This is a genomic window from Undibacterium paludis, assembly GCF_022568815.1.
GTDB lineage: Bacteria > Pseudomonadota > Gammaproteobacteria > Burkholderiales > Burkholderiaceae_D > Undibacterium.
Window position 1 is genome coordinate 173,015 of the sequence record NZ_JAKZHX010000007.1, and the last position, 57,671, is coordinate 230,685.

49 protein-coding genes (2 of these 49 running past the window's edge) are annotated in these 57,671 nt (G+C 52.1%); 9 read left to right on the forward strand and 40 right to left on the reverse strand.

Annotation, left to right across the window (positions count from 1 at the left end; translation table 11 throughout):
* The 16 genes from LZ463_RS13525 to LZ463_RS13600 all read right to left on the reverse strand — a co-directional run.
* Positions 1–111, reverse strand: the 5' end (the start) of a protein-coding gene (locus LZ463_RS13525) for a BPSS1780 family membrane protein (protein ID WP_241456310.1). Its footprint begins 669 nt before the window's first position; the window shows 111 of its 780 coding nt (coding positions 1–111); it begins with the start codon at positions 109–111; its stop codon lies off the left edge, out of view.
* The gene (locus LZ463_RS13530) at positions 108–1,073 is read right to left on the reverse strand and encodes a homoserine kinase (RefSeq protein WP_241456312.1); all 966 of its coding nucleotides are present in this window, start codon (positions 1,071–1,073) and stop codon (positions 108–110) included. Before LZ463_RS13530 ends, LZ463_RS13525 begins: the two co-directional genes overlap by 4 nt.
* A gap of 33 nt (positions 1,074–1,106) precedes the next feature.
* On the reverse strand, positions 1,107–1,544 hold the full coding sequence (locus LZ463_RS13535) for a hypothetical protein (protein ID WP_241456313.1): 438 nt from the start codon (positions 1,542–1,544) through the stop codon (positions 1,107–1,109).
* A gap of 204 nt (positions 1,545–1,748) precedes the next feature.
* On the reverse strand, positions 1,749–2,858 hold the full coding sequence (locus tag LZ463_RS13540) for a porin (protein WP_241456315.1): 1,110 nt from the start codon (positions 2,856–2,858) through the stop codon (positions 1,749–1,751).
* Between the two features lie 319 nt (positions 2,859–3,177).
* Positions 3,178–4,413 carry a multidrug effflux MFS transporter gene (locus tag LZ463_RS13545; protein WP_241456317.1) on the reverse strand — a complete coding sequence of 412 codons (1,236 nt, stop codon included), beginning with the start codon at positions 4,411–4,413 and terminating at the stop codon, positions 3,178–3,180.
* A gap of 126 nt (positions 4,414–4,539) precedes the next feature.
* Positions 4,540–6,042, reverse strand: coding sequence for an NAD-dependent succinate-semialdehyde dehydrogenase (locus tag LZ463_RS13550; RefSeq protein WP_241456318.1), 1,503 nt, complete (start codon positions 6,040–6,042; stop codon positions 4,540–4,542).
* Positions 6,043–6,136: 94 nt separating this feature from the next.
* The gene (locus tag LZ463_RS13555) at positions 6,137–7,351 is read right to left on the reverse strand and encodes a THUMP domain-containing class I SAM-dependent RNA methyltransferase (RefSeq protein ID WP_241456320.1); all 1,215 of its coding nucleotides are present in this window, start codon (positions 7,349–7,351) and stop codon (positions 6,137–6,139) included.
* 95 nt (positions 7,352–7,446) lie between these two features.
* The gene (locus tag LZ463_RS13560; protein WP_241456322.1) at positions 7,447–7,869 is read right to left on the reverse strand and encodes a CopD family protein; all 423 of its coding nucleotides are present in this window, start codon (positions 7,867–7,869) and stop codon (positions 7,447–7,449) included.
* A gap of 63 nt (positions 7,870–7,932) precedes the next feature.
* Positions 7,933–9,198, reverse strand: a complete 1,266-nt coding sequence (locus LZ463_RS13565) for a glutamate-5-semialdehyde dehydrogenase (RefSeq protein WP_241456470.1) — start codon at positions 9,196–9,198, stop codon at positions 7,933–7,935.
* Between the two features lie 121 nt (positions 9,199–9,319).
* A complete protein-coding gene (gene holA / locus LZ463_RS13570) occupies positions 9,320–10,339 on the reverse strand; it encodes a DNA polymerase III subunit delta (protein WP_241456328.1) in 1,020 nt (339 codons plus the stop codon).
* Position 10,340: 1 nt separating this feature from the next.
* The gene (locus LZ463_RS13575) at positions 10,341–10,850 is read right to left on the reverse strand and encodes an LPS-assembly lipoprotein LptE (protein WP_241456333.1); all 510 of its coding nucleotides are present in this window, start codon (positions 10,848–10,850) and stop codon (positions 10,341–10,343) included.
* 49 nt (positions 10,851–10,899) lie between these two features.
* Positions 10,900–13,527 carry a leucine--tRNA ligase gene (gene leuS, locus LZ463_RS13580; RefSeq protein WP_241456336.1) on the reverse strand — a complete coding sequence of 876 codons (2,628 nt, stop codon included), beginning with the start codon at positions 13,525–13,527 and terminating at the stop codon, positions 10,900–10,902.
* A gap of 164 nt (positions 13,528–13,691) precedes the next feature.
* Positions 13,692–14,147: an ExbD/TolR family protein gene (locus LZ463_RS13585; RefSeq protein ID WP_241456338.1), complete on the reverse strand. Its 456-nt coding sequence runs from the start codon at positions 14,145–14,147 to the stop codon at positions 13,692–13,694.
* A gap of 13 nt (positions 14,148–14,160) precedes the next feature.
* Positions 14,161–14,817, reverse strand: coding sequence for a MotA/TolQ/ExbB proton channel family protein (locus tag LZ463_RS13590; RefSeq protein ID WP_241456339.1), 657 nt, complete (start codon positions 14,815–14,817; stop codon positions 14,161–14,163).
* A 22-nt stretch (positions 14,818–14,839) separates the two neighbouring features.
* Entirely contained in the window at positions 14,840–15,646 is an 807-nt protein-coding gene (gene dapB / locus LZ463_RS13595; protein ID WP_241456341.1) for a 4-hydroxy-tetrahydrodipicolinate reductase, read from the reverse strand.
* A 5-nt stretch (positions 15,647–15,651) separates the two neighbouring features.
* Positions 15,652–16,182 (reverse strand): outer membrane protein assembly factor BamE, encoded by a 531-nt coding sequence (locus LZ463_RS13600; RefSeq protein WP_241456343.1) that lies wholly within the window; start codon positions 16,180–16,182, stop codon positions 15,652–15,654.
* A gap of 111 nt (positions 16,183–16,293) precedes the next feature.
* Here LZ463_RS13600 and fur point away from each other — a divergent pair, with 111 nt between their 5' ends.
* Complete coding sequence (gene fur / locus LZ463_RS13605) at positions 16,294–16,722, forward strand: ferric iron uptake transcriptional regulator (RefSeq protein WP_241456345.1); 429 nt, start codon at positions 16,294–16,296, stop codon at positions 16,720–16,722.
* Positions 16,723–16,790: 68 nt separating this feature from the next.
* Here fur and LZ463_RS13610 read toward each other — a convergent pair whose 3' ends face one another.
* From LZ463_RS13610 to LZ463_RS13620, 3 genes are all read right to left on the reverse strand, one after another.
* Positions 16,791–17,174 carry a response regulator gene (locus tag LZ463_RS13610; RefSeq protein WP_241456346.1) on the reverse strand — a complete coding sequence of 128 codons (384 nt, stop codon included), beginning with the start codon at positions 17,172–17,174 and terminating at the stop codon, positions 16,791–16,793.
* Between the two features lie 69 nt (positions 17,175–17,243).
* Positions 17,244–18,263, reverse strand: a complete 1,020-nt coding sequence (gene hrcA, locus LZ463_RS13615; RefSeq protein ID WP_241456349.1) for a heat-inducible transcriptional repressor HrcA — start codon at positions 18,261–18,263, stop codon at positions 17,244–17,246.
* A 98-nt stretch (positions 18,264–18,361) separates the two neighbouring features.
* Positions 18,362–19,048 (reverse strand): HAD family hydrolase, encoded by a 687-nt coding sequence (locus LZ463_RS13620; protein WP_241456350.1) that lies wholly within the window; start codon positions 19,046–19,048, stop codon positions 18,362–18,364.
* A 75-nt stretch (positions 19,049–19,123) separates the two neighbouring features.
* On the opposite strand from LZ463_RS13620, the gene LZ463_RS13625 reads away from it, so the two are divergent.
* The 4 genes from LZ463_RS13625 (at position 19,124) to LZ463_RS13640 (ending at position 23,758) form a co-directional block, all read left to right on the forward strand.
* Positions 19,124–20,017 carry an NAD kinase gene (locus tag LZ463_RS13625; protein ID WP_241456351.1) on the forward strand — a complete coding sequence of 298 codons (894 nt, stop codon included), beginning with the start codon at positions 19,124–19,126 and terminating at the stop codon, positions 20,015–20,017.
* 142 nt (positions 20,018–20,159) lie between these two features.
* Positions 20,160–21,806 carry a DNA repair protein RecN gene (gene recN / locus LZ463_RS13630; RefSeq protein WP_241456353.1) on the forward strand — a complete coding sequence of 549 codons (1,647 nt, stop codon included), beginning with the start codon at positions 20,160–20,162 and terminating at the stop codon, positions 21,804–21,806.
* Positions 21,807–21,819: 13 nt separating this feature from the next.
* On the forward strand, positions 21,820–22,926 hold the full coding sequence (gene hemH / locus LZ463_RS13635; RefSeq protein ID WP_241456356.1) for a ferrochelatase: 1,107 nt from the start codon (positions 21,820–21,822) through the stop codon (positions 22,924–22,926).
* A gap of 7 nt (positions 22,927–22,933) precedes the next feature.
* Positions 22,934–23,758 (forward strand): symmetrical bis(5'-nucleosyl)-tetraphosphatase, encoded by an 825-nt coding sequence (locus LZ463_RS13640; protein WP_241456357.1) that lies wholly within the window; start codon positions 22,934–22,936, stop codon positions 23,756–23,758.
* 5 nt (positions 23,759–23,763) lie between these two features.
* On the opposite strand, the gene LZ463_RS13645 is transcribed toward LZ463_RS13640, so the two are convergent.
* The 6 genes from LZ463_RS13645 to LZ463_RS13670 form a co-directional block, all read right to left on the reverse strand.
* On the reverse strand, positions 23,764–24,465 hold the full coding sequence (locus LZ463_RS13645) for a lysophospholipid acyltransferase family protein (RefSeq protein ID WP_347176269.1): 702 nt from the start codon (positions 24,463–24,465) through the stop codon (positions 23,764–23,766).
* Positions 24,466–24,665: 200 nt separating this feature from the next.
* A complete protein-coding gene (locus LZ463_RS13650) occupies positions 24,666–25,952 on the reverse strand; it encodes a dihydroorotase (RefSeq protein ID WP_241456359.1) in 1,287 nt (428 codons plus the stop codon).
* Between the two features lie 7 nt (positions 25,953–25,959).
* Positions 25,960–26,931: an aspartate carbamoyltransferase catalytic subunit gene (locus tag LZ463_RS13655; RefSeq protein ID WP_241456471.1), complete on the reverse strand. Its 972-nt coding sequence runs from the start codon at positions 26,929–26,931 to the stop codon at positions 25,960–25,962.
* Positions 26,924–27,433 (reverse strand): bifunctional pyr operon transcriptional regulator/uracil phosphoribosyltransferase PyrR, encoded by a 510-nt coding sequence (pyrR, locus tag LZ463_RS13660; RefSeq protein WP_241456360.1) that lies wholly within the window; start codon positions 27,431–27,433, stop codon positions 26,924–26,926. The genes LZ463_RS13655 and pyrR overlap by 8 nt, the downstream gene beginning before the upstream one ends.
* Entirely contained in the window at positions 27,430–27,825 is a 396-nt protein-coding gene (ruvX, locus tag LZ463_RS13665) for a Holliday junction resolvase RuvX (protein WP_241456364.1), read from the reverse strand. Before ruvX ends, pyrR begins: the two co-directional genes overlap by 4 nt.
* Positions 27,825–28,442, reverse strand: a complete 618-nt coding sequence (locus tag LZ463_RS13670) for a YqgE/AlgH family protein (protein WP_241456365.1) — start codon at positions 28,440–28,442, stop codon at positions 27,825–27,827. Before LZ463_RS13670 ends, ruvX begins: the two co-directional genes overlap by 1 nt.
* Before the next feature lie 147 nt (positions 28,443–28,589).
* Here LZ463_RS13670 and LZ463_RS13675 point away from each other — a divergent pair, with 147 nt between their 5' ends.
* Complete coding sequence (locus LZ463_RS13675; RefSeq protein ID WP_241456366.1) at positions 28,590–30,080, forward strand: cryptochrome/photolyase family protein; 1,491 nt, start codon at positions 28,590–28,592, stop codon at positions 30,078–30,080.
* A 708-nt stretch (positions 30,081–30,788) separates the two neighbouring features.
* On the opposite strand, the gene LZ463_RS13680 is transcribed toward LZ463_RS13675, so the two are convergent.
* The 6 genes from LZ463_RS13680 to LZ463_RS13705 all read right to left on the reverse strand — a co-directional run bounded on the left by LZ463_RS13680 (position 30,789) and on the right by LZ463_RS13705 (position 41,795).
* On the reverse strand, positions 30,789–37,577 hold the full coding sequence (locus tag LZ463_RS13680) for a hybrid sensor histidine kinase/response regulator (protein ID WP_241456370.1): 6,789 nt from the start codon (positions 37,575–37,577) through the stop codon (positions 30,789–30,791).
* 90 nt (positions 37,578–37,667) lie between these two features.
* The gene (locus LZ463_RS13685) at positions 37,668–40,007 is read right to left on the reverse strand and encodes a methyl-accepting chemotaxis protein (protein WP_241456371.1); all 2,340 of its coding nucleotides are present in this window, start codon (positions 40,005–40,007) and stop codon (positions 37,668–37,670) included.
* Between the two features lie 58 nt (positions 40,008–40,065).
* A complete protein-coding gene (locus LZ463_RS13690; RefSeq protein WP_241456372.1) occupies positions 40,066–40,650 on the reverse strand; it encodes a chemotaxis protein CheW in 585 nt (194 codons plus the stop codon).
* A gap of 57 nt (positions 40,651–40,707) precedes the next feature.
* Complete coding sequence (locus LZ463_RS13695) at positions 40,708–41,073, reverse strand: response regulator transcription factor (RefSeq protein WP_277624047.1); 366 nt, start codon at positions 41,071–41,073, stop codon at positions 40,708–40,710.
* 42 nt (positions 41,074–41,115) lie between these two features.
* On the reverse strand, positions 41,116–41,508 hold the full coding sequence (locus LZ463_RS13700; RefSeq protein WP_186952119.1) for a response regulator: 393 nt from the start codon (positions 41,506–41,508) through the stop codon (positions 41,116–41,118).
* 116 nt (positions 41,509–41,624) lie between these two features.
* Entirely contained in the window at positions 41,625–41,795 is a 171-nt protein-coding gene (locus LZ463_RS13705) for a rubredoxin (protein ID WP_241456473.1), read from the reverse strand.
* Between the two features lie 151 nt (positions 41,796–41,946).
* On the opposite strand from LZ463_RS13705, the gene thiD reads away from it, so the two are divergent.
* Together thiD and hemL are read left to right on the forward strand one after the other, a co-directional pair.
* Complete coding sequence (gene thiD, locus LZ463_RS13710; RefSeq protein ID WP_241456373.1) at positions 41,947–42,762, forward strand: bifunctional hydroxymethylpyrimidine kinase/phosphomethylpyrimidine kinase; 816 nt, start codon at positions 41,947–41,949, stop codon at positions 42,760–42,762.
* A 53-nt stretch (positions 42,763–42,815) separates the two neighbouring features.
* Positions 42,816–44,096, forward strand: coding sequence for a glutamate-1-semialdehyde 2,1-aminomutase (hemL, locus tag LZ463_RS13715; RefSeq protein ID WP_241456374.1), 1,281 nt, complete (start codon positions 42,816–42,818; stop codon positions 44,094–44,096).
* An 82-nt stretch (positions 44,097–44,178) separates the two neighbouring features.
* Here the strand turns inward: hemL and LZ463_RS13720 are convergent, their stop codons facing one another.
* Positions 44,179–45,456, reverse strand: a complete 1,278-nt coding sequence (locus tag LZ463_RS13720) for an amidohydrolase family protein (RefSeq protein ID WP_241456375.1) — start codon at positions 45,454–45,456, stop codon at positions 44,179–44,181.
* Positions 45,457–45,694: 238 nt separating this feature from the next.
* Here LZ463_RS13720 and LZ463_RS13725 point away from each other — a divergent pair, with 238 nt between their 5' ends.
* Entirely contained in the window at positions 45,695–46,714 is a 1,020-nt protein-coding gene (locus LZ463_RS13725) for a LacI family DNA-binding transcriptional regulator (protein ID WP_241456376.1), read from the forward strand.
* 27 nt (positions 46,715–46,741) lie between these two features.
* On the opposite strand, the gene LZ463_RS13730 is transcribed toward LZ463_RS13725, so the two are convergent.
* From LZ463_RS13730 to LZ463_RS13765, 8 genes are all read right to left on the reverse strand, one after another.
* A complete protein-coding gene (locus tag LZ463_RS13730) occupies positions 46,742–47,293 on the reverse strand; it encodes a YggT family protein (protein ID WP_241456377.1) in 552 nt (183 codons plus the stop codon).
* Between the two features lie 89 nt (positions 47,294–47,382).
* Positions 47,383–48,210, reverse strand: coding sequence for a histone (locus LZ463_RS13735; protein WP_241456378.1), 828 nt, complete (start codon positions 48,208–48,210; stop codon positions 47,383–47,385).
* A gap of 712 nt (positions 48,211–48,922) precedes the next feature.
* A complete protein-coding gene (locus LZ463_RS13740) occupies positions 48,923–50,107 on the reverse strand; it encodes a ribonucleotide-diphosphate reductase subunit beta (protein ID WP_241456379.1) in 1,185 nt (394 codons plus the stop codon).
* 94 nt (positions 50,108–50,201) lie between these two features.
* Complete coding sequence (locus tag LZ463_RS13745) at positions 50,202–53,117, reverse strand: ribonucleoside-diphosphate reductase subunit alpha (RefSeq protein WP_241456380.1); 2,916 nt, start codon at positions 53,115–53,117, stop codon at positions 50,202–50,204.
* 674 nt (positions 53,118–53,791) lie between these two features.
* Positions 53,792–55,246 (reverse strand): sigma-54-dependent transcriptional regulator, encoded by a 1,455-nt coding sequence (locus LZ463_RS13750; RefSeq protein WP_277624048.1) that lies wholly within the window; start codon positions 55,244–55,246, stop codon positions 53,792–53,794.
* Positions 55,243–57,015 carry a sensor histidine kinase gene (locus tag LZ463_RS13755; RefSeq protein WP_241456381.1) on the reverse strand — a complete coding sequence of 591 codons (1,773 nt, stop codon included), beginning with the start codon at positions 57,013–57,015 and terminating at the stop codon, positions 55,243–55,245. The genes LZ463_RS13750 and LZ463_RS13755 overlap by 4 nt, the downstream gene beginning before the upstream one ends.
* Before the next feature lie 24 nt (positions 57,016–57,039).
* The gene (locus LZ463_RS13760; RefSeq protein ID WP_241456382.1) at positions 57,040–57,279 is read right to left on the reverse strand and encodes a PP0621 family protein; all 240 of its coding nucleotides are present in this window, start codon (positions 57,277–57,279) and stop codon (positions 57,040–57,042) included.
* Positions 57,276–57,671, reverse strand: partial view of a cytochrome C assembly family protein gene (locus LZ463_RS13765; protein WP_241456383.1) — the 3' end only. The gene runs 414 nt beyond the window's last position; only the last 396 of its 810 coding nucleotides appear in the window; the start codon falls outside the window, past its right edge; the stop codon is at positions 57,276–57,278. The genes LZ463_RS13760 and LZ463_RS13765 overlap by 4 nt, the downstream gene beginning before the upstream one ends.

The following is a 57,671-nucleotide window of genomic DNA, read 5'->3' on the forward strand; positions in this document are numbered from 1 at the left end:
GAAAAACATGTAGGCAAAGAACAGACTCAGCATTTCCAGGGGCTGCTGACGAAACAACCTGAACCCCTGCCTGACCCAGTCCCAGCCAGCCTTTGCAGTCACATCATTCATTGTTCTAACGGTAAAGGTGGCACACTACCGGATTCACGCAAGCGCAAAATGCGCTCGAAATGCGTGGGATCGTGCGGTGTCAGCATTTCTGCGTCCCTGGGCTGATAGAAATCATACAGGCGTGATAACCAGAAACGCAGGGCGGCGGCACGCAACATGACTTGCCAGGCCACGCCTTCTTCCTTGGTAAATGGCCGTACCGCATGATAGGCAGCCAATAAGGCAACAACCCTGGCCTCATCAAGTACACCAGTCGCCACGTCGATACACCAGTCATTGACGGTCACCGCCACGTCAAACAACCAGGTATCGCAGCCGGCAAAATAAAAATCAAAAAACCCGGTCAGGCGCTCGCCATCAAACATCACGTTGTTGCGGAACAGGTCGGCATGAATCGGTCCGCGCGGTAAAGCCTTATAGATGGGCGTACTGTCAAACGCATCCTGGAAATGCACCTCGGCACGCAGCAGGTGCTGTAATTCATCATTCAGAAAAGGGAGTACTTTTGGCGTCGTTTCATGCCACCAGTCCAGGGAACGCAAATTGGGCTGCTGAATGTCAAAGCTCTGTCCCACCACATGCATGCGCGCCAGCATCGCGCCGACTTCGGCACAATGGACGACTCCCGGCGCCATCTGTGAACTGCCCTCAAGCTTGCTGACAATAGCTGCAGGCTTGCCATGCAGAGGGACCACTAACTCACCCTGGTCATTGGCGACAGGGGCAGGAACCAGAACGCCATGATCAGCCAGGTGACGCATGAGTTTCAAATAAAACGGCAATTGCCCAAAACTGAGGTTTTCGAATATGGTCAGAACAAATTCGCCAGCCTCTGTATTGATAAAAAAATTACTGTTTTCTATGCCTGAAGCGATACCCTTGATGCTTAAGGCCCTACCCAATGGGAATTGCTGCATCCAGGGGGCCAGGTCTTCCAGACTTACCGGTGTAAAAACTGCCATGTCAATTTTAAAAATGAGAGCTGTAGTGAAGACTTACTTTGATGCCGCAGCACTGGCTGAGGCAGCAGATTTGGCGGGCGCAGGTGGGAGCGCGTCAGGAGGATTACCTTCCTTGACTTCTTTCTTGCCGCCAAACTCCAGTATGGTCCATTGCGCTGCCCGATTGGCATCACCCTGCACTGTTCCCTTGGGCGCATTGCCGACTTCAGGATTGGCTTTCAAAGTGTAGCTGCTCTTGCCTGATTTGACCTCTACCTCTGTCACCTTACCACTATTGTTGCGTTTTTCCACTTGCTTGGTCTTGGGCTCAGGCTTGGCGACAGAAATACCTTTGGGATCAGGCCCCTCTTCAAGTTTTTCCAGTTTGGGCGGTGGCGGAGCTTCGGCCTTGGCTGGTGTCTGTGCGTGTACTGCCGTACTTGCCAGCATCAATGCCAGCAAACTGATAGCGCAGGTATTCGTGATTTTCATAGTTGAAGCCCGGAAACGAGGTAGAGATATATAAGCATTGTAACAAACCCCGACTGCTCTGACAGGAATATCCGGCAAGACCATGCACAAAGCGGACCAAGGCCGTCTTGTATGCAAGATTTCAAGCAGCTAAAAACAAAAAAAGAGTGCCCTGAGAGGCACTCTTTTTATGCAGCGATGCAGGGAGTAATCCCTGCATGTGAATTAGAACTGATGACGAACGCCAGCAGTCAATTCTTTTACAGTTGCGCCGTTCACAGCTGCCAACTCTTTAGAGTTGTTGTCTTGTGTCAGACGAGCGAACGATGTGTACAAATCTGTACGCTTGGACAGAGAGTAGCTGTATGCCAGTGCAAATTGCTTGGCATCGCCAACCTGGCTTGTTGCGTTGAATGGTGTGGAGTTTTTCAACTGTGTGAAACCAGCGAATACTTTACCATTTGCATCAACTGGAACTGTAACTGCCAGTGTGTATGCTTTCTTGTCCAGAGTCAGGTCATCTGTGGTTTTTTGGTAGATGAATACTGGTTTTGCCACGCCGAAGTCATAAGACGCTGCAACAGAAACACCTTTCTTGGCGTTTGTAAACAGTTTTGCGTCTTGTGCATTGTCTTTCAGGTAGTTGAAGCCAACTTCCAGAGCATCAACTTTGTAGCCCAGTGTCAGGCCCAGGGAACGACCAGCGGAATTGTCGCCAGCTGCTTCGCCGAAACCGTATTGTGCAGCAGCAGAGAAACCGCTCAGGTTACCTGGTGTTGTATAGAATACGGAATTGCTTACGCGGCCTGTGGAGTTGGCGTTAGCGCCAGCAACAGTTGCGGAACCGCCAACGAAGTACAGAGCACGAACGCCTGTGCCGTTGTTGATCAAAGCGGAACCAAACGGATCGAAATTGTCGAAGTATTTCAATGTCGGGGATTTGTCACGACCGAAGTCAACTGCACCGAAATCGCCAGACAGACCAACTGTAGAACGACGGCCAAATGTGCGACCTTGATCGGATTCACCTGTATCAACCAGGATACCTTGCTCCAAAACAAAATTGGCTTTCAAACCACCGCCCAGATCTTCAGTGCCCTTGAAGCCGATACGGGAACCAGCCTCTTGACCACTTTGGATTTTGTTGAAACGGCCAGCAACTGTGCCGTTATCCAAGCTTTGGAAGCCAACGTCAACTACACCGTAGATCGTTACTGTAGATTGTGCGAAAGCCGCGCCAGAGAAGGCACCCAACATTGCGAGTGCGAGAATTGATTTTTTCATTATCATGTATCCAAAAATGAATGTTAAGTTTTTACCAACATCATCAAGCACGGTAAAAACTGAAATACAGGTGTTTTACAGCCTTGAATCAGTAAGAGACCCAATGACAAGCGGCACGATACCTGTGAAAAGTGACAACTTGATGAATTTGTCGTGTTTAGAAAGCTACACTTTAATTAAGTTCGCAAAAAAAATACACGATGGATATCTTATTTGCATATGCGGGACGAATTGTACCTAAAATTGGCATAAGCTGCTGCCAAGCCTTATTTCGCGTACATTTCGCACACTTTCCGCAGAGCAGCATTTATATAGAGGCGATCAATAGCATTTCAAGTAACTGACTTGAAATTTATTTACCTCATACTTTTTATCCTATGGTTTCCCAGGCATTTTGCTTTTGTGCAGTCATGGAACGCCAGTAGACGCGGCCGGTATACCACATGATTGCCCCTATGGCGGCACATGCAAACTGGCCCAGTGCCAGCGTGAGGACAGAGTGATCGAGGGCTGGCGCGACCACACCTGCAATGACAGCGCCCAGCAATGTCACCGTAGCAGATTGACAAGAAGCAACAATACCACGTATATGGGGGAACAGGTCCAGCACCAGCAAGGTAGCACCAGGCGCAACCAGGGACATGCCAAATGTATAAAAGAACAGGGGTGTTACCGACCACAGCAAGACGGGGTGGGAAAAATAGTGGAAGAGCACATTGAACAAAGCCGCCCCCAGCAAGAAGCAAAACCCTATGCTGACCTGCTTCCAGACACTTATCTTGCCCGCCAGCCGGTTTGCCGCCAGGGCGCCGAAAAAGATACCGCCCACGGATGGCACGAATTGCCAGCCAAACTGGTCTGGTCCCAGATGCAAGTGCTGGGTGATAAAAGCCGGCGCAGCTGACACATAGAGAAAAAGACCGGCAAAATTGAAAGCGATCGTCCCTGCCTTCAAATGAAACAGCGGCGACTTGAAGACCATTTTATAGCTTTGCCACAAAAACTCTGCACTGAAAGGCTGACGCTTTTCCCGAGGCAGGGATTCCGGCAAGTACTTGAAGCAGGCCCACAACAACAAGCTGGAGTAGACAAACAGCAAAAGGAAGATGGTGCGCCAGCTCGACAATCCTACGATCCAGCCGCCAAGTATGGGGGCAATCGCCGGGGCAATGGAAAAGATCATGGTCACCAGCGACAACAGTTTTTCTGCCGGGGCTCCGGCATACAGGTCACGGATGATGGCACGTCCCACGACCACGCCAGCACCGGCAGATACGCCCTGCAGGATGCGGAAGCCCCAGAGGTAATGAATGCTATGCACCGAAGCACAGCCAAAGCTGGCTACGGCAAAAACCGCCATGGCCACCAGTATCACATTGCGCCGTCCAAAGGCATCTGACAGAGCGCCGTGCCAAAGTGTCATGACGGCAAATGACAGCATATAGGCCGTCAGTGTCTGTTGCACTTCAAGGGCACTGGCACCCAGCGTAGCGCGGATATTCGGGAATGCCGGCAGGTAAGTGTCAATAGAAAACGGACCCAGCATGGCCAGGGCAGCCAGCAGACATGCCAGGGCGGCATTACTGATCTTGAGAGCAGGTTGCATGAAAACATTCAGGTTGGCTGCCAGCAGAAAAATAAAACTGCCGGCTGGCTATAAACAAATGGAAGGGTAAGATATGCATGCTGTTTTTGGTTTTTGGCCTTCACACATGCATATCTTCCCGGCAAATCAAATCCCACCCATGCACAGATACTTCATTTCCAGGTATTCATCCATGCCATAGACAGAGCCCTCCCGCCCCAGGCCGGACTGTTTGACACCGCCAAAAGGCGCAACCTCATTTGAAATCAGGCCAGTATTGATACCTACCATGCCATATTCGAGTTTTTCAGCAACCCGCCAGACACGGCCTACATCCCGCGAATAAAAGTAGGAAGCCAGGCCAAAGTCGGTGTTATTGGCTGCAGCAACCACCTCATCTTCGGTCTTGAACCTGACGACAGCGGCAACCGGGCCAAAAGTCTCTTCATTCATGATCAGCATAGACGATGTGACATTCGACAGCACGGTCGGCTCATAAAAAAGCTTACCCGCTGCATGTTGTTTGCCACCAGCCTGCAGGCTGGCACCATGCCTGAGTGCATCAGCGACATGCTCTTCGACCTTGGCAACGGCCTGCTCATCGATCATTGGCCCCTGGTTGACGCCTTCCGCAAAGCCGTCGCCGACCCTGATTTTTTTGGCGCCTGCAGCCAGTTTTTCAACAAACGCATCATAGATGGATTCGTGTGCATAAAACCGGTTGGTACAGACACAGGTCTGGCCAGAGTTACGGAACTTCGATAACAGCGCACCTTCCACCGCAGCATCGAGGTCGGCGTCTTCAAACACAATGAACGGAGCGTGACCGCCAAGCTCCAGCGCCAGTTTTTTCACGGTCTGCGCGGATTGCCGCATCAGGATACGGCCAACTGGCGTTGAGCCGGTGAAAGAAAGATGACGCACCACCGGGCTGTCACACAATACCTTGCCAACCGTGATGGATTGCTCTGAATCAGCGGTAATGATGTTGATGATACCTGGCGGTATACCCGCCCGGTGCGCCAGTTCAGCCATGGCCAGGGCGGACAAAGGTGTCTGCTCAGCCGGTTTAATGACAATGGAACAACCTGCGGCCAGCGCAGGCGCCACCTTGCGCGTGATCATGGCAATAGGGAAATTCCAGGGAGTGATGGAAGCGCAGACACCGATAGGCTGTTTCAACACTACCATGCGCTTGTCACTCCAGGTCGAGGCCATGACATCACCTGACACCCGCTTGGCTTCTTCAGCAAACCATTCGATGAAACTGGCGCCATAGACAACCTCACCTTTGGCCTCAGCCAGTGGTTTGCCCTGCTCTGCTGTCATGATGATGGCCAGATCATCCGCATTTGCCATCATCAGGTCATACCATTTGCGCATGATATTGGCACGCTCTTTGCCTGTCCTGGCTGCCCAGGCAGGGAAAGCGGCTTGCGCAGCCTCAATGGCAGCTTCTGCATGGCTGCCGTCAAGATTGGGCACACTGATCAGCAACTCCATCGTCGAAGGATTATTGACATCGAAGTTGGTGGTACCGGCAACCCATGCGCCATTGATATAGGCTTGATTGCGCAATAAAGACGGGTCTTTCAAATTCAAATGCGCTGCTGCTGTTGTCAGCGATGAAGATGTTGATACTTGTGACATTGCTGCTTCTCCCTGATAAGGAATTCCCAAGCCTCAAGCCTAAAGCAAAACGGCCAAGTCTGCAGCGACTTGGCCATCAGCCATCACATGAAAATTATTCAGTGACATCCTTGGGTTTGGCTTCTTCCCTGCGGTTGAAGCCTGCCACCATATCGAAACGGAATAAACGACATTCCAGTGCACCGTTGAAGAACGGTGTCTTGCGTGACTCTTTCAGGCGCAGCATCTTGGGTAAACCCAGATCCGCAGTAAACAGGTACACACTCCAGCCAGCAAAACGCTGTTTCAGGGTGGTGCTGAATGAACTGAAAAACCCTTTCGCGAGCTCATCCGTTTCCATCGTGCTGTCACCGCGTACGCCGATACGTTCACCGTAAGGAGGATTGGTCAGCAAAATGCCTGGCTGTGTTGTCGGCGCCTTGATTTCCTGCGCTTCTATCTGCTTCAGTGGAACATCAAAACGTATGCCCGCCTTGTTCAGGTTGTTGCGGGTCATGACTATCATGTCGCCAGAGATGTCACTACCGAAGATAGTCGGCTCGACCGGCAGTGGATTCGGCTTGGCGCTGGCCTTGATCTTTGCCCAGGCATCGGCATCAAACTGATGCATCTTTTCAAAGGCAAACTCACGTTTCAGACCAGGCGGGATGCCAGCAACAATTTGCGCCGCTTCTATCAGTATGGTGCCTGAGCCGCACATGGGGTCAAACAAGGGGGTGCCTGCTTTCCAGCCTGCGGTACGCAACAGACCCGCTGCCAGGTTTTCACGCAAAGGCGCGTCGCCAGTCTCCAGACGCCAGCCGCGCTTGAACAGTGGCTCGCCGGATGTGTCGAGATAAATCGTGAAATTGCGCGCATCGAGAAAACCGACGATACGCATGTCAGGGTTTCTGGTATTGACCGATGGACGCTGTGTGAACTGATCGCGGAAGCGGTCGCAGATTGCGTCCTTGATCTTGAGGGTGGTGAACTCCAGGCTCTTCAAAGGTGACTTTACCGCCGTCACATCAACACGTATGGTGTGATGATAACCAAACCAGTCTTCCCAGGGCTGTTCCAGCACCAGGTCATAAATATCATTTTCGTTAGCATAGCTGGCATGCGCCATACGCATCAGCACGCGCGAAGCAATGCGCGAATGCAGGTTGATACGCCAGCCATCATGCAGGCTGCCTGAGCAGTGCACACCGCCGGGCACCTGGTTATGGACAGCCATGGTTTTATCCATGGCTGCAATTTCACCTAGCTCTTCAGCCAGGGCGATTTCCAGGCCGCGCGGGCATGGACAAAAATAGGAGTAACGCGTCATAGGAGCACCCTTTATCCGTTAAAAAAATCTATGGTGAATCTTCACCGCCAATTACCGGTCCGGAGCCAACACTCAAGACCGCTATACCGTCAACCTCAGAAAGGTTTGACGACAACCAAAATCAATACGATCAACAACAGGATCACGGGCACTTCATTGAACCAGCGAAACCAGACATGGCTGCGCTGGTTTGCCGCCCGTTCGAATTTTTTGAGCAAACTGCCACAGGCATGGTGATAACCCACCAGCAGAATGACGCAGGCAAGCTTGGCATGCATCCAGCCATTCCCCGGCCCCTTGCCTATGCCATAACCCAGCCACAACCACAAACCCAGTACAAGGGCAGGAACTGCCAGCACGGTCATGAAGCGATACAGCTTGCGCGCCATCAGCAGCAGGCGTTCTTTGCTTGGCCCGTCATTTTCCATCGCCAGATTGACGAAAATGCGTGGCAAGTAAAACAGGCCAGCAAACCATGAGGTGATGAACAAGATGTGAAAAGCCTTAACCCACAACATAAATTACTTCCCAGTTATTGGTGTCCGTGTTTGTACACATAAGCGCATTCGTACCGACACACATCATTTACGTACTTCGCCATGACCAAATACCACATACTTCATCGACGTCAGCCCCTCCAGGCCAACCGGCCCCCTTGCATGCAGCTTGTCATTCGAAATCCCGATCTCTGCACCGAGTCCATATTCAAAGCCATCAGCAAAACGGGTAGAGGCATTCACCATCACCGATGCAGAGTCAACCTCACGCAAGAAACGCATGGCACGGCTGTAGTCTTCGGTGATGATGGACTCAGTATGTTTGGATGAATAATCATTGATATGCGTGATCGCCTCATCCATGTCAGCCACCAACCTGACGGCCAAGACCGGCGCCAGGTATTCGGTACGCCAGTCTTCTTCTGTCGCCCTTGCCAGATAAGGGTAACCTGCCAGGATGGTGGCAGCACCATCATCACAGCGCAATTCAACCTGCTTGCCAGCATACAGTTCTGCCAGTGCCGGCAAGACTTGTGCTGCAATACCTTGCGCTACCAGCAAGGTTTCCATGGTATTGCAGGTGCCGTAGCGATGGCATTTGGCATTGAAGGCCACATCCACCGCTTTTTTCAGGTCCGCCTTGTCATCAATATAGACATGGCAGATACCGTCGAGATGTTTGATCATGGGCACAGTCGCTTCTTGCATCAACCGTGCGATCAGGCCTTTGCCGCCACGAGGCACAATCACATCCACGTATTGCGGCATGGTGATCAGTTCACCGACGGCAGCACGGTCAGTGGTTTCAACGATCTGTACTGCATCCGCAGGCAAACCGGCACCAGCCAGGCCTTCTTTGACCAGCTTGGCCAGAGCCTGGTTGCAATGTATCGCTTCAGAACCGCCACGCAAGATAGTGGCGTTACCACTCTTGATGCACAGGCCGGCCGCATCGACAGTCACGTTCGGGCGCGCTTCATAGATGATGCCGATGACGCCAAGCGGCACACGCATTTGCCCTACCTGTATGCCGGTAGGACGGTATTTCATGTTCGAGATTTCACCTATAGGGTCAGGCAGGCTGACAATCTGCTCCAGGCCTTCAGCCATGGTGGCAATCGCCTTGTCGGACAATGTCAGCCTGTCCAGCATGGCGGCTTCCATGCCGGCGGCTTTGGCTGCGGCCAGGTCCAGTTCATTGGCAGCGCGCAAGACGGCGGCTTCCCGCCTGATGGCAGTAGCGATCAGGGACAAGGCCTGGTTCTTGGCGGCGGTATTAGCCCTGGCCATGGCGCGTGATGCAACACGGGCACGGACGCCGAGGTCATTCATGTATTGCTTGATATCCATATCGTCATCAACAGGATGTCTGTGCATCCCCATCTATATATATTTTCCCGCCACCAGGGGTGGTGGGAGATTGAGTTTCCGGTTTGATAAACCGCTATATCAGGTGCAGGCGCAATCACTGTTAAGCTGCTTTTGCCACTTTCAAACCCAATTGCAACAAGGCATCCCAGGGGTCGCCTGCAAATGTCTTGGCTCGTAAACCTTTTACCATCTTATCGACTTGTGATGCATCTTGCAGGGCTGCACGTAAAACGCTGAGGCTGACACGCCGCAGGGCGGGGTCCATCAGTTTTTCGCGTGGTCCCCAAATTCTGTATTCTTTCAGCAAGGCAGACAAAGGCCTGCCTGCTACCATACCTGATTTCAACTTGAGCAAGGTACGTATCTCTTCTGCCATGGCCCACAAGACCAGGGGCAAAGCCTCACCCTCGCCCTTCAACCCATTGAGCATGCGCATCAGGCGCGGCACGTCACCTGCCAGCATGGCTTCGTTGAGCTTGAAGACATCATAGCGCGCCACATTCAGCACGGCATCATGAATTTGCTCAAAACTCAGTTTACCAGGTGGATGCAACAAGGCCAGTTTTTGTATTTCCTGGTGGGCCGCCAGCAAATTACCCTCTACCCTGTCAGCAATGAAATCCAGGCTTTGTCTGTCTGTGCTTTGCTGCTGCATGGACAGGCGCAGACTGATCCAGGCTGGCAACTGATTGCGTTCAACCAGGGGAATATCTATATAGACCGCCGCCTGCTGTAAGCTGGCCACCCAGGCCGCCTTTTGCGTCGCCCAGTCCAGCTTGGGCAAGGTGATCAGCGTCAGATTATCGGGTGACAGATTCGCCACATAGTCTTGCAGGGCCTGACCGCCATCCTTGCCCGGCTTGCCTGTCGGTATGCGCAGATCAATCAGCTTCTTGTCACCAAACAGGGATTGTGACTGATTCGCAGCCAGCAAGGCTCCCCATTTGAAACTGCGCTCCACCGTCAGGATTTCACGCTCGTAAAAACCTTGCGCCTTGGCGCTGCGGCGTATCTTGTCGGCCGCCTCCAGCGCCAGCAAGTGCTCATCACTGGTGATCACATACAGTGGCGCCAGTGTTTTCGCCAGATGGCCATCAAGGGCATCGAAGCGCAATAACATATCAGTCGTCCATCTTGATCACGGCCAGACGGCGCATGATCTGTTGCACCAGGTCACTCTGCATGTCGCGATACAGTAAGACTTCTTCCGCCTCTTTCGCCAGAACCTGTGCTTCGTTAAAACTGATATTGCGTTTCAATTGGATTTCAGCAGGCTCCATGTACTCCTTGCCCGTATTGTCACGGACACGGAAACGGAAGTTATAGATCAGATTGTATTCGCGCACACGGCCCTGGCTGTTCAGGGACAGAATCTGCTTGTCCCTGGTTTCATTCAAGACCTCCAGTATCACCCTGGCATCCTTGGCATTTGCCATGATCTGCGTTTGCCCATTGGCGCGTATCTGGCGGCGTAACTCTCCCCCTAACGACGAAGCCTCAGGCAAGCCGATATAGATACTCTTGAACGGCAGCGCCACAGGGCCACGAAGGGCAAAACCGCAAGCCGACAACAACATGAGCGACATGATGGCCACCAGCCATTGCAGACGCTTGAAATGAAATACTTGCATGCAGTTTTCCCTGTTTTCCCTGTTACCAGTCCGACTGTGACTGAGCCCCTCAGGCAACGATATTGACCAGTTTGCCAGGCACGATGATGACTTTTTTCGGCGTACCTTCGATAAACTTTTGCACACTTTCATTCGCCAGCGCCGTCGCTTCTATGGTTGCCTTGTCAGCATCCTTGGCAACCTTGATACTGCCACGCAATTTGCCATTGACCTGTACCATCAATTCAATTTCATCCTGCACCAGGGCTGCTTCATCGACAACAGGCCACGGTGCATCAATCAACTCACCGAGTTCTGCCGCAAAACCCAGCTCTTGCCACAGGGCATGCGTGATGTGCGGGCAGACCGGATACAAGCCACGCAGCAAGATGCTGAAGGCTTCACGCAGGGCCACTGCACTGCCTTCGGCATCTGACTTGAAGGACTCTATGGTGTTGAGCAACTTCATCGCGCCGGAAACCACGGTGTTGTATTGCAGGCGCTCGTAATCGGCGTCAATCTGCTTGAGCGTCAGATGCACTTCGCGACGCAAGACCTTGACATCAGCAGCGTAATTGCCTGCTGCTGTTGCACCAGCAGCGATCGTACCCGACAGTTTCAGTGCCGAAGCCCACAAGCGACGCAGGTAGCGCGATGCACCTTCCACACCACTGTTGCTCCAGGCCGCGCTCTGATCCGGAGGGCCGGCAAACATGGTGAACAGACGGGCTGTATCGGCGCCGAACTGCTCGATGATGTCCTTGGGTTCGACCACATTGTTCTTGGACTTGGACATTTTTTCTATGCCACCCATTTGTACAGGCTGTCCATCGCTTTTCAGTGATGCAGAAACCGGACGTCCCTTGTCATCATGCTGGACTTCAATTTCACTCGGATAGAACCAGGTTTTCTTGCCACTTTCATCTTCACGATAGAAAGAATCATTGAGCAACATGCCCTGGGTGAACAGGTTCTTGAAAGGTTCATCTATCTTGACCAGGCCCAGGTCACGCATGGCCTTGGTCCAGAAGCGTGCATACAGCAAATGCAAAACCGCATGCTCAACACCACCAATGTACTGGTCCATCGCCATCCAGTAATCATTGCGCTCATCGACCATAGTCGGCGCATCCGGGCAGGTATAACGCATGAAGTACCAGCTGGAATCCACGAAGGTATCCATGGTGTCTGTTTCACGGTGGGCCAGGCTGCCACATTTAGGGCAAGGCACATTCAGAAAATCTGCACGCTGTTTCAATGGATTACCGGAACCGTCAGGGATGCAGTCGGTAGGCAAGACCACGGGCAAATCTTCATACGGTACAGGCACATCACCGCAGCTGTCACAGTGGATGATAGGGATGGGTGTGCCCCAATAGCGTTGACGGGAAATACCCCAGTCACGCAAGCGCCAGGTGGTTTTCTTTTCGCCGAGTTCTTTGGCGATCAGGTCGGCTGCCACTGCGTCAACAGTTGCCTTGAAACTCAGGCCATCATACTTACCGGAATTAATAGTGACACCGCGTTGCTTGTCACCGTAAGCTTCTGCCCAGGCATCAGTGGTGAAGTTTTCACCTTCGATTGCCACTACCTGCTTGATGGCGATATTGTATTTTTTCGCGAACGCGAAATCACGTTCATCATGCGCAGGTACCCCCATGACGGCACCATCGCCATAAGACATCAAGACGTAATTGCCAACCCAGACTTCAACCTGCTCACCAGTCAAGGGATGGGTGACGAACAGGCCGGTAGGCATGCCCTCTTTTTCTTTGGTGGCCATTTCGGCTTCGGTTGTACCACCGGCTTTGCAGACTTCAATGAAAGCAGCCAGCGCGGCATTGTTCTTTGCCGCCAGCGTGGCGATGGGATGCTCTGCTGCCACGGCGCAGAAAGTCACTCCCATGATGGTGTCGGCACGAGTGGTGAAGACAAACAGCTTGCCGTCTTGTACCAGAGAGCCGGTTTCGTCCTTGATCTGGTGCGGGAAGGCAAAGCGCACACCTTCACTCTTGCCTATCCAGTTACGCTGCATGGTGCGTACCTGTTCAGGCCAGCCATCCAGTGTATCTATGCTATCGAGCAGTTCATCAGCATACTGAGTAATGCCAAAGTAATAACCAGGAATTTCGCGTTTTTCTACCAGGGCGCCTGAGCGCCAGCCACGGCCATCAATCACCTGCTCGTTCGCCAGTACGGTCTGATCGACAGGGTCCCAATTGACCACCTGGGTCTTTTTGTAGGCAATGCCTTTTTCAAGCATCTTCAGGAACAGCCACTGATTCCAGCGATAGTAATCCGGGTCGCAGGTCGCTACTTCGCGCGACCAGTCAAATGCCAGACCCAGAGGTTGCATCTGCGACTTCATGTCTTCGATATTCGCGTAAGTCCATTCAGCCGGTGATTTTTTGTAGGCGATCGCGGCATTTTCTGCTGGCAGGCCAAAAGCATCCCAACCCATGGGCATCAGGACGTTATAGCCCTTCATACGCAGCTGGCGCGCCAGCATGTCATTGATCGTGTAGTTACGCACATGGCCCATATGCAGCTTGCCAGACGGGTAAGGCAGCATGGAGCAAGCATAATACTTGCCTTTAGGGAAACGTGGATTATTTTCTACTGCCTTATAGGCATCGATCTTTTTCCAATGGGATTGCGCCGATTGTTCGACGTCAGAGGGCGTGTATTTTTCTTGCATGGCTTGGCAGGGATTAGATGCGAAAATGACTCAGAACCTTTGATTATAACTGGTTCAGCCACATTATTGAGGAAAGCCTTGGCGGCAACGTTGGGCCAGTCGGATTTGCCGCGACAAATCCTGTCCGCAAACCCGGTCAACCAGTCTGGCAAGTGTGTCAGCCCCTAGGGCTTGCCGGTCGATTTGCCAGCCTGTTTGCTTTCTGTCACGAAAGATATCCTGGTCAGACCCTGGCTTTGTGCTGCAGCCATGACCTGGGCAATGATTTCATAGCGAGTGGCTTTGTCGGCACGCAATTGCAATTCTACCTGTCTGTTTTTTTTTGCCAGCAGCCCGAGCTTGCTCTCCAGGTCTGCCATGGCCAATACCTGTTTATCCCAGTACAACACGCCATCGGCATCGAAAGAAATACGTACCGTTTCGGGTTTTTCTGGCGCAGCGGCAGATTGTGCCTGCGGTAAATCAAGCTTGACTGCATGGGTCATGAAAGGCGCTGCAATGATGAATATCACCAGCAAGACCAGCATCACGTCGACCATGGGGGTGACATTGATATCAGCCATTGAAGTCAATGGCCGGGAAGAAGATTCGCGCGGGGTATGAAATTGGCCAAAAGTCATCAGCTACACCGTATCAAGGCTTGCTCAGATGAGCATGCAAGTCAAATGCAAAACCATCAAGCTCTGCCAGTGTTATCCGGTTGATGCGGTTAAAACCGTTATAGGCAAGCACCGCCGGAATCGCGACCAGCAAACCCAGCGCTGTCATGATCAGGGCTTCACCTACTGGCCCGGCGAGCTGATCAATTTGCACGGCACCAGTAGAAGAGATTGCCGTCAAGGCGCGATAAATACCCCAGACTGTACCCAGCAAGCCCACAAAGGGGGCAGTCGCCCCAACTGATGCAAGAAAACTGAGACCCGTCTCCAGCCTGACTGTCAGCACTTGCAGTTCCTGACGCAGGTTGCGTGTCAATATCTCGCCCGTGCCTGCGCTGGCAGACAGTGTGGTACTGCGCTGGCTGGCATCGCAGGCCAGTTGCGCAGCTTCTGCCAGGCCGATAAATACCTTGGACTGATCAGCCTGGCGCAGCTGGGACAAGGCGTCAGCCAGATTGGGCGCGCGCCAGAAACCGCGCACGCTCGGTGCAGCTTTTCTGATACGCCAGAAACTCCAGGCCTTCATCAGGATCAGAGTCCAGCTCAGTACTGACATGATCAGCAGTAACCAGCCAACCAGATGCCCGAGCGCATCAGCCTGTTCCCAGTAATGTGCAATTGCAGAATTCATATTTCAGCTTCTGGCACAAATATCAGCGCAAACCAAGCACGTCGTACATATCGAACAGGCCCGCAGATTTGTCCGCCAGGAAGCGTGCCGCACGCAGGCTGCCATGAGCATAGGTCACCCGACTCGACGACTTGTGACTGATCTCGACCCGCTCACCGATACCGGCAAACAGGACAGTATGGTCTCCAACAATATCGCCGCCACGGATAGTCGCAAAGCCTATGGAAGACGGATCACGCTCACCTGTCACTCCCTCGCGGGCAAAGACACCGACTTCATTGAGATCACGACCTATTGCATCAGCAATAACTTCCCCCATCTTCAGGGCAGTGCCTGAAGGCGCATCGACCTTGTGACGATGATGAGCTTCAACGATTTCTATGTCATAGCCCTGTGCGAAGCTTTTTGCCGCCATTTCCAGCAACTTCATGGTGACATTCACACCCACACTCATGTTGGGTGCAAACACGATGGCTGTTTTTTTGGCAGCAGCAGCAATCGCTGCCTTGCCAGCCTCGTCAAAACCGGTCGTGCCTATGATCATTTTGATGCCATGGGCGGCACAGTATTCAAGATGCCTGAGCGTGCCCTCAGGGCGGGTAAAGTCAATCAGGAACGAGGCATTGGCCAGGGCAGCAGCCAGGTCGGACGTAATAGTAACGCCACAAGGCTTGCCCAGGCTGGCTGCCGCATCTGTGCCCAGGGCAGGCGATGCCGGCACATCGAGTGCACCGACCAGTACCATGTCATCAGCATTGGCGATTGCCTCAACCAGCATTTTACCCATGCGGCCGGAAGCGCCGGCCACAGCAATTTTCAGTGCAGTCATTTGGCTTATTTCTCTTTTTTCTTGGGTCCGTCGGTTTCTGTCACGGATTGCACACGATTCAGGCCCAGGGCAGATTCGGTAATACGTGCCAGATATTCTTTTTCAGTCGGCAAATTACCACCTTCAAATTTTGAAACAGTGCCATTTTTGAAATAAACTGATACGCGACTGGTAATGCGTTCGCCATTTGGCTTGGTCAGACGGAAAGGATAATCCCAGCGGTCTTCATGAAACATGTCAGTCAATAAAGCAGTGCCGAGTACAAAGCGAACCTGCTCACGCGTCATACCCTCTTTGAGCTGAGCCACCATTTCCTGCGAGACGAAGTTACCCTGCTGTATGGACACACGATAGGGCGAAATATAAGACAGCAGCTTGGCAAAACCGGTAGGCTGGACAACCTGGGCACCGTTGGTATCACTTGGCGTGCCCGAAGTCGCATATACCGATGTCTTGTCAGCTGAGGACAGAATAGGCAGAGGTGAAGAACATGCCGTCAGGCAAGTCAGCATGACCAGGCCCGCAGCACGAGCCATCTTGTTCCGCATTACATCTGAAAACAACAGTTGCATAGATAACCTCTTAATTGAGCAACAAGCCCTAAAACCCGATATCATAAAGCAGATAGCAATTTTTTGATCGAAAACATGACAAACAGTACCCCCAACCTAAAAGCCAGCGGCCTGAAAGCGACTTTGCCTCGCCTGAAAATCCTGGAAATTTTCCAGAATAGTCGCGTCCGCCATCTGACAGCAGAGGATGTTTACAAGATCCTGCTCAATGAAAATATGGATGTTGGTCTGGCAACTGTTTATCGCGTACTGACCCAGTTTGAACAGGCTGGCCTGTTAAACCGTAATCACTTTGAAACTGGTAAAGCGATTTTCGAGCTCAATGAAGGTTCACACCATGACCATCTGGTCTGCCTTGATTGTGGTCGTGTAGAAGAGTTTTTTGATGAGAAAATTGAACAGCGGCAACAAACTATTGCAATGGAGCGCGGCTTCAAGATTGCGGAGCATGCGCTGGCCATTTATGGCAATTGCACAAAAACAAACTGCGAACACAAAAACTGAGCAGGCATCAAGTCTTAAGCAAGCCCTTTAATCTTGACAGGGCACACAGAAATCCCTTCAATAGCCGCTTATTTATTGATTTTTGCCACGACTGCGGCAACGGTATCAATTATTTTTTGCGCATTGAAGGGCTTGAGGATGTAGCCGTGAATACCGGTCTTCACCACTTCTGAGATGGTTTCCTGATCCTTACTGGCTGTCACCATCAACACACAGGCATCAGGAACAAGCTCACGCAAACGCGGCAATATATCCTTACCACTGACCTTTGGCATGACCACATCAAGCATAATCACGTGGGGCCTGAGTTTTATAGCCATATCAAGACCAGTACCGCCATCCGTTGCCTCACCAACAACATTATAGCCCTCACTACGCAGTATCACCCTCAACACTTCCCTGGTCACATCGTTATCGTCGACCAGGAGGATTTTGACATTTTGCTTATCCATATCGGCTCTGTCTGCAATAAAGAATAATTGATCAATACTATGCGCCACAGTGCCGATACTGTTACGGCTCTACTGGCTAAGTGCGTTCGACAACAATTTTGCAGTAATATCAACTATGGGTATCACTCTTTCATAGGCCATACGGGTTGGCCCGATGACTCCCAAAGTACCAACGATCTTGCCATTTACTTCATACGGTGCAGTAACAACACTCATTTCTTCCATAGGCACCAGTTGCGATTCACCACCAATGAAAATCTGCACTCCTGTGGCTTTGCTGGACACATCAAGCAACTGCATCAGGCTGCTTTTTTGCTCAAACATGTCAAATAGTTTGCGCAAAGAACTCATATTGGATGACAAATCCTCCACATTCAATAAATTACGCTCCCCCGAAATGACAACTTCATCATTATCCTCATCCAAAGCATTACCACCCGCTTCTACGGCAGCCTGCATGAGCCTCGTCATATCATTTTGCAATTGTCGCAATTCGCTATTAATACGGGTGCGCGCATCGGTAAAGCTCAGACCGCCAAAATTCTGGTTCAGGTAATTGGCCGCTTGTACCAACTGGGCAGGCGTGTAGTCAACGTCAGTCAGTAGCAGCCGGTTATGCACTTCGCCATTGGGTGAAACCACGACCAATAGGATACGTTTTTCCGACAAGCGCAGAAACTCTACCTGCTGGAATATCGATTCTGTACGCGGTGTCATGACCACACCGGCAAATTGTGACAGCGAAGATAAAATCTGTGCGGCGTTGGTGATCAGTTTTTGAGGAGGTTGCGACAACAAGCCTGGTTGCAGGCGAGAACCTAACCCTGCCTCATCAATTTCTTGCACGGTCAGCAACTTGTCGACAAACACCCTGTAACCTCTGGGTGTGGGGATGCGGCCAGCCGACGTATGTGGACTGGCAACAAAGCCCATTTCTTCCAGATCAGCCATCACATTGCGTATGGTTGCCGGTGATAATTCCAGGCCAGAGATTTTTGACAAGGCACGGGAACCCACAGGCTGGCCATCAGCGATATAACGCTCGACCAGGGCTTTCAATAAAGTTTGTGCGCGGATATCTAGTTGCATGTTTTCATTTTATGCGTTCATTGCTGATGGGTGTACACATATTTTTTAGCCAAGTCTGAAAAAACAGGTTGGCACACCCTGACATAAACATGGAAATCTCACACCCATAAAAGCAGATCATGCAGATTGGCAAATTCGGCATCTGGTTTGATATGCAGATGGCGCTGGTCTTCTATTTTTAAACCCTGACGATTCATCCAGCCAGCCTGCAACCCGGCCAGTTGTGCCCCTTGCACATCCAGCAACAAATCATCACCAACATACAACACCTGCTGCGGCTCCAACCCTAACTCCTGACAGGCCGCCAGAAAAATGCGTGGATCCGGTTTGGCGCAACCAAAGCGAAATGCGGCTATCGACACCCTGAAGTGATGTGCTATGCCTATGGCGTGCAAATCAGCAAAGCCATTTGACACCGTGCCCAAGGGCAGTTTTTCCTGCAGGGCCGATAAGCTGGGTTTGACGTCAATGTACAGGTTAACCTTATTTCTGGCCGCGGCGAATACCTGCATGGCCTGATCCGCCTTGTCACTGGCGACACCATGCTCTTGAAAAACCTGGCTTAACAAAGTATGGCGCAAAGCCCACAAATCATATTGAAAACGGGCATCCGTCTTCAGTAAGGCATTCCTGCGTTCGCGCAGATTTTCCACACTGTAGGCCTGTGCAACGGCAGGCACATGCTCCTGCATCCATTGTTGCAAGGTCGCTTCGGCATGCTGAATCACAGGCGCGACCGGCCATAAAGTGTCATCAAGATCCAGTAAAACCGCTTTTATTGTCATAAAGAGCACTCATTCCATTCATTCTTGCCCTAATTATGTTCTAATCTGAGGCATCATGTCACCTCACCTTAGTTTATGACAGTCCAGGCCAAAACCATTGCACTTGTTGGAAAACCTAATGCTGCAGGTATTGCAGATTCGATTACTGCGCTGGCAAACTTCTTGGCACGTGCCGGGCATCATGTCGTCATAGAAGTGGATACGGCGCAATTCCTGCAATCAAAAGAATTCAGCAGCATGCCGGTACCAGAAATTGGCAAGCTTGCCGATGTGGCAATCGTCGTCGGCGGTGACGGTACCATGCTTGGTATTGCCCGGCAACTGGCCCCCTACAACGTGCCCTTGATCGGTATCAACCAGGGCCGGCTGGGCTTCATCACCGATATCGCACTTGAGCGCATGATCCCTGTCATCAGCGAGATGCTGGACGGCCAATATGTGTCCGAGCGCCGGGCGCTCTTGCAAGCCATCGTCACACGCGAAGGCAACCAGATTTTCAGCGGTGTGGCCTTCAATGACATCGTCGTTTCACGCGGCGCCGGGTCTGGCATGGTGGAGTTGCGGGTGGAGGTGGATGGACACTTCATGTACAACCAGCGCTCGGACGGTCTGATTGTCTCGACGCCGACCGGTTCCACCGCCTATGCACTGTCTGCTGGCGGCCCCTTGTTACACCCCAGTCTGACTGGTATCGCCATGGTCCCGATTGCCCCACATGCCCTGTCGAACCGCCCTATCGTATTACCTGACAGCAGCGAAATCGTCATTACCATCGTCGCTGGCCGCGATATCAGCCTGAATTTTGACATGCAGAATTTTGCCAGCCTGGTACATCAGGACAGGATCATCGTCAACCGCTCTGCCCATACGGTCACTTTCCTTCACCCGCCTGGCTGGAATTATTACAACACCCTGCGTGAAAAACTGCACTGGAATGAATACCCTTCTGTTGAAGGCGCACTTAACTGATCTGCTTATCCATACAGAAGTCACAAGCAGTTGCTAGAATAATGGTTTTTATAGCGCACTGATTGTTCCGGCACGCGCAGATGCGCCTGGTTTCGTCCTTCAAATCAACCGTCTTAACCATTTATATATTGGTCTGCTTATTATGCTGCGCACGCTCGCCATTCGTGATTTTGTCATTGTTGATACGCTGGAACTTGAATTTTCATCCGGCTTCAGTGTCCTGACCGGTGAAACCGGTGCCGGCAAATCCATACTGATCGACGCCCTGGCCCTGGCACTGGGTGGTCGTGGCGACGCCAGCATGGTGCGCGAATCTGCAAGTAAAACCGATATCAGCGCCGAATTTACCCTGAATGAAGGCATCAGCAACTGGCTCAAAGAGCATGAATTCTATGATGCCGATCAACCGCTGATTTTGCGCCGTACCATCGACAATGCCGGCCGCTCCAAAGCCTGGATCAATGGCACAACGGCCACTGCAGGCCAATTGCGCGAGATAGGCGACATGCTGGTCGATATTCACGGCCAGCATGCCCATCAGTCATTGTTGAAAACCGACGCACAGCGCGACTTGCTGGACATGCAGGGTGGTTTGCAGGAACAGGTCAGCGAAGTTGGCATTCGCTACAAAGCCTGGCGTAACCTGAGCAAACAGCGCGAAGAATTTGAAACCAATGCCAAAAGCGTCCTGCAAGAACGCGAACGTCTTGAGTGGCAGGTGGGTGAGCTGGACAAGCTGAAGATCAAACCCGGTGAATGGGAAAGCATCAGCCAGGAACATAGCCGCCTGGCCCATGCCGCCAGCCTGCTTGAGGGTGCGCAAGAAGCCGCCAGCCTGATCTCGGAATCTGATCACCCTGTCCTGTCGCAATTGACCGCTGTCCAGCAAAAGCTGTTAAAGCTGCTCGATTATGATGCGGCATTGAAGCCAGTTACCGATGCGCTGGAATCTGCCTGCATCAATCTGCAGGAGACTACCTATGCCCTTAATGACTACCTGGGCAGTACAGAACTGGACCCGGCTCGTCTGCGTGAAGTAGAAAACCGCGTGGAAGCGATTCATACTACTGCAAGACGCTTTCATGTCGCACCAGAAAAATTGCATGAAGAATTCGCCACACTGTCCTTACAATTGCAACAATTGTCCAATGCTACCGATATGGAAGCACTGAAAGCACAGGAAGAAAAAGCCCTGCAATCGTATTTGCAAGTCGCACAAAAACTCGGCAAAGCCCGGCAAAAAGTGGCACTGGAACTGGGACAGGCAGTCACCGCAGCCATGCAGGATTTGAGCATGGGCGGCGGCAGTTTTTCTGTTGCCCTCAATGCCGTTGAACCAGCCGCTTATGGGCTGGAGCAGGTCGAGTTCCTGGTCGCAGGCCATGCAGGTGTGCAGGCAAGGCCATTGGCCAAGGTTGCCTCCGGTGGTGAGCTGGCCCGCATCTCGCTGGCGATATCGGTCATTACTTCTTGCGCAACCACCACCCCTACCCTGATCTTTGATGAAGTTGACAGTGGCATAGGCGGTGGTGTTGCCGAAGTCGTTGGCCGTCTGTTGAAAAGACTGGGCCAGGACAGGCAAGTCCTGTGTGTTACCCATTTGCCGCAGGTTGCCAGCCAGGCCAACCAGCATTTCCAGGTCAGCAAAGCCAGCCAGAATGGCAAAACCATTTCACAAATTGAAGCACTCGACAACAAACAAAGAGTGGAAGAAATCGCCCGTATGCTGGGCGGCATAGAAATTACCGCGACTACGCGCAAACACGCCAGAGAATTACTGGCATCTTAAGAAAAATATCGTTATGCGCTTTCTCAAAGAACCTGAGCATTCTCACGGCAAGATAGGCAAGACCGCCGTTGTACTGATCAATCTGGGTACACCCGATGCACCGACCTCATCGGCGGTGCGACGCTACCTGAAACAATTCCTGTGGGACAGACGTGTGGTGGAAGTACCGCGACCGGTCTGGTGGCTGCTCCTGCACGGCATCATCCTGCCTTTCCGTTCCGGCCAGTCGGCAAAAAAATATGCCTCCATCTGGACCAAGGATGGTTCGCCGCTGAAAATACATACGGAAAAACAGGCTGCTCTGCTAAAGGGTTATCTGGGGGAGCGCGGGCACGAAGTACATGTCGCTTATGCCATGCGTTATGGTTCACCGTCCATTCCTGATGTCTTGCACAAGCTCAAGCAGGAAGGGTTTGAACGCATCCTGGTCCTGTCAGCCTATCCGCAATATTCAGCCACGACAACGGCATCCAATTTTGATGCGGTATTCCAGCATTATCAGCAAGTACGCAATATGCCTGAGCTGCGCCTGGTCAAGAATTACCATGACCATGATGCCTACATACAGGCATTGAAACAGTCAGTACTGAACCACTGGCAAAGTCATGGCAGGCCAGAAAAACTGGTGATGAGCTTCCATGGTTTGCCCAAGGCTTTTTTACTGCGCGGCGACCCCTACCATTGCGAATGCTATAAGACCGCCCGCCTGCTGGCAGAAAAACTGGGGCTGGGCAAAGACGATTACATCGTCAGCTTCCAGTCACGACTGGGCAAGGCAGAGTGGCTGCAGCCTTATACTGCCCCCACGGTTAAAAAACTCGCCAAAGAGGGCGTCAAGCGAGTTGACATCATTTGCCCGGGCTTTATCGCAGATTGCCTCGAAACCCTGGAAGAAATCGCCATCGAGGTCAGGGCTGAATTTCTGGCTGCTGGTGGCAAGGAATTCAACTACATCCCCTGCCTGAATGAATCCCCCGCATGGATGCGCGGCCTGGCAGAAATTGCCGAACAGCACCTGATAGGCTGGCCGACCATGATCACAGCCATTGTACGAGAAGACCTCAAACAGCAAGCCTTGATCAGTCGCGCTGAAGCAAAACGCCTGGGTGCAGATCACTGACATCAAGATGGCAAAGACTTATTTCATTGGTGACATACAGGGTTGCGCAGAACAACTGCAAAGCCTGCTGCTCAAGATAGAGCAGATTGAAGCGGACGCTCACTATCTGTTTGCCGGTGACCTGGTCAACCGTGGCCCGCAGTCACTGGCCAGCCTGCGGCTGATACGCGATCTGCAATTGGCAGGCCGTGCTGACAGTGTTCTGGGCAATCACGATCTGCATCTGCTGGCCGTCGCCTGCGGCATACGCCCTTTGCACCGCAACGACACCCTTGACGACATCCTGACAGCGCCTGATCGCGAAGACTTGCTGGAGTGGTTGCGTCACCGCCCCATGGCCATACGCAAGAGTGATCATGTACTGGTGCATGCCGGCGTCTTCCCACAGTGGTCGGACGCTCAGGTAATGGGCCTGGCACAGGAAGTCGAACAAGAACTGCGTGGCAAGCACTGGCTGAAACTCTTGAAGAATATGTACGGCAATCAGCCTGCACAATGGCAAGACGACTTGCAAGGCTTTGACCGCTATCGCTGCATCATCAATGCCCTGACGCGCATGCGTTTTTGCAGCGCAGATGGCACGATGGATTTTGCCAGCAAGGACGGTATAGGCAGCGCCCCCGAAGGCTATGCATCATGGTTTGACCTGCCGCGCAAGACTGCAGACACAACCATGGTATTTGGCCACTGGTCTACCCTGGGCCTGGTATTAAGACCAAACCTGATCAGCCTTGATACTGGCTGCGTCTGGGGCGGCAAACTGACTGCCGTCGCACTCGAAGACCGCGAAGTAATCCAGATAGATTGCCCGCAGCAGCAAAAACCGGGTTAATTGAATCAAGCCGGATCGGCGACGCCAAGCTCACGCATCACAGCTGCCCGGGCGACCTGCGCCACTTCGCGCCTGTGCGCGCCTTCTGTCGGGATGGCTGGAAGACGTATCAACTCTGCCGTCATGCGTGGCGCACGCAAGATGGCTCCCATGCTTTCCACAAAAGTCATATCGCCGATAAAATCGGCTGCCGGGTGAAACTTGCCTTGTGCATCCACATAGCGCAAGACAAAGGTTTGCACCGGTACCTTGGCTTCTATCGCAGCTTCAAACAGGTTGGCATGGAATGACAGCACATTACCTTGTGCTGCCGTTGTCCCTTCCGGGAAGAAGGCGACACGCTTGCCGTCCTGTATCTGGTGAACCAGACCTTCGTAAATACGCCTGACTTCGCGCTGCTTGCCACGCGCCAGAAAAATGGTGCCTGCCTTTTCGCAGAGCCAGCCTAATAATGGCCAGCTGCGAATATCGGATTTGGCAACAAAGTGGCAGGGGTGCAGCGTATTGATGACAAAAATATCAAGCCAGGAAATATGGTTGGAAATGACCATGGCGTGTTCAGCGACTGCACCGCCACTATGATCCTTGAAAGCGACATCGACCGTGCATATGGCCAGCAATTTTTTTGACCAGCGGCGTATCAGATACTCGCGCCTGGCATACGAAGAAAACGGGAAAACCAGTCCGCAGGTCAGCAAACCTGCCATAAGATGAAGGAATACCCGAAAAAAATGCCACACTATCATGCCCAACTCACCAATACCCGCAACGGGTAAGAACAAAATTTTAAAATCGTAATAAAACAAACGGGAGTACGGAAAAACCATACTCCCAGCAAGCCGTTTTACCACCCCAATCAAGTAATTTTTATCACTGCCTGGAATACATGGCGATCACGCTTCAAGGCTCAATGCAATACATCAAAAGCCACATGTCCGGCGACGATGGTGGCCTTGACTACACCCGGCAATTCATAACCAAGGAAAGGTGTATGCTTGCCCTGGCTGGCCAAGGCCCTGGCTTCCACCTTCCAGCGTGTGGCCGGATCGAAGATGCAGATATCGGCAGCCTGACCGACGGCGATTTGCCCGGCTGACAAACCTGCAACCCGGGCAGCCTGCTGACTGATCTTGGAGAGCGCCTGAATCAGGCTGACTTCACCCCGGCTGTCTTCTGCCCATTTCAGAGCCAGTGACAACAGCAATTCCAGACCGGTTGCCCCCGGCGATGCTTCTGCAAAAGGCAGCAGTTTTTCATCATCATCAACTGGTGTATGGTCAGAACAGATGGCGTCTATGGTGCCGTCTTTTAAAGCTGCGGAAATTGCGTCACGGTCGCGCTGACTGCGCAGTGGCGGGGTCAGGCGGGCATTGGAATCAAAGAAGCCTATGTCAGCATCTGTCAGGTGCACATGGTGGGCGCCGACATCACACGTCAAAGGCAGTCCTTCCGCTTTAGCCTTGCGTACCAGGTCCAGACCGGCAGCAGATGAAATACGGCACAGATGTACCCTGGCGCCAGTGGCGCGCATCAATTCGAACAAGGTATGCAGGGCAATGGTCTCTGCCATGACCGGTACACCGGACAAACCCAGGCGTGAAGCCAAAGGGCCGCTATGGGCGACGCCGCCCTTGCCTATATAGGCGTCTTGCGGCCGCAACCAGACGGTGAAGCCAAAGGTGCTGGCGTATTCCAGTGCTCTTTGCAGGGTGCTGGTATTGACAATGGTTTCTTCGGCCTGAGAAAAACCTATGCAACCGGCACCGGTCAGCTCTACCATTTCGGTCAGCGATTCACCTTTCAAACCGACAGTCAATGCACCCAGCGGATAAACATGGGCCTTGTTTTGCATGCGTGCTCTTTGCTTGAGCATTTCGACCAGACCAGATTCGTCAAGCACAGGGTCGGTATCTGGCGGACAGACCAGGCTGGTGACGCCACCGCGCATGGCAGCCTGCAATTCTGACTCCAGCGTGGCTTTGTATTCAAAACCAGGTTCACGCAGGCGGGCGCTCAAATCCACCAGACCGGGCGCGACGACCAGTCCGCTGGCATCAATGACTTTGTTTGCATGAAAATCTGCCGGTGTCTGGCCGATAGCCACGACCTTGCCGGCCGCAATAAACACATCCTGCACTGCATCTGTAGAACTTGCCGGATCAATCACCCGGCCATTTTTGATATGTATCTTCATCTTTTCCTCATACCCCGCCGCTGTTACCGGCAACGATACTCATGACGGCCATGCGCACTGCAATACCAAAAGTCACTTGTGGCAAAATCACTGCCTGCGGGCCATCGGCCACAGCAGAATCAATTTCCACACCACGATTCATCGGCCCGGGGTGCATGACGATGGCATCTGGTTTGGCCAGAGCAAGACGTTCCGGTGTCAGACCATAGCTCTTGAAATATTCTTGTGCTGAAGGTAGCAAGGCGCCACTCATGCGTTCATTTTGCAGGCGCAGCATGATGATGACATCGACGCCTTTCAAACCCTCATCCATGTTATTGAAGACACGCACGCCCATTTGCTCAAGTCCGCCGGGCAACAGCGTGCGCGGGCCAATCACGCGTACTTCAGGCACGCCCAGAGTGGTCAGTGCATGGATGTCTGAGCGGGCCACGCGGCTGTGCAGGACATCACCGACAATGGCCACGGTCAGGTTGGTGAAATCTTTTTTATAATGCCGTATGGTGTACATGTCCAGCAAACCCTGAGTAGGGTGAGCATGACGGCCATCACCGGCATTGACTACATGCACATGATGCTGTTTGGTGTCATTAAGGTGCTTGGCGATCAGGAAGGGTGCGCCAGAAGTTGCATGGCGCACCACGAACATGTCGGCATGCATGGCCGCCAGGTTGTCTATGGTATCGAGCAGTGATTCACCCTTGCTGGTACTTGATGCAGCAATATTGAGGTTGATGACATCGGCAGACAGCCGCTTGGATGCAATCTCAAACGTGGTACGGGTGCGGGTGGAGTTTTCAAAGAACAGGTTAAACACGCTTTTGCCACGCATCAGCGGCACTTTCTTGACTTCCCTGTCACTGATACTGACGAAGGACGAGGCGGTATCAAGGATATGATTGACGATGGACTTGGGCAAGCCATCAATCGTCAGCAAATGCTGGAGTTCGCCGTGTTTATTGAGCTGTGGATTATGCATGGTCAATGGAAATGCTGAAGGTACCGTCATCTGCACGCTGCAGATTGACAGAGACGGCGGGTTCAAATGAAGCAGTGTGGGCAGCAAAATCGGCAGCGACCGGCAGTTCACGGCCACCCCGATCAACCAGGGTGGCCAGCATGATGCGGGCTGGGCGGCCGTAATCAAATAACTCATTGATGGCGGCGCGCGTAGTACGACCGGTGTATAACACATCGTCTACCAGGATGATATGTGCGCCATCGACATCAAACGGGATGTGGGTAGGTTTTACCTCGGCATGCAAACCCTTGGCGGCATAATCATCACGATAAAAAGACACGTCGATCAAGCCGGCTTTATTGGGCAGACCGAGGTCGTTCACCAGTCGTTCGGCGATCCAGGCGCCGCCTGAATAAATACCGACGATAGCCAGTTTGGCTTGTGCCACGGCATGTGGCCTGATCTGTTCGAGCAGCTGCTGGTATAGCGTCTCGGCATGAAGCGATGTGCTGGTTGTCATGGTGTTTCATCAAAGTATTGTTGCAGAATCAGGGCTGCAGAATCGTCATCGATATATTCACCACGTTGTGCAGTCAGCACGGCGGATGAATAACGCTCATCGACGAGCGTGGCAGGGATGTTGTAGCGACCATGGATCTGGTTGGCAAACCGTTTACAACGCTGCGTCATTTCATGGGCAGCGCCATCAGGATGTGTGGGCAGGCCAACGACAAACAACACTGGCTGCCACGCCTGGATCAGTTTGCTGATTTCAGCAAATTTGCCGTCATTGGTGGGGGCATGGATAATACTGAGGGCCTTCGCCTGTCGCAGGAAGGTATTTCCAACGGCGACACCTATGCGTTTCAAACCAAAATCAAATGCGAGTACTGTACCTTCGCTTGCAGCCATCAGGCATGCCCCGCTTCAGCTGCCAGCATCAGCGGGTCTATGCCCAGCGATTTGATGGCGGCGGCAAAGCGCTCTTCCAGCGGCAGATCAAACAGTATCCGCGCATCGGCGGCCACAGTCAGCCAGCCATTGGCAAGAATCTCTTGCTCCAGTTGACCGGCGCCCCAGCCAGCATAGCCGACGCTGATCAGGACTTGTTCAGGACCATCGCCGGCAGCAACCGCTTCGAGCACATCGCGTGAAGTGGTGAAAGCGATATCATCCGTGACCTTGAGGGAAGATGAATAAGCACCCACCGGGGTATGCAGGACAAACCCGCGGTCATCCTGTACCGGGCCGCCGAACATGACCGGACGCTTGCCTATTGGGTGTGAGTCAGGAATGATTTCCAGCTTCAAATCTATGCGATCGAACAGGCCGGCTACCGTCAGCTCTATGGGCCGGTTGATGACCATGCCCATGGCGCCACGCGGGCTGTGTTCACAAAGATAAATAACGGTCCCGCCAAAAATCGGGTCCAGCATGGACGGCATTGCAATCAGGAAATGATTTGTCAGATTTAATTCCAAATTGCTATTTTCTTCGGTTTTCACCTGGAATTGATGTCTGGAAGTCATGGGGGCTGACTGCGTTGCTTCGTCGTGCAGATTAGTGTGTAATGATTTTGTTTGCTTCGCCATGGCGTCATTTTAGCATTTTTAGCGTGCTTTTTCGATGTGTGCTAAGGTGCCACACTGCGTTTTGACCACACTTTTCAGTCACTTATGCAAGAAAATAAAGCTCCTTTTCAACGTTCACTGGTCTGGTTTCGACGCGACCTGCGCAATTTTGACCATGCTGCCCTGCATCATGCCTTGAGGCAAAGTACGCAAGTCTTTTGCGTATTCATCTTTGATAAAACAATAGTAGACAATTTGCCGGAAAATGACAGGCGCATCGCTTTCATTCATGAAAGTATTGTTGAGTTGTCTCGTGAATTGAAGCGGATGGGCGGAGGTCTGCGAGTGTTACATGCCCATGCGGAACAGGAAATCCCCAGGCTGGCAGCAGAACTGGAAATTGATGCCCTGTTTACCAATCATGACTATGAGCCGCAGGCAAATGCCCGTGATTTGTATGTACAGAAAGAATTATTAAAACAAAATTGTGCTTTTTTCAGCTTCAAAGACCAGGTGATTTTTGAAAAATCAGAAATCTTGTCGCTGGCTGGTACACCGTTTTCAGTATTTACGCCCTATAAAAATGCCTGGCTGAAGAAATTCCATGCCGATGGCGATGATTTTTATTCCAGCACTTATCCCATAGAGAAATACGCTCACAGGCTCGCCGCTGTGAAAGAACATGCTATCCCCAGCCTGGCTGATCTGGGGTTCCAGGCCGCATCAGCACGGCGCATGCCGGTTGCTGCAGGCATGTCAGGTGGACGTGAGTTGTTCGATGACTTTGTCCACCGCATGAAGCACTATGATCAGTCGCGTGATTTTCCTGCGGTCAAGGGCCCCTCTTACCTGTCCGTCCACCTGCGCTTTGGCACTGTATCCATCAGACATCTGGTGCGCGAGGCGATACAACAAATCCGTACAGGGACTAGTCGCGGCGCTAAAGTGTGGCTGTCTGAGCTGATCTGGCGTGACTTTTATTTCATGATTCTGCATCACCACCCGCATGTAGCCTGCCACTCCTTCAAACCGGGTTATGATGCAATACCATGGGAAACCGGCCAAGAAGCTGACGCCCATTTCGCCGCCTGGTGCGAAGGCAGAACTGGCTACCCCCTGGTCGATGCCGCCATGCTGCAATTGAACCAAACCGGTTATATGCATAATCGCCTGCGCATGATCACTGCCTGCTTCCTGATCAAAGACCTGGGCATAGACTGGCGCCGCGGCGAAGCTTATTTCGCCGAGCACCTGAACGACTTTGACCTCTCTGCCAACAACGGTGGCTGGCAGTGGGCTTCATCCTCTGGTTGCGACGCCCAGCCTTACTTCCGCATTTTCAATCCCATTACACAGTCAGAAAAATTTGACCCCGAAGGCAAGTTCATCAAACGTTACCTGCCGCAATTATCAACACTGGATAAGCGTAGCATCCATGCACCGTGGAAAGCTGCACCTCTGCTGCTGGAACAGGCTGGTATCAAGCTGGGCAAGGATTACCCCTTTCCACTGGTTGACCATGACGTGGCACGCAAGCAGACTTTGACGCGATATGCGGTGGTGAAGAAGATGGTTACGCATGGTGAGGAGGATTGAGGTGCGAACGTTGATGATCGAACGCTGAGAGCAATGTGCTGATGTGGTTTTGACGTTGGTTTTGACTTTTGCAGTTCCCATGTGCAACCACCATTTCTGCTGTGCAGAAAATGGAAAAAGAAAGGCCGATGTTTGAGGTGTAGCAAGGGTTTCGTGGAGCATGCACCACACCTGCGTGAAGGTAATCACTTGCAAGCGATTGTGCGCCCTGCAAGGGAAGCGAGTTTTCGGACTTTCCCATTCTTTGTACCGCACAAATGGGAACCCCGCAGGGGATGTTGGCAGGGTTTCGCAAAGCAAGCTTTGCGCTGCCAGCATCTAAGCCGCTTGCAAGCAGCACAGTGGAGTGCTATGCCTGGGTCCCCTTTTTGACTTACCTTTTTGGCGAAGCAAAAAGGTAAGTAGCCGCCGGTCTACCACCGGTCTGCAATCATAATCCAACGAAGGCAAGCATTGAAAATGTGTCTCATTGAATCACTATACGGCATGCTGCAAACGCCACTAGATTCTTGTCTACGCAGGAATGACGGCACTTAGTTTACGGTGATTCGTCTGCATGGCATCTATTGAGGCGTTCTAAGACAAATTGCCAATAGCTAATAACAAGTCAAATACAGAAATACAAGTAGCAGTAAAAATATGCGCACAAAAACAAAAAAAGCAGAGATCACTCTCTGCTTTTTTGACTATCTGAAATCTGCAGCCTACTTACACGATCACCGCCGCATCTTTACCCACAAACCCCATAATTGCCCCCAACAAATCATCTTCACGATACGGCTTACCAAAGTACTCATTAACACCGAGTTCTTTCGCATAGTTACGATGCTTGTCGGCAGTACGTGAAGTGATCATGATGATAGGGATATGGCTGGTACGTGAGTCGCTACGCACGTTGCGGGTCAGATCGAAACCATCCATACGCGGCATTTCAATATCGACCAGCATCACGTCAGGCGTTACCGACTGCAATTGTTCCAGCGCATCAATACCGTCTTTTGCCAGGATGACCTGATAACCTTCACGTGTCAGCAAGCGTTGGGTAACGCGTCGTACTGTCAGGGAATCATCGACCACCATGACGGTATGCTGCGTACGCAGGCCCTGTACGGGTTCAGACTTGGTTTCTGCGACTTCTGTTGCCGTATGCAGGTTGGCCACAGCGCCCATATCAGGTACGGCTTCAGCACCGAGGTGCTGCAGGCGTGCATGTTCATGTTCCATACGTTGCGCCAGCGGTACCGGGTTCAGGATCAGAACGATTTCACCAGAACCGAGTACTGTCGCGCCGGCGATACCTGTCATACGTGCCAGTTGCGGGCCGATGTTTTTAACAACCACCTCGCGATTACCCAGAACGTCGTCAACGTGGATGGCGACCCTTTCCGTACCGCTCTTCATGATCAGCAAAGGTGTGTATTGCTGCGTCATCGGCGTGGCGTCATCCTGACCAAGCATGGATGAGAGGTAATACATGGCCACGCGCTGGCCCTGCCACATGACCGCACCATCGTTATAGGCATTGGCAAGTGCGTTCGATTTCAACTGCTGCACTTGTTCAACCAGAACGGAAGGTACGGCAAAAGTGCGGCCGCCGGAACTCAGCAATACCACCTGGGTAACAGCCAGCGTCAGAGGCAGACGGATAGTGAACTCTGCACCCTTACCTTCATGGGTGACGACTTCGACACGGCCACCGAGCGATGCCGCTTCAGAGCGGACCACGTCCATACCAACGCCACGGCCTGCCAGTTCAGTGATTTCTGTTGCTGTCGAAAAACCGGGCTCGAAAATCATATTGGCTGTTTCGAGCTCACCAGGATTATCTTCGTTGGTAATCAGGCCGACAGAGACAGCTTTTTCACGTATGCGCTTGAGGTTCAGGCCCTGTCCGTCATCGCTGAAACGGATCACGACCTCATTACCTTCCTGGCGGATTTCAATCAGCAATTCACCGGTTTCTTCTTTGCCGCTATTGCGCCTTTGTTCGCGGCTTTCTATGCCGTGCACAATCGCATTACGTAACAAATGCTCAAACGGCCCGGCCATTTTCTCCAGAACGCCCCTATCCATTTCTACCGTTGCACCACGAATATCCAGATTCACGCGCTTGTCGATTTCTTTGGAAGTCTGGCGTGTTACACGGTACAAACGTTCAGAGATACTGGCAAAGGGAATCATGCGCACGCGCATCAGATCCTGTTGCAAATCACGTGTGAGGCGCGCCTGTACCTGCAAGTCATTCGACGCGCCATCTATGGTACGGGTCAGGTTGGTCTGCACCGTAGCGACGTCGCTGACGCTTTCGGCCATCATGCGTGTCAGTTCTTGCAAGCGGGTAAAACGGTCGAATTCCAGTGGATCAAATTCACGGTCACCCGACAGGGCCATACGAGAAGTGATCTGGGTTTCCGCCTGGATCTCAACCTCACGCAACTGATCGCGCAGGCGATTGACGTTTTCGGTCAACTCGCTCAGTGACGAGCGCAAGGTACTGACTTCATTTTCCAGACGTGAACGCGAAATGGAAACTTCACCGGCCTGGTTGACCAGACGATCAAGTATGTCGGCACGCACACGAACCAGGGTGACAGGTGCACCTGGCGCAGCCGGCGCATTTACCGGTGCAGCCACGGCTGGTGCATTCGTCCTTGTCATGACCGGTACGACCGGAGTGAGGTTAACCAGTTCGCTAATGACAACCGGAGCCTCCGTGGTCTTGGCAGCCTGTTGCTCCTGGAACTGATCCAGTTCTTGTGCAGTAGTCAGCGGTGCCTCTGCCTGTAACGGCGCCACATGTGCTTCAGGATGCAACAGACGGTCAAACATCTGCATGCTGTAGTCATGACGGGCCAGCAAGTCGTCCAGCAGAGAAGCACGTACGGCACTGCCGCCATGCATCAAGGTCTCGATCCGCGATTCCATGTCATGGATATGCTGACCCAGGCCCATGGCACCCGCCATACGTGCACTGCCTTTGATGGTGTGCATGATGCGGGCGATGGATTGTGGTATCGCCATGTCATCCGGTTTTTCCTGCCATGAACGCAGCAACTGGCCAACCATAGGCAGCAAGTCATTACCTTCTTCGATAAAGACCGGCAACAAGTCCATATCAAGCTCATCACGGATCTGGACATTGCCATCAGCAGCCGGGGCGACATACTCGGCGACTGCAACCTGAGCAACAGGTTCCGCTGGTGTTTGTGCCGGCGTAACTACTTCTGGCTCCGCTTCTTGCTTGCTGACTGGCTCAATGACTTGCTCTGGCTCTGGCTCCGGCGCAGGCAACTCTGCCACGGTTTCCAGCACTGGCGCATCGGCCGCCAATGCGACTGATGGCTCGACTTCGGTACTGACAACAGGCAAAGGCGCCAGCAATTCCGGTGGTGCAATGTCGTCCATTGCATCAGTCATGATCGCAGCCATTCTGTCGACCATTGTTTCAGCAGGCGGCGCAGCCTCTGGCAATGCTTCAGCCTGTATTGGTTCTGCTACGTCAAACTCAGATGTCAGTTCATCAGCAGGCAAGGCTGCGACGATTTCCGGTTCTTCTGGCAAAGCTGTTACTGCCAGTTCAGCAGGTTGAGCGAGCAATTCCAGAGCCTGATCTGCAGAGAGCGTTTCAAGCACAGGCAACTCATCATGGGCTGTCGGCAAGTCTGTCATCATAGCAGCATCAGACAAAACGACAGGATCGAGCTTTTCATTTGTTGAAGTGATGAACTCTTCGTCTGCACCTGCATTTGAACGCTCTATCACTACCTGCAACAGATGTTCAAGCTGACGAATTTCTTCTGGCGCAGGTGCTGCCATTTCTGACAGGGCGAATTTCTGCAACATGCGTTTGGCAGAATCCAGTGCACGCTCAAGTACATCATATTCTGACTCGACCAATACGACAGGATGGCGCTCCAGTCTTTGCAGTACAAATTCCAGACTATGCGCGAGCTCCTGCAGTGGCTTGAGACCAACCGTTGCAGAACTGCCAGCCAGTGAATGGCTGGCGTGGATGGCATGAGTAGAGACGTGACGATCAGGTTCATGTCTCCATTCAGCAAAATCCTGCGCAAGGAAGCGCACGATTTCATCCGTTTCGGCCATATAGATGGAATACAGCGGCAAACTGATTTCTATATCACCAATGCGCTTAATGTTGTCATCAACGCTGGGCGCCGGCGCAGAAAGATCAGGGAAATCGATGATTTTCGCAGTAGCGACTTCAGGCACAGCAGGCGTTTCTTCAGATACCAGCTCAGCAGGTTTTTCTTCAGGTATTGGCTCCGCACCAAGCTCATCCGACGTAAGATCTTGCGCATCACGCAGCTCAACAGCCTCAAGTGTCAACGGTTCTTCGATGACTGGCAATACCGTCTCGGCCACCTGTTCAGTCAGCAGTTCCGGTGCGTCTGCCAATTCGTTCAATTCAGTCAGCAAGGTTTCCGATTCGGCCGGTACAGCCACTGCTGATGCATCCACCAAGCCCAGTTCATCGAGGGTGGCTGCATCAAGTGTCAGGTCGGACAATTCAATTGCAGCATCCGTGCTGGCATCAACAGTATCAACCAATGCCTGATCCGGTACAGCAAAGTCTTCGATGATGCTTAACTCAGGCGCATCAGGCGACTCAGGCAAGCCAGCTTCGATGACTGGTTCATCCAATGTGACCAGGTCCGCTGGCATTGATGGCGTTGCCTGTGCTATTTCTGCCCGTACTTCAAGGTCATCCGCCAACGGTGTAGCTTCCATCACTATTTCTTCAGTGACAGGCTCAGCTTCAAATGTCAAAGCTTCGATGGCGTCTGGTATTGCCACCGCATCTGCGGCCGCTATCACCGGCTCTTCAGCCACTGGCAAGGCAACTGCGATTTCTGGTTCAGTCAATACGGGCAAGACAGGAATTTCTTCTACAACAGTTTCTGGTGCTGCCGTCTGCACAGGTTCAGGCGCTGTCTGTACTTCTGGCTCATCAACGTAATCCTGGCCAGCTTTGACGCGCTCGGCAGAAACGATAATACCTTTGCCAGTGCGTGGTGAAACACCGTTTTGCTTCAGCTCGTTAACCCATTCAACCATTTCGCTGGCTGTGCGCTCCAGCAAGGCGTACAGGTTTTCATTACCGTCGCGTGAGTCGGACAGCCACAGATTCATGACCTGCTCTATGCTCCAGGCAGCCTCACCAAATACTGTCAGGCCTACCATGCGGCCACTGCCTTTCAGTGTATGGAAAGAACGACGCAGGCTGGTCAGGTATTCTTGATTGTCAGGTGCTTTTCTGGACAAAGGCAAAGTAGTCTGTACAAAGCCCAGTACTTCGTCCGCTTCCATGAGGAAGATTTCCAGCAATTCGGCATCAATGGCATCGTCGCCGTCAGGGATGTCCTGAGCCACGGCTGCTGCCGGAGCAGTTTCTGCCACCGGTGCTGCAACGATATCCTGCAGGGTAGCAGAACTGTCTGCCAGATCGGTCTTGCCCAGGAGGTCAATGGCAGATTTGGCACGATCTGAAGCCGCCACATCGTCAAGCAGAATGGCAACTGATCGTTCGGATTCGAGCGAGCTTTTCAGCTGGGCTTGCAGGCTCGCGTCGCCTGGTGCTTCTGCCAGCGAGGCCGCCAGACGTGCTGACTCCTGCTGCTGCTGGGCGAGTTCTTCTTCCGCAGTTTGCAAAACAGCGGGTTTTGATTCCTGACCATGTGCTTCGTCACCAGGCAACAAGATATCTGCACTAGGCAACAATTCCTTGCTTGCATGGGCCTCCAGCAAATTGGAGCGGAACAAGCCGGCTTCCCGGTCGAAACTGAATTTCTTTTTGACAGTGTCAGGTTGTGACTGCAGGGTCTCGATGAAGAAGGACAGTGCGCCCACATTTTGGGCAACATTTTCATGAGCGGCTGCCTGGGCACTTGCGTCCAGTGCAGGATCGTCGCCAAACTTGCCTATCATCTGACGGGTATGCTCAACCGCAAGCATGGCATCGTCCTGGTCCAGCATGGCCAGGGCGCCACCTATCTGGTGCAAGTTGCCGTCAATCGGCTTGAGCGTCTCCGCATTCGGTGTCCGGAAATACTCGTCAAGTATTTTTTCTATATGGCGCAAGCTTGATTGCATCTCGGCAACCAGTACACCGAGGGTCTGGCGCTGTTGTGCCTCGCGTGAAATCTCCCCCATCCAGCTGGCCTGGGTCTGAGGTGTTTCACCCGATACGACAGACAGCAGACGCTTTGTGATTTCTTCTGCGCGTTCAGCAAATTGACCAGGCAGGCGTGTGACGTGATCAAGAGCATGTTCAACAAACAGCAGGCTGGTCGCCAACTCTATGCCCAGTTTGCTGCCGTCGGGTGAGTGCGCAACACTGCGGGCAATACCATTAAGTTCACGCAGCAGTTTTGCCAGCGCAGGTGCGTTGAGACCGGCACCGGTTTCGGCGAGGTCTGACATTTTTTGCGAAAACTTGTCTGCCAGGCCAGTCTCGCCATTGGCGATACGCCCCCACAGGTTTTTCACTGCGGACAATTGTTCCTTTGCCGTCGTCAGTGCGCCGGCAGTGATCTGGCCATAATTTTTTTGGTTGTAGTCTTGCGGTACCTTGTCGTCAAGCTGGTAAGCCTTGCGTACACGACTGACAAAAGGAGAAGGATTTTCAACCTGGGCCAGGAAAAACAGGGCATCGCGCAACAAGCGTTCAGGAATGGTGCTGACACCTTCTACCAACCGGCGAATCTGCAAATTGATGCGACCAAAAATCTGTTTTACATATTGCTGCTGGTGGTCAATTGCGCCAAAACCAACTGCTTCTACAAAAGCACGCATGACCACCCAGAAAGCCTTGGCCTGGGAATTGCTCTGCCCATTTTCAATTTCTGCAATCAGATCATGCATGGATTGCGTGGCCAGCTTTTGCTGTGTTTTGTCCTTGCTGGTCAATACTGTCAGCAACAGCTTTTCAAAACGCTGTCGCAGGCCTGTGTAACTGACAGCAGCCGCTTTACTGCTGACAGCCAGCTCAGGGATTTGTTCTTTGGCTGACAACGACGGGAAAAACAGATCCGCGGGATGTATCCGCTCGGCGCCTTTGAGTTCAAGCAGCGCACGATAATACGGGAACAGACGCACAGGCTGATGCGGCGCACCGGAGAGCAGGTCCTCAAGGTAACGCAAAACTGCGTGGAAGGCATCAACAATGACTTCCACACTGGCCTTGCTCATTTCAAGCTGGCCATTTTGCAGACGTTCAAGTAACTCTTCTATGGTTTCGGTGACGATGGAAACACCATCGATGTCAACGATCTGCAAGGCGCCATGGGCCTGGTGCAGATAACTTTTTGCATGCAATAAGGTGGTAGGACGGGTTTCAGCATCCTGGTCAAGTGCCTCTGTGAGCATCTTGCCAGCATTCGTGATTGCTTCCCGCACTTCTCCCATCACCCAGGATAGCGGTCCGATGTCGAACTGTTCCTGTGGAAGATCTGGCGATTTTGAAAAATCGGATGTCATGCGTACTCCGCAAACTCAAGAGCAATGAACCGCAGTTCATTGCCATACATATATGTTAGGGTTGCAGCTGGTACAACCGGGGCTGGAAAATCAGGCGGCAACCCGGAACCGTGACACAGAGTTCTTGAGTTCTTCTGCCAGCATGGACAACTCTTTAATGGAAACCGCAGTTTGCTGCGTACCATGCTGAGTTTGCTCGGTGATGGTCAGAATGTGCTGGATGTTTTGTGCAACGCCGTTCGCAGACGTAGCCTGTTGTTCCGTCGCCAGCGAGATGCCTTGAATCAGTTCCGCGAGACGGTTGGAAACGCTACGGATTTCAGACAGCGCCGTACCGGCCGCATCTGACAGTTTCGCTCCCTCAACCACACCCTGAGTGGATTTTTCCATCGCGGCAACCGCGTCATGAGTATCCGTTTGAATCGTACGAACCAGCGCACCGATCTGCTTGGTCGCTTCAGCTGAACGTTCCGCCAGACGCTGAACCTCTTCCGCAACCACCGAGAAGCCTCGACCCGCTTCACCCGCAGACGCCGCCTGAATCGCCGCGTTCAGCGCCAGTACGTTGGTTTGTTCGGTAATGTCGGAAATCAGCTCGGTAATCTCACCAATCTCTTGTGAAGATTCACCCAGACGTTTAATACGCTTGGAGGTTTCCTGGATCTGTTCGCGAATCTCGTTCATACCCTTGATGGCGTTTTCCACCGCATGGGCACCCTGCTCCGCCGCAGCAACCGACTGACGCGCAACCTCGGCTGATTCATTCGCAGAACGCGATACGTCGGTAATTTCTGCCGCCATCGTCAGAACCACCTGACCGGCATCAGAAATCTCGCGGGACTGCTGCTCGGATGCAGACAACAAGTCGCTGGAAATATTCTGCGCTTGTGTAGATGCCGAAGTAACCTGTTCCGCCGTTGCCGTAACGCGACCTACCAGACCACGCAATTCTTCCACCGTGTAGTTAACCGAGTCGGCAATCGCGCCCGTGATATCTTCCGAAACCGTTGCCTGAACCGTCAAGTCACCATCCGCAACCTCTTGCAATTCATTCATCAGTCGCAAAATCGCAGCCTGGTTCTGATCGTTGGCAGCTTTCGCTTCCTCTTCTTGCTTCTGCGCTTGCATCATCTGTGCCGCAGCTTCAAGACGGCGTTCATTCGCTTCCCTTGCACGGTTACGGCTTTCCTGCAACTGAACGAAACCGATACCTACCGCTGCAACCAGCGCGAAGAAAGCAGAACCAAGCATCAACAGGAAGTAAATACTGGTGGCATCCTGTTCTTTGGTATAAGTCTGCTGCAACTTGGACAGTTTGTTTTTCAAGTCCTCGTTTTCATTAAACAGCAATTGTTCAGATTGTTTCGCAGCAATAAAGTTTTGCAGGTTACCCAGAATACTGGAAACCGATACCTGGTAATCAGCAAAGGTCTTTTGTAATTCTGTCAGCTTGTCGCGGGTGTCCGCATCCTTGGTTGCTGTCAGACGCAGTACATCGCTGCCCTTGAGGAAGCCATCAACCAGATCACGGAAAGTATTCGTATCCTTACCGAGCAAGAATGCCGTTTCAGGATTAACACCCTCAGAAGTCAGGAATTCATTCGCACTACGACCCAGACGCTGGGTCAACATGACCAGCTGGCCGGCAGCATTGATTTCACGCGCAGAACCACCGCCCTGTACCTTCAGGGTGGAAATCTGTTCCGTCAATTCCAGCAAGACTGGCGACAGGGCATTCATTTTTTGCAGTGTCTGACCGAAACCGGTCAACTCTTTTTGACGGTTCAGAATGGTTTCCGCAGCCTTGTTCGAGTTACCCCAGGCTTTTTGCACTTCTTTAACCTGCGGTTCCAGAGTTGAGTCTGCCTTTTTGACTGAACGGCCCTGGTAGTTACCACCATTCAACAGGGTAGTCAGGTCCGTATTCATTTCGGTACGACTGTCTTTTAACTGTTTAAACGCTTCGACATTACCCTGAATCGCATTTGGCGCCGCTTTACCAATACGCTGCGAGTGCATCAGCGCTTCACCGGCAATCTGTGCCTGTGTGGACAAGAGTGTCGACTGTTCGGAATTCAGATAAACTGCAACACCGCCCAGCAGCAGGAAGAAAGCCATGGTGCCAAGCAAAAAGTTGGTCTGGCGGCGAACTGACATACCACCGATGATGGGCAGGCGGATATTGCCGCCTTTTTCCAGTGCATCACCAATAAAGGTCGCATCGGCGTAGGCTTCAGTCTTGACTGGAGTTGCGCCCGCTGCAACTGGCTCAAGCCCTGCTTCATGAGCTTCCGGCGATATCATCTTGACGTTGTTTGCGTCTTCAACTTCAATCGAATCAGCATTCCCGAAAGACCTGGCCGCGACGTCTGCTCCGTCAAGTTCTGGTTCTTCTTTTCCTTTGGACAAGAACGGTAGATTAAATGCCATTACTAAGTCTCCTAAACGATTGAAAAGCTATCAGCACTGCTTGAATGCGTATGCTGATTTAAATACCTATTTGCAAAAAATCCTGGTCCTGTATCAAGGCGGCCAGACTGAGTTCAAACCAGATGTTGCCATCCTTGTCTCTGTACTTCTTCTTCAGCCAGTCTTTGCTTTCCAACTGACTTGCTTCGAGCGGAATTTCTTCCATTTCTGAAACAGTACGCAAACCCAGAACCTGAGAAACCAGCAAACCGCTGTTGAAAGCCATATTAGGGGCAAAGGCAACAATCCGGCATGAAGAATCGAGTTTGGTGGAGTCCATACCCTGGAAACGTGGTAAATCAATCACGCCAGTCAAGCTGCCGCGAATATTTGACAGGCCTATATACCAGTCCCTGGTGAGCGGCACTTTGGTCAGGGCGCCGGCCGTGACAATCTCGCCAGACTCACGCAAATCCAAAAGATAACGTCCCTGTCCTATCATGATGCCGAGCTGGCTGAGCTTGGTATAGCCACCACGCTGGGCAGCTTGCATGCGTTCAACCAGCTGCGCCTGGAATTCGCGCAGGCGGGTACGGCGTACACCCTTTTCGGGCTTGACAACTTCCAGATTTGCTGCAGCAGTTTCACGCACAGTCTGATTCATGAGGCAATCCGAAGATATCTTATTGTAGTTGCAAGAATTAAAACCAAACTATTCGAATTAACCGAGCGCAGAAATTTTTGCCAGCAGTTCTGCCGGATCAATAGGCTTGACCAGGTAATCACGGGCACCCTGACGCAAGCCCCAGATACGGTCTGTTTCCTGGTTTTTACTGGTGCAGATGATGACCGGAACATCCTGTGTGTCCGGGTCTTTGGCGATGGCACGGGTAATCTGGAAACCATTTTGTCCAGGCATGACCACGTCCATCAAGATCAATTGCGGCTTGTCAGCCTTGATCTTGGTCAGCGCTTCTTCGCCATTTTCAGCGGTCGACACTGAAAAGCCATTTTTAACCAATACATCGGTCAGGAAATAGCGCTCTGTCGGGGAGTCGTCCACTATCAGAATTTTTTGGATGGTCATCTTTTTTACCTCAATTTAACTAACTTAACTAACTATATAGATCTAGGTCGCTGACGTGTAATTTCTTACCGTTTTCAGCAGACTGTCCTTTGTAAAAGGCTTGGTCAGGTACTCATCAGAGCCGACCATCGCGCCACGGGCACGATCAAACAAGCCGTCCTTGGAAGACAGCATGATTACCGGTGTATCCCGGAATTTCGCGCTTTTCTTAATCAAAGCGCAAGTTTGATATCCGTCCAGTCTGGGCATGAGGATATCGCAAAAAATCAGGTCCGGATGAGAATCGTTGATCTTGGCCAGCGCATCAAAGCCATCCTCCGCCAATACGATCTTGTATCCGGCCTGTCCCAGAAAAATCTCGGCTGAACGACGTATGGTGCTGCTATCGTCAATCACCATGATTTTCAAGTTCTCGTTGCCCGTCAACGTTGACATAAAGCTATCTCTTCCTGGCAGTATTAAGGTTACATATCACTGTAACAAAAAATAGTACTTTTGCGCTTTTTTTCCTTGAATAAACATATTAAGCAACATCAAAATCGACACATTACTCAGATTGCCACCATTTCGAAGTCTTCTTTACGGGCGCCGCACTCTGGACAGGTCCAATTCATGGGAACATCTTCCCATCGGGTTCCGGCCGGAATACCATCTTCAGGCGAGCCTTGCTCTTCGTCATAGACCCAACCACAAATCAGGCACATCCACGCCTTGAAAACCACTTTTTCCGTTACCGTATCTGTCACGACTAAAACCCTTCAATCAAGTAAAATAATGAAACTACTGCAAACAATCCGTTTGCATTGTGTTACTAATGGCATTTGCGCGAGTAATTTAAGTCCTCACGAAGTCAGCTATATTAATCTACCCAACGTGCAAAACCAAATTTCTCCACTAATACTGAGCTTTGGCGCTTCAGATCCTGTTGCTGCTACAGGCATTCATGCCGATCTGGCATCATTTGCTGCCATGGGCTGTTACGGCCTGCCTGTCATGACCGCCATTTTAACTGGTGATACGTCACAAATCGATGATTTACATCCACTTGATGCGGATTTAGTCGATGAACAGGCCAGAACCGTGCTCGAAGACATGCAAGTGCTGGCTTTCAAGGTTGGTCAGGTCGGCAGCGTCGAAAACGTCACCGTCATCGCCGAGATTGTTTCAGACTATCCGGAATTGCCTCTTATATTAGACCCCTTCAATGCCGCTGTCACCGAACAGGGACCGGAAGCCGAAGACCTGGTATTGGCCATACGCGAACTCTTGATACCGCAGGCCAGTCTGCTCATGATTTCAGCTGTCGAATTATCCCGCCTGGCAGAGACCTGGAAAGAAAACGGTGAGCCTGATGACCTGGCTGCCGACGCCATGACCCTGATCGAATCCGGCTGCGAGTATATATTAGTTACCGGCACATCGGGCGATGCCGGCGAAGTCGTTAACACTTTATATAATGAATCCGGCGTTGTGCGCTGTGACCAGTGGCAAAGATTGCCAGGCTCCTATGCTGGCGCCGGCTCCACCCTGTCTGCAGCAATTGCAGCCCTGGTGGCAAACGGGCTCGATATTCCCGATGCCACCATGGAAGCCCAGGAATTCACTCACGCAGCACTGGGCCATTCGCAAAGACTGGGTATGGGCAGGCTGATACCCGATCGTTATTTCTGGGCCAGGGAAGCTGACTGAAGCGCCCGGCTATTCTTCACTCCATTTGCTCCATCACCTATTGAAGTTCAATCATGACCGATAAAAACGATATCCTCTTCGCCCGCGCCCAGAAAACCACTCCTGGCGGCGTCAATTCCCCGGTGCGCGCATTTCGCTCTGTAGGTGGCACCCCACGCTTTATCAGTCGCGCTGCCGGCCCTTATTTCTGGGATGCGGAAGACAAACGCTATATAGATTACATCGGCTCCTGGGGACCGGCCATTGTCGGGCACGCCCATCCGCAAGTCATCAGCGCAGTACAGGAAGCCGCCGCACGCGGCCTGAGCTTTGGCGCTCCGACTGAAGGTGAAATCGTGATGGCGGAAGAAATCTGCAAACTCGTGCCGAGTGTCGAACAGGTGCGCCTGGTATCGAGCGGCACAGAAGCCACCATGAGCGCCCTGCGCCTGGCGCGCGGCGCGACCAAACGTGACAAGATCATCAAGTTTGAAGGCTGCTATCACGGCCATGCCGATTCTTTGCTGGTCAAGGCTGGCAGCGGCCTGCTGACTTTTGGCAATCCTACCTCGGCTGGCGTACCTGAAGACTTCAGCAAACATACGCTGGTACTTGACTATAACAACTGCGAACAACTGGAAGAAGTGTTCAAATCCATCGGTGACCAGATTGCCTGCGTCATCGTCGAACCAGTAGCCGGCAATATGAACCTGATACGCGCTACGCAAGAGTTCATTAATACCATGCGCAAGCTGTGTACGACACATGGCAGCGTATTGATTTTTGATGAAGTGATGTGCGGCTTTCGTGTGGGCCTGCATGGAGCACAAGCACTGTATGGCGTGCAAGCTGACCTGACTTGCCTGGGCAAGGTCATCGGCGGTGGTTTGCCGGTAGCCGCCTTTGGCGGCCGCGCTGACCTGATGGGCCACATGGCGCCTCTGGGTGGTGTCTACCAGGCCGGTACCTTGTCTGGCAATCCGGTTGCTGTCGCCGCCGGCATGACTACCCTGAAAATCATCCAGCAACCTGGTTTCTATGAAAACCTGACTGCGCAAACCCGCAAGCTGGTGGATGGCTTGAGTGCTGCCGCCAAAGCTGCCAATATCACCTTCCGCGCCGACGCTGTCGGTGGCATGTTTGGCCTGTATTTTGCCAGTGAGGTGCCGGGCTCCTATGCCGCCATGATGGCCAGTGACAAGGAAAGATTCAACCGTTTCTTCCACCTGATGCTGGACCAGGGCGTCTACCTTGCTCCATCCGCATTTGAAGCAGGCTTCGTTTCTGCACAACATGATGATGGCATCATTGCCGATACGATTGCTGCAGCTGAAAAAGCCTTTGCACAACTCTGATCTGAATAGTAAAGCAGCGTGCCGTGGCACGCTGCCTGCATCTTTGCTTATATCTCTGCTTTAGCTCTCTATATGAGCAGCTTCAATTTTTTGATCTGAAATCCACCTGCCCTGGCCGTCCTGGCAAATTCAAATTCGCATGCGGCACCGGCGTCTGGCTGATGACTTTGCCGCGCCGCAGCACATGTGTCCGGGTGGCGCGCAAGCGGATAGCTTCGACGGGATCACTTGCATCGAGTATTACCAGATCAGCATTGCACCCTACCTCCAGCCCGTATCCTTCCAGCCCCAGGATACGTGCCGGTGCAGCAGTCACTGCGTGGAAGCACTGGCGCATTGCATCCTGACCCGTCATCTGCGCCACATGCAAACCCATCTGTGCAACTTCCAGCATGTCACCAGACCCCAGGCTATACCAGGGGTCCATCACGCAATCATGGCCGAAGGCGACATCTATACCAGCTGCCAGCATTTCCGGCACTCGTGTCATGCCACGGCGTTTGGGGTAGGTGTCATGGCGCCCCTGCAAGGTAATATTGATAAGCGGATTGGCAATGGCGGCGACACCGGCTTCGCGCATCAATGGCAGTAATTTACTGACATAGTAATTGTCCATGGAATGCATGGATGTCAGATGCGAACCAGCCACCCGGCCTTGCATACCCAGTCTTTGCGTATGGTAAGCCAGGGTTTCTATATGGCGGGACAAGGGGTCGTCCGACTCATCGCAATGCATGTCGACGCGCAAGCCTTTTTCTGCTGCGAACTCACATAATAGCCGTACTGACTCTGCACCGTCAACCATGGTGCGCTCAAAATGCGGGATGCCGCCGACCACGTCAACTCCCATGCCAATCGCGCGCCTGAGGTTATCCATGGCGCTGGCGCTGCGCAAGATACCATCTTGCGGAAACGCCACCAATTGCAGATCCAGATAAGGAGCAACACGGCGTTTTACTTCCAGCAAAGCCTCCACTGCAAGCAAGCGATCATCACAGATATCGACATGCGAACGGATAGCCAGCAAACCGCGTCCCACGGCCCAGTCGCAATAACGCATGGCGCGCTCGACCAGGGCTTCTTGCGTCAGCATGGGTTTCAACTCTCCCCATAAGGCTATGCCTTCGAGCAAGGTGCCAGACTGATTGACGCGTGGTAAGCCAAAACTGAGTACGGCATCCATGTGGAAATGGGCATCGACAAAAGGCGGCGTCACCAGATTGCCTGCTGCATCAATTTCTTCCTTGCCGATGGCGGGTAAAGCGGCATCAATGGCAGTTATCCTGCCATCCCGGATTGCCATATCCATGCCTTTGCGACCATCTGGCAAACTGGCATTGCGAATAACAAGATCACTCATCCCGAATCCTTCAATATAGTTATTGGAACCTGTTTACGATCTGTAGCGAGCGTCAGCGGGGTCAGCATAATAAAAGCGCAGCGCAAAAAGCGGAATGTACCTGAGTACATGAGCATTTTGAGCAGCACATGAGCCCCGATCACGCTCGCGCAGTAAGATCATAAACAGGTTCTTACAGAAAATATGCACCACAGTGTCATCCTGCGTCATAATCTTGACACAGAAAGGCAGGAATTTTATGGCAACAATGAAGCAGGTCGCAGAAAAGGCAAGGGTTTCTACCACTACCGTTTCTCATGTCATCAATAACACCCGTGTCGTCAGCGAAGACGCACGTGAGCGCGTGCTCGCCGTCATCCAGGAGCTGCGCTACATCCCCAGCGCGGTTGCCCGCAGCCTGAAGAATGACCGCACCCATACCCTGGGTATGATGATACCGAATAATTCCAACCCCTATTTTGCTGAAATCATACAGGGGATAGAGGACGCCTCTTTTAAGCTTGGTTACAACATCATTCTCTGCAATTCTTATGATGACCCCAAAAAACAGGCTGCCTATATCCGCGTATTGATGGAAAAGCGCATCGATGGCCTGATCCTGGTGTCGTCCGGTTCCGATGAGGAACTCACGCAATTACTGGCTGACGAAGGCATACCCAAGGTACTGGTGGACAGGGAAGTGTCTGGTGTCGTGGCTGATTTTATTGAAGCCGACCATGAACAGGGGGGCTATGAAGCCACCCGCTACCTGATAGGTCTGGGGCATACCCGGATAGCCTGTGTGGCCGGACCTGATATTTTGCTGCCCAGTGGTGACCGCGTGACAGGCTACCGGCGGGCACTCAGTGAAGCCGGTCTGCCTTTCAGGCCAGAATATCTGCTGCATGCAGACTTTACCAGTCAGGGCGGATTTAACGCCTTCCAACAATTACTGGCTTTGCCGCAACGTCCATCAGCCATCTTTGCCAGTAATGACCTGATGGCGATTGGTGGTATCCGGGCAGCCAACGAAGCGGGTATCAGGATACCGGAAGGCTTGTCGGTCATCGGTTATGATGATATCGCCCTGGCGTCCTTCAGCACCCCGCCACTGACAACCATAGCTCAACCCAAGCAAGCCATCGGCAATTTGACAGCGCAAATCCTGGTCAACCGCATTGTTGACCCCGAAGCACCGTTGCGCCGTGAAATGCTGAAGTCACAACTGGTAGTACGCCAGTCAACTGGCATGCCTCCCGCTCAAACTGAAGCCATGTGAGCAGACGGACGTCAACCAATTAACCAATTAAAGCACTGCCAGCAGCTTGGGGAAAGTCTCCCCCAGTACTTTGTTGAGTACTTGCAGAATAATCAATGCCACCAGTGGCGAAAAATCCAGGCCACCGAGAGAGGGAATCAATCTGCGCAGTGGCGACAATACTGGATCATTCAATGCGCGGATAAAGGGAGCAAACGGTGCTTGCGGATTGACCCAGCTAAAAATGGCCTCCAGTACCAATAAAGCCATCAAGCCATATAATATCCACTGCAACATGCGGAAAATTGCCATCAGCAGTATCAGATTCACCGGGAACTGTTGTATCAAACCAAAATTGAGCGCCACCGCGATCAGAGCCACAAGCAGTACCGAGATCAGTGAGGCCCAGTCATATCCACGAAAACCCGGCACCATCCTTCGTATGGGGTGTACCAGCCAGTCGGTCAGCTGAAAAATTGCCTGCGCCAGGTTCATTGGCGGCCTGACACGCTGCACCTGCATCCAGAAACGCAGCAACAAAAATCCAGCAAACAAACCTGTCACCGTATCAATGACATAAGTAAAAATTTCATATAACACGATGCATCCCCAAAAAAAACCCACTGCATGACGAATCAGACAGTGGGTATTGTGCCTGAATAAAACCAGGCTACCAAGCATATCAAAGATTATGCCGGGCGATTACCAGTTGGGAAAGGCCAAGCTGCGTTTGGACTAACAACGGTTTTTGCATCAGGTGTCGCTGGTTTTGCTGGAGCGGCCTTTTTAGCGGCTGGCTTAGCCGCCGCTTTTTTTGCTGCTGGCTTCGCTGCTGGTTTAGCGGCTGCCTTTTTAGCTGCAGGTTTGGCAGCTGCTTTCGCTGCTGGCTTGGCTGCTGCCTTTTTAGCTGCTGCTGGTTTGGCTGCTGGTTTAGCTGCGGCTTTTGCTGGCTTGGCGGCTGCTTTTTTGGCTGCTGGTTTAGCTGCGGCTTTTGCTGGCTTGGCGGCTGCTTTTTTAGCTGCTGGTTTAGCTGCGGCTTTTGCTGGCTTGGCGGCTGCTTTTTTAGCTGCTGGTTTAGCTGCGGCTTTTGCTGGCTTGGCGGCTGCTTTTTTGGCTGCTGGTTTAGCTGCGGCTTTTGCTGGCTTGGCGGCTGCTTTTTTGGCTGCTGGTTTAGCTGCGGCTTTTTTAGCTACTGGTTTAGCTGCCTTGGCTGCTGGTTTGGCTGCAGCTTTTGCTGCTGGCTTGGCGGCAGCTTTTTTAGCTGCTGCTGGTTTGGCTGCCTTGGCTGCTGGTTTAGCCGCAGCTTTTGCTGCTGGCTTGGCGGCAGCTTTTTTAGCTGCTGCTGGTTTGGCTGCCTTGGCTGCTGGTTTAGCCGCAGCTTTTGCTGCTGGCTTGGCAGCTGCTTTTGCAGCTGGTTTAGCAGCGGCTTTTTTAGCTGCTGGTTTAGCGGCCTTCTTTGCAGCAGGCTTCTTGGCTGCTACTGGTTCGTCCGGGGACGGTTGTGGTGCTGTTGCCATTTTGTTTCTCCTTCAATTGAGATGGAAAAAAATCAGATAAAAATTAAATCCGCTCGATCCCTTCAAGCGGATTATTCATCGGCACAAACATGATCGCTGTTTGCGCTAATGAATTCTGCACCGGCCGAACTGCTCCATCCCCTCTATTGATGGGGCACTTCAGCCATCATGGTTTGCATTAAAACCTGCTTATGATCTTAAGCGCGGGCGTGATCGGGGCTCATGCGCTACTCAAAATGCTCATGTACCAGAGTACATTCCGCTTTTTGCGCTACTCCTCACACCGCTGACGACCGCTCGCTACAGATCATAGACAGGTTCCACGCCGGCTCCTCACCGGGGCACAAACCCAAAAACACCTGCTGTTAGCAGCAAGTGCCGGTATTCTTTTGTGAAACAGAAAGACCAATAGCCACAATACCCAGTGTATCCGGGTATTGCGGCACTAACAGTTCAAAACAATGTTGTCTGTGACTGTCCATTCAGTTTGGTGAGGCCTCTCGCGTTTTACATCTTGTGCAAATCATGAGTAATCCTGCCGTGTTCTGTACTTTGCGAGTCTGTTTGAGTTTGCTTATTCTGGTTTGCACTGTCCATCAATCCTGCATCAGCTCACTGATGCACTTAGTACCAGTATTCACTTCAAACTCAAACTACCCGCTCATCCAGATCGATTCCACTACCGGATTCTGGCGATCGCTGTGATCAGCGTTTATTCCCAGTTGAGGGCTCCGCCAGTTTGATACTCAATTACACGTGTCTCAAAAAAGTTGCGCTCTTTTTTCAGGTCTATCATTTCACTCATCCAAGGGAAAGGATTTTCTTCCTGAGGGAACAGCGCTTCGAGACCAATCTGTTGTGCGCGGCGATTTGCGATGAAGCGTAAATAACCTTTAAACATAGGCGCATTCAAACCGAGCACTCCACGCGGCATTGTATCCTCTGCGTAACGATATTCCAACTCCACAGCACGCAAAAACAACGATTTAATTTCATCTCTAAATGCTGGAGTCCACAAATGCGGATTTTCCATCTTAATTGTATTGATCAAATCGATCCCGAAATTGCAGTGCATCGATTCATCACGCAAGATGTATTGATACTGTTCAGCCGCACCCATCATTTTATTTTGACGACCGAGCGCCAGAATTTGCGTGAAGCCGACATAGAAAAACAGGCCTTCCATCAGGCAGGCAAACACGATCAATGACTTCAGCAAAGTCTGGTCTGCCTCGGTAGTGCCGGTCTTGAATTCAGGATTTGTCAGCACGTCGATGAAAGGAATCAGGAACTGATCCTTGTCGCGAATCGATTCAATCTCGTTGTAGGCATTGAAGATTTCACCTTCATCAAGACCCAGGGACTCAACGATGTATTGATAGGCGTGGGTATGAATGGCCTCTTCAAATGCCTGGCGCAGCAGATACTGGCGGCATTCAGGTGCAGTGATGTGGCGATAAGTGCCGAGCACGATGTTGTTGGCAGCCAGGGAATCTGCTGTCACAAAAAATCCCAGGTTGCGCTTGACCAGACGACGCTCATCTTCGGTCAGACCGTTCGGATTCTTCCAGAGCTCAATATCACGCTGCATATTGATCTCTTGCGGCATCCAGTGGTTGGCACAGCCAGCCAGGTATTTGTCCCAGGCCCATTTGTATTTGAACGGGACCAGCTGGTTGACGTCAGTCTGGCCGTTGATGATACGTTTATCAGCCGCATTGACGCGACGTGCCAGGTCTTCTGAAGACACGGTCACCGGTTTGCTGACCAGTGCCGGATTAAGGGCGACTTCCTGTGTCTGCAGGCGCTGTTGTAAATCCATGCCACTGACATGGCGAGGCGCAGGCGCTGGCGCTGGCTGAGCTGCCGGTGTGACTTCATCGTCCCAAGATAACATTATTTATTCCCTTACGTTTTGATACATTTTTTCCAGGGAAGAAGTCGCACCTGCACTTCTTCCCGCGCTGGCCATGTCTGGATGGCGGACTATATTACTGACAGGCTTCGCACTCTTCAAAGCCGGCATCGCCAGGACGCAACATGCAGGCCGGACCATCCGTCTCTTGTGCTGCGGCCGCCGCGCCAACTGCGGCACTGGCGCCGTAGCCACTGTTGCCATCGACAGCCACGGCGTTCAGGGCGCCTGTTTTGCTCGTCGATTTTTCAGTGTGCGTCGCACCAATCGTGCGCAGGTAATAAGTTGTCTTCAAGCCGCGCAGCCAAGCCAGCTTATAAGTTTCATCGAGCTTCTTGCCAGATGCGCCCGCCATGTAAATATTCAAGGACTGTGCCTGATCTATCCACTTCTGGCGGCGTGCTGCTGCTTCAACCAGCCAGGACGGGCTGACTTCAAACGCTGTTGCATACAGGTCACGCAGATCTTCAGGGATACGATCGATGCGTGCCAGGCTGCCATCAAAGTATTTGAGGTCGGCGATCATGACTTCATCCCACAGGCCGCGTTCCTTCAGGTCACGTACCAGGTGTTCATTGATTTCAGTAAACTCACCGGACAGGTTCGACTTCACATACAGGTTTTGGTAAGTCGGCTCGATACAGGCAGACACGCCAATAATGTTAGAAATTGTTGCAGTCGGGGCAATCGCCACGCAATTGGAATTGCGCATGCCATATTGTTTGATGCGATCACGTACGACAGACCAGTCCATGGTTTCCGAGAAATCGGCTTCCAGATAGCCGCCACGTTCTTCTGCCAGCAGTTTCAACGAGTCTTGCGGCAGGATGCCACGGTCCCACAGGGAACCACGGTAGGAACTGTAGCGGCCACGTTCTTCAGCCAGCTCGGTCGATGCCAGGTAAGCGTAATAGCAAACGGCTTCCATCGATGTGTCAGCGAACTGAACGGCATCCATCGATGCATAAGGAATACGCATCATGTGCAGGCAATCCTGGAAACCCATGATACCCAGACCGACAGGACGGTGACGCAGATTGGAATCGCGCGCTTTCTTCACTGCATAGTAGTTGATGTCGATCACGTTATCCAGCATACGCATCGCTGTACGCACAGTTTTTTGCAATTTAATGTGATCGAGCTTGCCATCTTTCATGTGGGCCGGCATGTTGACCGAGCCCAGGTTGCAGACTGCGATCTCGCTGTCGTTGGTGTTCAGGGTGATTTCTGTACACAGATTGGAGCTGTGAACGACGCCGACATGCTGTTGCGGTGAGCGGATATTGCATGGGTCCTTGAAGGTGATCCATGGATGACCTGTTTCAAACAGCATGGACAACATCTTGCGCCACAGATCCAGCGCTGCGATCTTTTTCGACAGTTTCAGTTCGCCAGCAGCGGCCTTGGCTTCATAAGCCGTGTAAGCCTGCTCGAAGGATTTGCCGTATTTGTCGTGCAGGTCCGGCACATTGGATGGTGAGAACAGGGTCCAGTCGCCTTTTTCCATGACACGCTTCATGAACAGGTCAGGAATCCAGTTGGAGGTATTCATGTCATGCGTACGGCGGCGGTCATCACCGGTATTTTTGCGCAGGTCCAGGAATTCTTCGATGTCCATGTGCCAGGTTTCCAGGTAGGCACAGACTGCGCCTTTGCGCTTGCCACCCTGGTTAACCGCCACCGCAGTGTCATTCACGACCTTCAGGAAGGGCACAACACCCTGGGATTTGCCATTGGTGCCTTTGATGTGTGCGCCGAGTGAGCGTACTGGCGTCCAGTCATTACCCAGACCACCGGCATATTTTGCCAGCAGGGCGTTTTCCTTGATCGCTTCATAGATGCCATCAAGATCATCGGCCACGGTAGTCAGATAGCAGGAAGACAGTTGCGAACGCTGGGTACCGGAATTGAACAGTGTCGGCGTCGAGCTCATGAAATCAAAGCTGGACAGGAGATTGTAAAATTCTATTGCGCGGGCTTCACGATCAATTTCATTTAAGGCCAGGCCCATTGCTACGCGCATGTAGAAAGCCTGGGGCATTTCTATGCGTGTACCATGTACGTGCAGGAAATAACGGTCGTACAGGGTCTGCAGGCCGATATAACCAAATTGCAGGTCGCGGTCAGCCACCAGTGCATTGGCCAGTTTCTTCAAATCGAACTGCGCCAGTTTGGCATCAAGCAGGTCGGCTTCTATACCCTTCTTGATGAATTTCGGGAAGTACTCGACGTATTCTTCGGCCGCATCCTGTTGCGCCACTTCTTTGCCGAACACTTCCTTGCGGACTGTATGCAACAGCAAACGAGCCGTGACCTGGCTGTAGGCCGGTTCTTTTTCCATCAGGGCGCGGGCAGCCAGGATGGCGGATTTGTACAACTCTTCCACCGGTACGCCGTCATACAGGTTCTTCAGGGTCTCGGCCAGGATGGCGTCGGCATCAGCCAGCTTGTCCAAACCCAGGCAGGCGGCTGCAATCATCTTGCGCACTTCTGCCACATCCAGCGGACGCGACTGACCATCAACAATCACATGCAATTGAGGCAAAGCTGGTTCAGCATGACCAGGTGCATCGCTGATGCGACGACGTTCTTCCATGCGCTTGGCACGATACAGCACATAGGAACGCGCCACATCATGTTCACCAGAACGCATCAGGGCCAGTTCAACCTGGTCTTGCACATCTTCTATATGAAAGGTGCCGCCGGCCGGCTGCCTGCGCATCAGCGCCGCCACCACGCCACCGGTCAGCTGTTCCACCAATTCACGAACTCTGGCGGACTCTGCACCATGTCCACCATTGACAGCCAGAAAAGCTTTGGTCATGGCGATGGCGATTTTGGACGGCTCGAAACCGACGACAGAACCATTACGGCGAATGATGCGATATTCGCTGTAAGCCGACGTGCTGGCGCTGGCAGGCGTGCTTGCCGGACTCAAGACCGATCCCAGATCTGGCTTGGACAAAGTGGATGTTTCAATAGAAGAGTGCATTAATCCTCCGGATGCAGTGTTATTTTTCCCGACAAAGTGCACATGAAGAAAGCACCTTGAGGGTAATGGGGTTAAACAGGTAATGCGCAATACAGCCAACAGCCGGATATGAAAAATTCTCATATCCAATTTATTTTGTTCAAATCATTTGCTAAAACAATTGCAAAACAAGAAGGGAAATTGAAGCAAGGAAAGAAAACAAACAAATCACTTAAACCACTACATATAGTGCGCTAATTTTTATTTGCCCTAATTCTAGTACCCCAACTTGGTATATGCAACCGCTTTTCATTTAAATAATTGAATTATTTTTTTACGCAAAACCTGCTTTTAGTGTTGACATTGGCAAAGCACAGTAAGGCAGTGGCACTGGTGGAAGTGGACACTAACGACGACACCTGCCGTCTGACTGCAAAGGGATGGGAGTCGCAAGAACAACTTGAAAAGAATAGCCAGAGTTGCGTTTGCATACACTCTGACAAGGAGAAAGCGCGCAAATAAGCTGTGTTTATTTGCCAATAAGCTGAGGTCGCACTGAGACACTATATATAGTGGACTGCAACAGTGAAAAGCGAAGTGCCTGTCAGTGCCAGGGTTTGATTGCAACCATGCAGACAGGTCAGGTTCATCAAGACCTGGTCTGGCAGCCTTGCTTCTGTTAAATTGAAAGCGAGCTATTCCTGGATTTTCAATTTCTGTATCTGGTAGCGTAATTGTCTGAAGCTGACACCCAGTAATTCTGCCGCCTGGGTGCGGTTGTTGCGGGTTTGATACAGAGCACGCCGGATCATTTCCCGTTCAACATTTTCCAGATAATCGGGCAATGAACATGGCAGGCTGGGAGCAGCAAACAGGTTCACAGCAGAAGCATGGTCAGCCGGTACCTGGGGACGCTCCTCAACCTGGCTCACGTCAACCTGTGCCGGCAGCATCACTGCCTGGTCACCGGATTTTCTGGCGCCACGCAAGACCAGATCAGCTACCTCAATGCAACCGTCGTTGGCGAAAGCGACGGCACGTTCCAGTATATTTTCCAGTTCACGGACATTGCCAGGAAAATCGTAGCTAATCAATGCGTCGATTGCCTCTTCCGACATGTTGACATCATTGCCGGTCAGTTTCTTGAGGATATTTGAGGACAGCTCAACAATATCTTCCAGTCGCTCACGCAGTGGCGGCAGATGCAGCTCAATGACATTGAGGCGGTAATACAAATCCTGGCGGAAACGGCCCTCTTCCACGCAAATCGCCAGATTTTGGTGAGTAGCACTGATGATACGGACGTCGACTGCCTCCTCTACCGTTGAACCAACCTTGCGCACTCGCCTCTCCTGGATTGCCCTCAGCAACTTCACCTGCATGGGTAGCGGCAGGTCAGCCACTTCGTCAAGCATCAGGGTGCCGCCGCTGGCCGCCTGAAAAAAACCGTCCCTGTCATCAGCTGCGCCCGTGAAAGCCCCTTTTCTGTAACCAAAGAATTCGGCTTCCATCAGGGTTTCAGGGATGGCGCCACAATTGACAGCAATAAAAGGTTTGCCGGAACGCGCACTGCTGGTGTGTATCTCGCGTGCTGCCAACTCTTTGCCGCTGCCGGATTCGCCGGTAATGATGACAGGAGCCATGCTACGCGCGAGACGACTGATTTGCGCCCTGACCTCTTGCATCCCCTGGGACTGGCCTATCATGAAAGAACTGGCCGGGGCGGCCAACTTTTCTGGCGCCGCCTGCTGTTCTTTCTGTACTTCATTGGTTTGCAGGGCAGACCTGACCAGCTTGCGCAACTGATCCAGGGCTACCGGTTTGGAAACATAATCAAAGGCACCGGCTTTCAGGGCAACCACGGCATTATCGGCACTGCCGAACGCGGTGATAACAGCGATAGGCGTGCTTTTGTATAGCGTGTTGACTTCCTGTACCAGTTCCATCCCCGAACCATCTGGCAGACGCATGTCAGTCAATACCAGGGCATAAGCGCGCTTGCTCAAATAGCTACGTGCAATCGTCAGAGTTTCGGCGCTGTCTACATCAAGCCCCATCTTGATGAGGGTAATTTCCAGCAATTCCCGCAAATGCGCCTCGTCATCGACGACCAGGATGCGCGGACAAGCCGATGCTTCATTCATACTCATGCACTATATCCAGAGAAATTAATTACAAAACGTCCACTAGGTTCGCTCTTGCCACTGTCGGTCTCTTCTACCCGGTATTCATAATCAAGCAAGGCATGATTATTCAAACACAGTTCCCTTGCCATGTACAAGCCCAGCCCTGTTCCCATGCGTGAAGTAGTGTAAAAAGGTTCAAACAAATGCGATCTGACATCGTAGGGAATCACCGGTCCATCATCTTGTATATGCAATTCCTGACGGCCGGTAGCGTTAACATAAGCAAACAGCCGTATGCTGCCAGGTTGCCCACTGGCATAGCGTATCGCATTCGACAGTAAATTCAAGACCACTTCCCGTAAATGACTGGGATCAAAGTTGACAGTGAAGTCTTTGCTCTTGACCACCAGTATCAGGTCCCCGGCCAGGCCCTTGGTCTCCACAAAATCCTGCACCATATCGGCGACATGATCCATCACCATATAGGGTTCGATATCGGATTGTGCCTTGCGTGACAGCTTAAGAATATCCTCAATCAACTGGTTCAGTCGCGCCACATTGTCATCAACAATCTTTAACAGGCGTAGTGCCTGTTTCCTGTCCTGCCCCAGATGATGCAGGTCTTCATTGAGTAATGAGGCTGCATAGGAAATGGAGGAAAGGGGATTACGCACTTCATGGGCAATACTGGCGGTCAGCCGTCCCATGGAGGCCAGCTTCAATTGCTGCGCCTGGTTCTCTATGTCAGAAACATCTTGCATAAAGATAATGGTATAGCTGCCGGCCCGGTCCTTGACGTCGCCAGCATTGACACCTTTGATGGTAACAAAACGCAATTTCAGGTGCGTGACAAAATGCGGACGTTCACGCTCAGAGCGCTCACGAGCTTCTGTATCCGCCACCAGTTCGGCCAATTCCACCATTTCCGGCCTGAGCTCATCAAGATAACATCGTATAGAGACGAAGGAAATCTCCTCCTCCTTGCGCCGTTCAAACTTGCTTTCACGGTTTTGCATGACGTTCAGAATTTCGACGATGGGTCGCAAGGCGGAAATGCTGGCCAACTCAATACCTATCATTTCCTTGTTCAGATTGCCACCGAGCATACGCGTGGCTGCCGGGTTAATTTCAAACATGCAACCATCCTGATCAAGCACCAGCATGCCATCACCCATATCGGTGACCACCAATTGATTGATAGCTTGCTGTATTGCCAGTGCGTTGCCACGCTGCGCGGCCAACTGCTCCTGATTGATCAGGTTACGCGCCAGGCGGTTAACTACAGTGACCACGGCAAAATAAGCAGCACCGTACAAACCTACCTGTGATAACGGGGAGCCATCTTCTGCACGCAGATAGTGATAAACACTCTCTGCTAATATGAACAGCACTACGATAGAAGTAAAAAAGAAAGACCAGAGCAGCGGGCTGAGAATGGCCACACCTGCCAAAGGGAACAAATACAAAATCCCAAGTCCACTCTTGCTACCGCCATCAGCCAGATACATAGCTGAGATAATGGCAATATCCAGCAATATCTGCGCTGTCAGTTGCCACATGAAGCGGCGGGGATACACTTGTTTTAGCACCACGAAACCAATGGCAACCAACAGATACAGCAAGCCTATATCCCGGCCGAACAGATGATCACTGGTCCAGATATCCTTGCCACTGCGCAAACTCAGCAATATCAGCAAGCTGGCAGCCACGATAATGCGTGAAGCATTCAGTGTTTGTAGCGAACGCCAGAAAGAATGTGACGGTTCCGCCGTTGAAGGATGAGCCTCAGACATAGGTGCCAGGAGTGATGTGCTTTGTCATGCCAGGTCGGCGTGTTCGTTGCTGCAATAGACTTGCTGGCCGCGGTGCACCGCTTCAGAGGCTGGTAAATAGATTTGGCAATGGGCGCAGCACACCATGGCTTCGGCATCACCGCCTTTGCTACCGGCATCCTGGACTGGGTTGGTCGGCCTGACTGACCCTGCCGGTGGCTGGATTTTTTTCTTTAGAGCCAATACCACCAGGACCAGAAGTCCCAGCCAGAACAGAAGTCTCATGACAGGCTCCTGTGCAACAAGACTTCCAGTACAAAACGGCTCCCCACATAGGCCAGCAAGAGAGTAATAAATCCGGACAACGTGAAGCTCAGCACGGTTTTGCCACGCCAGCCCCGCAAGTAACGCCCGGCCAGCAGGATGGCAAACAATAACCAGGACAACAAAGACAATATGGTTTTATGGTCCCACTTAAAAGCCACGCCCAGCACCTGTTCAGAAAATATGACGCCTGACAAGACCGTCAATGTCAATAAGACAAAGCCAAGCAAGACAAAACGAAACAGGATTTTTTCCATCGTCAGCAATGCTGGCAATTTATCGATCAGGCCATTGAGCCATACCCGCCGCCTGGAGCCACGCAATTGATGTAGGTGTTTGTCCTGCACTGTCAT

Coding starts and splice junctions, on each gene's coding strand:
- LZ463_RS13530 (WP_241456312.1), bottom strand. CDS start 1,073: ATGGCAGTTTTTACACCGGTAAGTCTGGAAGACCTGGCCCCCTGGATG.
- LZ463_RS13535 (WP_241456313.1), bottom strand. CDS start 1,544: ATGAAAATCACGAATACCTGCGCTATCAGTTTGCTGGCATTGATGCTG.
- LZ463_RS13545 (WP_241456317.1), bottom strand. CDS start 4,413: ATGCAACCTGCTCTCAAGATCAGTAATGCCGCCCTGGCATGTCTGCTG.
- LZ463_RS13550 (WP_241456318.1), bottom strand. CDS start 6,042: ATGTCACAAGTATCAACATCTTCATCGCTGACAACAGCAGCAGCGCAT.
- LZ463_RS13555 (WP_241456320.1), bottom strand. CDS start 7,351: ATGACGCGTTACTCCTATTTTTGTCCATGCCCGCGCGGCCTGGAAATC.
- LZ463_RS13560 (WP_241456322.1), bottom strand. CDS start 7,869: ATGTTGTGGGTTAAGGCTTTTCACATCTTGTTCATCACCTCATGGTTT.
- LZ463_RS13565 (WP_241456470.1), bottom strand. CDS start 9,198: ATGGATATCAAGCAATACATGAATGACCTCGGCGTCCGTGCCCGTGTT.
- holA (WP_241456328.1), bottom strand. CDS start 10,339: ATGTTATTGCGCTTCGATGCCCTTGATGGCCATCTGGCGAAAACACTG.
- LZ463_RS13575 (WP_241456333.1), bottom strand. CDS start 10,850: ATGCAAGTATTTCATTTCAAGCGTCTGCAATGGCTGGTGGCCATCATG.
- leuS (WP_241456336.1), bottom strand. CDS start 13,527: ATGCAAGAAAAATACACGCCCTCTGACGTCGAACAATCGGCGCAATCC.
- LZ463_RS13585 (WP_241456338.1), bottom strand. CDS start 14,147: ATGACTTTTGGCCAATTTCATACCCCGCGCGAATCTTCTTCCCGGCCA.
- LZ463_RS13590 (WP_241456339.1), bottom strand. CDS start 14,817: ATGAATTCTGCAATTGCACATTACTGGGAACAGGCTGATGCGCTCGGG.
- dapB (WP_241456341.1), bottom strand. CDS start 15,646: ATGACTGCACTGAAAATTGCTGTGGCCGGCGCTTCCGGCCGCATGGGT.
- LZ463_RS13600 (WP_241456343.1), bottom strand. CDS start 16,182: ATGGCTCGTGCTGCGGGCCTGGTCATGCTGACTTGCCTGACGGCATGT.
- fur (WP_241456345.1), top strand. CDS start 16,294: ATGACAAACAGTACCCCCAACCTAAAAGCCAGCGGCCTGAAAGCGACT.
- LZ463_RS13610 (WP_241456346.1), bottom strand. CDS start 17,174: ATGGATAAGCAAAATGTCAAAATCCTCCTGGTCGACGATAACGATGTG.
- hrcA (WP_241456349.1), bottom strand. CDS start 18,263: ATGCAACTAGATATCCGCGCACAAACTTTATTGAAAGCCCTGGTCGAG.
- LZ463_RS13620 (WP_241456350.1), bottom strand. CDS start 19,048: ATGACAATAAAAGCGGTTTTACTGGATCTTGATGACACTTTATGGCCG.
- LZ463_RS13625 (WP_241456351.1), top strand. CDS start 19,124: ATGACAGTCCAGGCCAAAACCATTGCACTTGTTGGAAAACCTAATGCT.
- recN (WP_241456353.1), top strand. CDS start 20,160: ATGCTGCGCACGCTCGCCATTCGTGATTTTGTCATTGTTGATACGCTG.
- hemH (WP_241456356.1), top strand. CDS start 21,820: ATGCGCTTTCTCAAAGAACCTGAGCATTCTCACGGCAAGATAGGCAAG.
- LZ463_RS13640 (WP_241456357.1), top strand. CDS start 22,934: ATGGCAAAGACTTATTTCATTGGTGACATACAGGGTTGCGCAGAACAA.
- LZ463_RS13645 (WP_347176269.1), bottom strand. CDS start 24,465: ATGGCAGGTTTGCTGACCTGCGGACTGGTTTTCCCGTTTTCTTCGTAT.
- LZ463_RS13650 (WP_241456359.1), bottom strand. CDS start 25,952: ATGAAGATACATATCAAAAATGGCCGGGTGATTGATCCGGCAAGTTCT.
- LZ463_RS13655 (WP_241456471.1), bottom strand. CDS start 26,931: ATGCATAATCCACAGCTCAATAAACACGGCGAACTCCAGCATTTGCTG.
- pyrR (WP_241456360.1), bottom strand. CDS start 27,433: ATGACAACCAGCACATCGCTTCATGCCGAGACGCTATACCAGCAGCTG.
- ruvX (WP_241456364.1), bottom strand. CDS start 27,825: ATGGCTGCAAGCGAAGGTACAGTACTCGCATTTGATTTTGGTTTGAAA.
- LZ463_RS13670 (WP_241456365.1), bottom strand. CDS start 28,442: ATGACTTCCAGACATCAATTCCAGGTGAAAACCGAAGAAAATAGCAAT.
- LZ463_RS13675 (WP_241456366.1), top strand. CDS start 28,590: ATGCAAGAAAATAAAGCTCCTTTTCAACGTTCACTGGTCTGGTTTCGA.
- LZ463_RS13680 (WP_241456370.1), bottom strand. CDS start 37,577: ATGACATCCGATTTTTCAAAATCGCCAGATCTTCCACAGGAACAGTTC.
- LZ463_RS13685 (WP_241456371.1), bottom strand. CDS start 40,007: ATGGCATTTAATCTACCGTTCTTGTCCAAAGGAAAAGAAGAACCAGAA.
- LZ463_RS13690 (WP_241456372.1), bottom strand. CDS start 40,650: ATGAATCAGACTGTGCGTGAAACTGCTGCAGCAAATCTGGAAGTTGTC.
- LZ463_RS13695 (WP_277624047.1), bottom strand. CDS start 41,073: ATGACCATCCAAAAAATTCTGATAGTGGACGACTCCCCGACAGAGCGC.
- LZ463_RS13700 (WP_186952119.1), bottom strand. CDS start 41,508: ATGTCAACGTTGACGGGCAACGAGAACTTGAAAATCATGGTGATTGAC.
- hemL (WP_241456374.1), top strand. CDS start 42,816: ATGACCGATAAAAACGATATCCTCTTCGCCCGCGCCCAGAAAACCACT.
- LZ463_RS13720 (WP_241456375.1), bottom strand. CDS start 45,456: ATGAGTGATCTTGTTATTCGCAATGCCAGTTTGCCAGATGGTCGCAAA.
- LZ463_RS13725 (WP_241456376.1), top strand. CDS start 45,695: ATGGCAACAATGAAGCAGGTCGCAGAAAAGGCAAGGGTTTCTACCACT.
- LZ463_RS13735 (WP_241456378.1), bottom strand. CDS start 48,210: ATGGCAACAGCACCACAACCGTCCCCGGACGAACCAGTAGCAGCCAAG.
- LZ463_RS13740 (WP_241456379.1), bottom strand. CDS start 50,107: ATGTTATCTTGGGACGATGAAGTCACACCGGCAGCTCAGCCAGCGCCA.
- LZ463_RS13745 (WP_241456380.1), bottom strand. CDS start 53,117: ATGCACTCTTCTATTGAAACATCCACTTTGTCCAAGCCAGATCTGGGA.
- LZ463_RS13750 (WP_277624048.1), bottom strand. CDS start 55,246: ATGAGTATGAATGAAGCATCGGCTTGTCCGCGCATCCTGGTCGTCGAT.
- LZ463_RS13755 (WP_241456381.1), bottom strand. CDS start 57,015: ATGTCTGAGGCTCATCCTTCAACGGCGGAACCGTCACATTCTTTCTGG.
- LZ463_RS13760 (WP_241456382.1), bottom strand. CDS start 57,279: ATGAGACTTCTGTTCTGGCTGGGACTTCTGGTCCTGGTGGTATTGGCT.